General features: G+C 48.6%; 48 protein-coding genes (2 of these 48 cut by a window edge). 46 read left to right on the forward strand and 2 right to left on the reverse strand.

What is annotated here, in order from left to right; genetic code table 11:
- From EKM71_RS00325 to asp1, 9 genes are all read left to right on the forward strand, one after another.
- Nucleotides 1-84, forward strand: the 3' end of a protein-coding gene (locus EKM71_RS00325; protein ID WP_125572700.1) for a GTP pyrophosphokinase. The gene continues 579 nt to the left of window position 1, outside the view; 84 of the gene's 663 nt are visible here — the last part of the coding sequence; the start codon falls outside the window, past its left edge; it ends in the stop codon at nt 82-84.
- Between the two features lie 3 nt (nt 85-87).
- On the forward strand, nt 88-894 hold the full coding sequence (locus EKM71_RS00330; protein WP_125572701.1) for an NAD kinase: 807 nt from the start codon (nt 88-90) through the stop codon (nt 892-894).
- Nucleotides 887-1,786: an RluA family pseudouridine synthase gene (locus EKM71_RS00335; protein ID WP_125572702.1), complete on the forward strand. Its 900-nt coding sequence runs from the start codon at nt 887-889 to the stop codon at nt 1,784-1,786. Before EKM71_RS00330 ends, EKM71_RS00335 begins: the two co-directional genes overlap by 8 nt.
- Nucleotides 1,787-2,483: 697 nt before the next feature.
- Nucleotides 2,484-10,193 (forward strand): KxYKxGKxW signal peptide domain-containing protein, encoded by a 7,710-nt coding sequence (locus EKM71_RS00340; RefSeq protein WP_318530865.1) that lies wholly within the window; start codon nt 2,484-2,486, stop codon nt 10,191-10,193.
- A 210-nt stretch (nt 10,194-10,403) separates the two neighbouring features.
- Entirely contained in the window at nt 10,404-12,044 is a 1,641-nt protein-coding gene (locus tag EKM71_RS00345; protein ID WP_125572704.1) for a glycosyl transferase family 1, read from the forward strand.
- Nucleotides 12,045-12,059: 15 nt separating this feature from the next.
- A complete protein-coding gene (locus EKM71_RS00350; protein WP_125572705.1) occupies nt 12,060-12,263 on the forward strand; it encodes a hypothetical protein in 204 nt (67 codons plus the stop codon).
- Nucleotides 12,264-12,299: 36 nt separating this feature from the next.
- The gene (locus tag EKM71_RS00355) at nt 12,300-13,814 is read left to right on the forward strand and encodes a glycosyltransferase (protein WP_125572706.1); all 1,515 of its coding nucleotides are present in this window, start codon (nt 12,300-12,302) and stop codon (nt 13,812-13,814) included.
- 15 nt (nt 13,815-13,829) lie between these two features.
- Nucleotides 13,830-15,380, forward strand: a complete 1,551-nt coding sequence (locus EKM71_RS00360; RefSeq protein ID WP_125572707.1) for a glycosyltransferase family 4 protein — start codon at nt 13,830-13,832, stop codon at nt 15,378-15,380.
- Between the two features lie 2 nt (nt 15,381-15,382).
- Nucleotides 15,383-16,882, forward strand: coding sequence for an accessory Sec system glycosyltransferase Asp1 (gene asp1 / locus EKM71_RS00365; RefSeq protein ID WP_125572708.1), 1,500 nt, complete (start codon nt 15,383-15,385; stop codon nt 16,880-16,882).
- Nucleotides 16,883-17,032: 150 nt separating this feature from the next.
- Here the strand turns inward: asp1 and EKM71_RS00370 are convergent, their stop codons facing one another.
- Nucleotides 17,033-17,665 carry a copper homeostasis protein CutC gene (locus tag EKM71_RS00370; protein ID WP_225417965.1) on the reverse strand — a complete coding sequence of 211 codons (633 nt, stop codon included), beginning with the start codon at nt 17,663-17,665 and terminating at the stop codon, nt 17,033-17,035.
- Nucleotides 17,666-17,744: 79 nt separating this feature from the next.
- Here EKM71_RS00370 and EKM71_RS00375 point away from each other — a divergent pair, with 79 nt between their 5' ends.
- The 5 genes from EKM71_RS00375 to EKM71_RS00395 all read left to right on the forward strand — a co-directional run bounded on the left by EKM71_RS00375 (nt 17,745) and on the right by EKM71_RS00395 (nt 23,461).
- On the forward strand, nt 17,745-18,926 hold the full coding sequence (locus EKM71_RS00375) for an AI-2E family transporter (RefSeq protein ID WP_125572709.1): 1,182 nt from the start codon (nt 17,745-17,747) through the stop codon (nt 18,924-18,926).
- Nucleotides 18,913-19,770, forward strand: coding sequence for a methyltransferase domain-containing protein (locus EKM71_RS00380; RefSeq protein WP_125572710.1), 858 nt, complete (start codon nt 18,913-18,915; stop codon nt 19,768-19,770). The genes EKM71_RS00375 and EKM71_RS00380 overlap by 14 nt, the downstream gene beginning before the upstream one ends.
- Before the next feature lie 361 nt (nt 19,771-20,131).
- Nucleotides 20,132-20,644, forward strand: a complete 513-nt coding sequence (locus EKM71_RS00385; RefSeq protein WP_125572711.1) for a tRNA (cytidine(34)-2'-O)-methyltransferase — start codon at nt 20,132-20,134, stop codon at nt 20,642-20,644.
- A 23-nt stretch (nt 20,645-20,667) separates the two neighbouring features.
- Complete coding sequence (locus EKM71_RS00390; protein WP_125572712.1) at nt 20,668-22,983, forward strand: FtsK/SpoIIIE family DNA translocase; 2,316 nt, start codon at nt 20,668-20,670, stop codon at nt 22,981-22,983.
- Nucleotides 22,984-23,098: 115 nt separating this feature from the next.
- The gene (locus EKM71_RS00395; RefSeq protein WP_125572713.1) at nt 23,099-23,461 is read left to right on the forward strand and encodes a hypothetical protein; all 363 of its coding nucleotides are present in this window, start codon (nt 23,099-23,101) and stop codon (nt 23,459-23,461) included.
- A gap of 101 nt (nt 23,462-23,562) precedes the next feature.
- Here EKM71_RS00395 and EKM71_RS00400 read toward each other — a convergent pair whose 3' ends face one another.
- Nucleotides 23,563-23,685: a DUF4044 domain-containing protein gene (locus EKM71_RS00400; protein WP_125545224.1), complete on the reverse strand. Its 123-nt coding sequence runs from the start codon at nt 23,683-23,685 to the stop codon at nt 23,563-23,565.
- 222 nt (nt 23,686-23,907) lie between these two features.
- On the opposite strand from EKM71_RS00400, the gene EKM71_RS00405 reads away from it, so the two are divergent.
- The 32 genes from EKM71_RS00405 to tkt all read left to right on the forward strand — a co-directional run.
- The gene (locus EKM71_RS00405) at nt 23,908-24,261 is read left to right on the forward strand and encodes a DUF3397 family protein (protein ID WP_125572714.1); all 354 of its coding nucleotides are present in this window, start codon (nt 23,908-23,910) and stop codon (nt 24,259-24,261) included.
- Between the two features lie 202 nt (nt 24,262-24,463).
- Nucleotides 24,464-24,895, forward strand: coding sequence for a division/cell wall cluster transcriptional repressor MraZ (gene mraZ, locus EKM71_RS00410; RefSeq protein ID WP_125572715.1), 432 nt, complete (start codon nt 24,464-24,466; stop codon nt 24,893-24,895).
- Between the two features lie 16 nt (nt 24,896-24,911).
- Nucleotides 24,912-25,856, forward strand: coding sequence for a 16S rRNA (cytosine(1402)-N(4))-methyltransferase RsmH (gene rsmH / locus EKM71_RS00415; RefSeq protein ID WP_125572716.1), 945 nt, complete (start codon nt 24,912-24,914; stop codon nt 25,854-25,856).
- 42 nt (nt 25,857-25,898) lie between these two features.
- The gene (gene ftsL, locus EKM71_RS00420; RefSeq protein ID WP_125572717.1) at nt 25,899-26,294 is read left to right on the forward strand and encodes a cell division protein FtsL; all 396 of its coding nucleotides are present in this window, start codon (nt 25,899-25,901) and stop codon (nt 26,292-26,294) included.
- Entirely contained in the window at nt 26,294-28,456 is a 2,163-nt protein-coding gene (locus tag EKM71_RS00425) for a penicillin-binding transpeptidase domain-containing protein (RefSeq protein WP_125572718.1), read from the forward strand. Before ftsL ends, EKM71_RS00425 begins: the two co-directional genes overlap by 1 nt.
- A 21-nt stretch (nt 28,457-28,477) precedes the next feature.
- Nucleotides 28,478-29,449, forward strand: a complete 972-nt coding sequence (gene mraY, locus EKM71_RS00430) for a phospho-N-acetylmuramoyl-pentapeptide-transferase (protein ID WP_125572719.1) — start codon at nt 28,478-28,480, stop codon at nt 29,447-29,449.
- Between the two features lie 92 nt (nt 29,450-29,541).
- A complete protein-coding gene (gene murD, locus EKM71_RS00435) occupies nt 29,542-30,921 on the forward strand; it encodes a UDP-N-acetylmuramoyl-L-alanine--D-glutamate ligase (RefSeq protein ID WP_125572720.1) in 1,380 nt (459 codons plus the stop codon).
- A 1-nt stretch (nt 30,922) separates the two neighbouring features.
- Nucleotides 30,923-32,017, forward strand: a complete 1,095-nt coding sequence (gene murG, locus EKM71_RS00440; protein WP_125572721.1) for an undecaprenyldiphospho-muramoylpentapeptide beta-N-acetylglucosaminyltransferase — start codon at nt 30,923-30,925, stop codon at nt 32,015-32,017.
- A gap of 32 nt (nt 32,018-32,049) precedes the next feature.
- A complete protein-coding gene (locus EKM71_RS00445; protein WP_125572722.1) occupies nt 32,050-32,907 on the forward strand; it encodes a cell division protein FtsQ/DivIB in 858 nt (285 codons plus the stop codon).
- A gap of 141 nt (nt 32,908-33,048) precedes the next feature.
- Nucleotides 33,049-34,377, forward strand: a complete 1,329-nt coding sequence (ftsA, locus tag EKM71_RS00450) for a cell division protein FtsA (protein WP_125572723.1) — start codon at nt 33,049-33,051, stop codon at nt 34,375-34,377.
- Between the two features lie 24 nt (nt 34,378-34,401).
- Nucleotides 34,402-35,655: a cell division protein FtsZ gene (gene ftsZ / locus EKM71_RS00455; RefSeq protein ID WP_125572724.1), complete on the forward strand. Its 1,254-nt coding sequence runs from the start codon at nt 34,402-34,404 to the stop codon at nt 35,653-35,655.
- A gap of 35 nt (nt 35,656-35,690) precedes the next feature.
- Complete coding sequence (locus EKM71_RS00460) at nt 35,691-36,122, forward strand: cell division protein SepF (protein ID WP_125572725.1); 432 nt, start codon at nt 35,691-35,693, stop codon at nt 36,120-36,122.
- 12 nt (nt 36,123-36,134) lie between these two features.
- Entirely contained in the window at nt 36,135-36,416 is a 282-nt protein-coding gene (locus EKM71_RS00465; protein ID WP_125572726.1) for a YggT family protein, read from the forward strand.
- 25 nt (nt 36,417-36,441) lie between these two features.
- On the forward strand, nt 36,442-37,221 hold the full coding sequence (locus tag EKM71_RS00470) for a YlmH family RNA-binding protein (RefSeq protein WP_125572727.1): 780 nt from the start codon (nt 36,442-36,444) through the stop codon (nt 37,219-37,221).
- Nucleotides 37,222-37,240: 19 nt separating this feature from the next.
- Nucleotides 37,241-37,942 carry a DivIVA domain-containing protein gene (locus EKM71_RS00475; protein WP_125572728.1) on the forward strand — a complete coding sequence of 234 codons (702 nt, stop codon included), beginning with the start codon at nt 37,241-37,243 and terminating at the stop codon, nt 37,940-37,942.
- Between the two features lie 358 nt (nt 37,943-38,300).
- On the forward strand, nt 38,301-41,111 hold the full coding sequence (gene ileS / locus EKM71_RS00480) for an isoleucine--tRNA ligase (protein ID WP_125572729.1): 2,811 nt from the start codon (nt 38,301-38,303) through the stop codon (nt 41,109-41,111).
- Nucleotides 41,112-41,246: 135 nt separating this feature from the next.
- Entirely contained in the window at nt 41,247-41,471 is a 225-nt protein-coding gene (locus tag EKM71_RS00485; protein WP_125572730.1) for a cold-shock protein, read from the forward strand.
- Nucleotide 41,472: 1 nt separating this feature from the next.
- Nucleotides 41,473-42,015, forward strand: coding sequence for an NUDIX hydrolase (locus tag EKM71_RS00490; protein WP_125572731.1), 543 nt, complete (start codon nt 41,473-41,475; stop codon nt 42,013-42,015).
- 9 nt (nt 42,016-42,024) lie between these two features.
- Nucleotides 42,025-42,327 (forward strand): hypothetical protein, encoded by a 303-nt coding sequence (locus EKM71_RS00495; RefSeq protein ID WP_125572732.1) that lies wholly within the window; start codon nt 42,025-42,027, stop codon nt 42,325-42,327.
- 27 nt (nt 42,328-42,354) lie between these two features.
- A complete protein-coding gene (locus EKM71_RS00500) occupies nt 42,355-43,047 on the forward strand; it encodes a 5'-methylthioadenosine/adenosylhomocysteine nucleosidase (protein WP_125572733.1) in 693 nt (230 codons plus the stop codon).
- 96 nt (nt 43,048-43,143) lie between these two features.
- Entirely contained in the window at nt 43,144-44,268 is a 1,125-nt protein-coding gene (locus EKM71_RS00505; RefSeq protein ID WP_404819375.1) for a cysteine desulfurase family protein, read from the forward strand.
- Between the two features lies 1 nt (nt 44,269).
- Nucleotides 44,270-44,614, forward strand: a complete 345-nt coding sequence (locus tag EKM71_RS00510) for a DUF1831 domain-containing protein (RefSeq protein WP_125572735.1) — start codon at nt 44,270-44,272, stop codon at nt 44,612-44,614.
- Between the two features lie 197 nt (nt 44,615-44,811).
- On the forward strand, nt 44,812-45,939 hold the full coding sequence (mnmA, locus tag EKM71_RS00515; RefSeq protein WP_125572736.1) for a tRNA 2-thiouridine(34) synthase MnmA: 1,128 nt from the start codon (nt 44,812-44,814) through the stop codon (nt 45,937-45,939).
- 264 nt (nt 45,940-46,203) lie between these two features.
- Complete coding sequence (locus tag EKM71_RS00520) at nt 46,204-46,863, forward strand: histidine phosphatase family protein (protein ID WP_125572737.1); 660 nt, start codon at nt 46,204-46,206, stop codon at nt 46,861-46,863.
- Nucleotides 46,864-46,871: 8 nt separating this feature from the next.
- Nucleotides 46,872-47,561, forward strand: a complete 690-nt coding sequence (locus EKM71_RS00525; protein WP_125572738.1) for a tetratricopeptide repeat protein — start codon at nt 46,872-46,874, stop codon at nt 47,559-47,561.
- An 18-nt stretch (nt 47,562-47,579) separates the two neighbouring features.
- Nucleotides 47,580-50,102 carry an SF1B family DNA helicase RecD2 gene (gene recD2 / locus EKM71_RS00530; RefSeq protein WP_125572739.1) on the forward strand — a complete coding sequence of 841 codons (2,523 nt, stop codon included), beginning with the start codon at nt 47,580-47,582 and terminating at the stop codon, nt 50,100-50,102.
- Between the two features lie 95 nt (nt 50,103-50,197).
- On the forward strand, nt 50,198-51,169 hold the full coding sequence (locus EKM71_RS00535) for a ribose-phosphate diphosphokinase (RefSeq protein WP_125572740.1): 972 nt from the start codon (nt 50,198-50,200) through the stop codon (nt 51,167-51,169).
- A 111-nt stretch (nt 51,170-51,280) separates the two neighbouring features.
- Nucleotides 51,281-52,927 (forward strand): peptide ABC transporter substrate-binding protein, encoded by a 1,647-nt coding sequence (locus EKM71_RS00540; protein ID WP_125572741.1) that lies wholly within the window; start codon nt 51,281-51,283, stop codon nt 52,925-52,927.
- Nucleotides 52,928-53,127: 200 nt separating this feature from the next.
- Nucleotides 53,128-54,039 (forward strand): N-acetylmuramic acid 6-phosphate etherase, encoded by a 912-nt coding sequence (gene murQ / locus EKM71_RS00545; protein ID WP_125572742.1) that lies wholly within the window; start codon nt 53,128-53,130, stop codon nt 54,037-54,039.
- 127 nt (nt 54,040-54,166) lie between these two features.
- On the forward strand, nt 54,167-55,177 hold the full coding sequence (gene rbsR / locus EKM71_RS00550) for a ribose utilization transcriptional repressor RbsR (RefSeq protein WP_125572743.1): 1,011 nt from the start codon (nt 54,167-54,169) through the stop codon (nt 55,175-55,177).
- A 132-nt stretch (nt 55,178-55,309) separates the two neighbouring features.
- Nucleotides 55,310-56,227, forward strand: a complete 918-nt coding sequence (gene rbsK, locus EKM71_RS00555; RefSeq protein ID WP_125572744.1) for a ribokinase — start codon at nt 55,310-55,312, stop codon at nt 56,225-56,227.
- A gap of 304 nt (nt 56,228-56,531) precedes the next feature.
- A protein-coding gene (gene tkt, locus EKM71_RS00560) for a transketolase (protein WP_125572745.1) crosses the window boundary here: on the forward strand, nt 56,532-57,671 show its 5' portion. The gene runs 879 nt beyond the window's last position; the window shows 1,140 of its 2,019 coding nt (coding positions 1-1,140); its start codon is at nt 56,532-56,534; its stop codon lies off the right edge, out of view.

The raw sequence follows: 57,671 nt of genomic DNA on the forward strand, positions 1-57,671 counted from the left end.
ATTCAGGAAGCCCAGCACTATACCCCTAAGAGTGGGGGACAGCCAGGGATGTCACCAGAAACTTCTCATGATAAGGAAGATTAGCGCATGAAGGTTTCAATTTTTGGAAATAATGGTCCGGCTTCGATGAAGGTTTCACGGGCTCTAAGGGCCGGGCTTGAAGCGGCCGACATCACTATTGATAGTCTTGATCCCGACATTGTCGTGACCGTCGGCGGAGATGGGACGCTACTTTCAGCCTTTCATCACTACAACGATCGCCTGGACCGTGTGCGCTTTGTTGGGATTCATACTGGTCATCTAGGATTCTATACAGATTGGCGGGATTACGAGGTTCAAGAGCTTATTAAGAGTCTAATTAAGGACAATGGACAAAGTGTCAGTTATCCTTTATTGAACATTAAGGTTGAGTATGCGGATGGCACGCATCCAGACGAGGCCCTTGCATTGAATGAGTCCACTATCAAGAAAGTTTCCGGAACCATGGTTGCTGACGTCTATATTAAAGATGAACTTTTTGAAAGCTTTCGAGGGGACGGTCTGTGTTTGTCAACGCCGACCGGTTCTACTGCGTACAATAAGTCAGTCGGAGGCGCCGTGTTAAGCCCGCACTTCGATGCCGTTCAAATGGCGGAGATTGCGTCGATTAACAATCTCGTCTTCCGGACACTGGGATCACCACTGATTATCCCCGCCGACGAGTGGGTTCGAATCGAACCGGCTGCTGCATCGGATAATATTTTAATGTGCGATCAGTTAGCTATTGAAGGTCGGCCAATCAAAGCCATTACCTATCAGATCGCTAAGCAGCGAATTTCCTTTGCGGAGTATCGGCACACGCATTTTTGGCAACGTGTTGAGTCTTCCTTTATTGGGAGGGACGCTGATGACTAGTTTTGCGTGGCGGGTTGCGGGAACGTCGCCAGTTCACGTACGAACGGTTCTGATGGCTCACGGTGTTACTCGGACTTTTCTAAAACGAATCAAGTTTCATGGCGGCATCGTGAGTTTGGATGGTCGCGAAGTTCGAGTGATTGCGATGGCTCAGCCAGGTCAGGTTGTGGGGCTGACGTTACCGCCAGAACCTACTAATCCGCATGTCTCACCGTCATTCAAGCCATTAGCCATTTTATATGAAGACGATCACTTCCTGGTAGTCAATAAGCCGGCTGGAATGGCCTCAGTGCCGTCTCATATCTATTCGGATGATACTCTGGCTAACCGTGTGAAAGGGCACTTGATGACAATTCATGCCCCTAGTACGGTAACTCATATCGTGACGCGATTGGACCGGGAAACCAGTGGCGTTGTGATCTTTGCCAAACATCACTTTGCCCATTCAGTGTTGGATAAGCAATTGAAACTAAAAACATTGGATAAACGTTATATTGCGGTGGCCACTGGTAACTTTTCCACGGATCATTTGGTCATTGAGGCCCCAATCGGTCGGGCTGACGATTCTTTTGTCAAAAGAGCCATACGGCCTGATGGTCGACAAGCCAAGACAGAACTTTGGGTACGTGCCCAGTCTAAGACAGCTAGTTTATTGGCCCTCAAGTTACATACTGGACGTACACACCAGATTCGGGTTCACTGCGAGGCGGTAGGACATCCCTTGATTGGGGACTGGTTATATGGCCAGCAAACCAATCCTTGGATCCATCGACAGGCCTTGCACTGTGCCCGGGTGAGTTTCTATGATCCCTTCATTGAACGTCAGATTACTTGCTTTGCCCCGCTACCAAGTGACATGGCAAGCGTGATTGAACATGAAATCTTAAAGTGAACTGATTAATCGTAGCCACCATCGTGAATTGACACGATGGTGGCTTTTTTTAGTTGAAATCGGTGTTACACATTCCGGTTTGTGTGGTGAATTAATAATTATAAACTAATTGTTTATATAATTATAAACAAATTTATTGTGAAAATGAGTTCCATTCATCGTAATTAACACTGCACATATTAGCAATGGTGTGAGTAAAGTCTCATTAAAAACAAATTTTATAAAAAATTGACATCCTCAAATTTAGAATTCATAAAAATGATAGCAACGGAAAGAGTGAGCAAACCGGTTTTGATCATAAAATTTACAAATGGAGACTAAGTGCTGATATAACAACGCTTTTAAACCTGATCAGAGCAGTTGGAAAGGCTGTTTTGACAAGTGAAATGTGTGTGTTAAACAGATTGATGGTGGACATTAAACATAATTTGAACCTTCTAATCTTTGCGTGCTGGATAGTCAATTATAAGTTTATGTTAAGCTTTCAAATAGTACGCATAGTAAAACTGTGCTATGATGGTTCCTGAATGAGAAGTGGTTTATAGGGGGCCTCCATTTTTGGAGATATAGGTATAAACCATATACGGATATTTTTGTTGAGTGACGTTGAAATCGCTTACAATTTTGACCCTCTTCTCGTTATTTAAAGTTAGGAACTGAGCCACAGTTGAAGGAGGACGACTTAAAAGTGAAATTTATGCGGAAACAAGCTTTTAGAGACGATCCTAAATTACGTTATAAGATGTTTAAGGCAGGGAAGACTTGGGTCTTCGCCGCTATGGCATCCTTTTCGCTTTTAGGAGCGGGTCAATTAACTGCCAGTGCGGATACAACGAGTGCGGCTGATAAGACCCAGAGTGCCCAAGTTGCGACAACCAGTTCAGAGTCATCGGCAACCTCGGCGGCAGGAACGTCGGCCGCGGATGCTACGGACGATAATAGTCGTGTTACTGATGAACAGACATCGGCAGCTAAAAAGGCTGTTGCGGAAGCAACGAGTGCTAGTGACGATCTCGATACTTCAGATGATTCAAGCTCAAGTACAGACACTAGTTCGACTGCCAGCAGTTCAGCACAAAAATCAGAAAAGGCCACGAGTACTAGTGCTGTTGTAACTAGCAGTGCAGAAGCGACGAGTGCCAGTACCGACATTTCAGCAAGCCAGGTTAACAAATTGGCTGAAACTGCTGGAACAGATATTACGTTAAACGTTGCTGTAACCTCCTCAGTTACTAAGGTTGCGACAACCAAGAAGGCGAACGTCTCACGGATGACCTTCTATACGTCATCAGATGAAGTTTCCAATTCAGCCGGTGATAGTAGTGCAGCTGCGGCTGCTGCCTCTGCTGCTGCCGCGGCCGCAAAAGCCGCCAGTGCAGCTTCCAGTTATGACAAACTTGTCTCGACAGCGGCAACCAAGGCAGCAAACAATGCTGCAAAGAGTGCCTATGCTGAAACGGACCAAGCTTACAAATTTGCCGATTACTATAATAGTTTAGCCAACATGTATTTAGATGCCCTGAACTCATCAATTGGGGGCGCGGATGCTGGAATTAAATACGGTGAAGCCAGTTCATCAGCGAACTACTTTGCTCAAGAAGCCCAGTCCTATGCAGAGATAACGTCAAGTTACGCTAGCATGGGGAGTTCTGCCGCAGCCATTGGGATCAAGGACATGGTGAGTTCATATGCTAGCATGGTTCACAGTCTTGCTAGCGCGGCGTCAAATGCCGCAGCCGAAGCTTCAGCAGCGGCTAGTGAAGCTTACTTAGCGACACAATATGATAAAAATAACTCCGCCGCGTTGTCTGCCGCTTCATCGGCCAACGTTGCCTTCGAAAATTCTAAATCAGCAGCCGCAACGGCCGTTAATCTAGCTAAGGACGCTGATTCCTACTATGCAACAGCAACTTCAGCAGCGGCTGCTGGAAATTATGAAGCTGCAAGTACGGCACTAGTGGCTTCGACCACACTAGCAGAAGACACCGCCACGGCGAACAACAATGCTGCGACTGCTTTCCGTGATAGTGCAAAGTCGTATGCCAGTGCTGCAGTTGGTATCTCTATTGGGGATGCCGCTTCAGATGCCGCTACTAAGGCTAGTGCCGCGGCTTCATCCGCGAGTGTTGCTGCAAGTTATGCCAAGGCTGCTTCTGGTTATCATGGGGACCAATCGAGTTCCTACGCCGCTGCAGCCAGTAGTGCAGCAGTCACGGCAGCCAATGCCGCTTCAACCGCTGATTCAGCTGCCCAGGCCGCCAAGACAGCTGCAACGCCTAAGGAAGCCAATTCGTTATCCGTTCAGGCTTCTTCAGCCGCGGTAGTCGCCGCAACGGCTGCTAGTAGCGCTGCCAAGGCAGCTTCGTTAGCCGTTCAATTCGATACTAACGTGGAAAATAACGCAACTGATGATACCGGTGATATCTCAACTGATTTCGATGTTGATAAGTCAGCGATTGATGTTGGTCAAAGTATCACGTTGACTGCTACAATCGGGGACTTCACCCTACTTTATGGGAATGCAACCTATGTCTGGTACGTCTCGACTGATGGGAAGACGTGGACACAAGCTACGGCTTCAACGTCAGTTTCGGATAAAAAAGCTTCCGTAACCTTGACGCCAAATGCTGCCGGAACATATTACTACCAATATGTTGCTTCTGGTAAAAAAGGTGTGTTGGGCGCTGGGGGATCATTTAAGAAGGCAAGTAACGTTCTGACGGTTGTGGTAACCGATGCGAATGGAACTTATACGGACCAAGCTAAGAAGGCCGCTAGTTTAGCTGCAAATTACGCTAAGCAAGCCGGTAGTCAGGCCACTGCGGTCAGTGAAGCCGTGATTACCATGAACTCCTTAGCAGACTTCGAACCCGATGAGATGGTTTCCGGAAAGGTTTACGCGACTGCTGCCGCTGCAGCATCTAAGAGCGCCGCTTCGTATGCCGCTGCTGCAGCTACTGAAGCGCAATCAACCGCTGCTGCACAGAGTGCCGCAGCAACCTTGGAAGCAGCTGGGGACTACAGTGGGGCTAGTTCAGCCGCCTTAGTTGCAGCCGCAAGTGCCGAAAAGGTTTCTTCTTACAGTGTATTGGCTAGCTCAGCCGCGGCCTTAGCCCGTGAAAACGTGGATAACGCGCTGTCAGAAGCTGCTCGGATTACGCAGGACGCTACTATCGGCAGTTACTTGAAGGATAGTTACGCCGCGACTGCCGCATCAACGGCCAGTTTAGCCGCATCATTAGCAACAGAAGCAGCAACGCATGCTCAAGATGCTAACAATGCTTACAACAACGTGCCACAATTTAATTCTGGTGCAACGGTTGCCAACTCAATGGCCGCCAGTGCAGCTGCCAAGACCGCGTCATATGCAGCTAAGGCACAACAATACGCAACATCGGCAGCCAATGCCAAAGATTATACAGCAGCTTCTGGAGCAGCTAAGGATGCGGCGTCAAACCTGATCCTAGCTGAATCTGAATCCGTAGAAGCTTCTAGTGCTGCTAGTGATGCTACGAAGATTATCGTTGACGCACAGTCGTCTTATGTTTCTGGTGTTGCATCCGCGGCTCACGAAGCCAATTCTTTAGCAAACCAAGCAGCTATTCTGGCCGCTAGTGTTGCCAACTCATTATCAAGCAGCATTAAGGCTAACACGAGTTTAGGAGCCTCATATGTTTCTGACACCCAGGAATACGCACAGGCTGCAGAATTAGCCGCAGCTTCTGGGGATGCCGCAGCAATGACTGCCAACAGTTACATGACGCAAGCGTCTTCAGCTGTTAGTGCCGGAAACTTTATCGCTGCCAGTTCCTTTGCCGCAGCTGCTAGTTCGGCCTTAGCTGATGCTAACTCATATGCTGCTGCCGCGACGGTTTCAGCTTCATCTGGGACAGAAGCAGCCTCGTATGCAGTCAACTATTCTAACGATACAAGTTCTTACAAAAAGAAGCCTTCCGGTAATGCCACGATGATTTGGGGGATTCCAATCACCAACGGCTACACGCAACAACCGGCAACGATGACGTCAACGAAGCAAGGCCAAACGTTTACTTTAACGGGGACTTCACGGCTGGGGATTATCAACCTGGCAGCGATTACGACCAGTGTGACCTGGTATGTTCAAGTTAACGGTAAGTGGATGACGACTGACGATGCCGTTAAACAAGGTTATTTGGAAAGTGCCACCGCGGAAAACAACACTGGGTGGGGGATGAAGATGTCCACCGCTAGCACGTTGACCGTAAAGACTAATGATTCCTTTAAGGGAACGTTACTATTCCAGATGTACTCTGATTATGGAATTTTAATCGGGGCTCAGCTATACAGTGACCTAGCCGAAGTTGATGTTTATGATAAAGAAATCCCAGCCACTGGGATCACGATCAGTGGGAACGATTATCTGTTGAATTCCGATCCAGGGACCTACGTCGCGACGACTAATCCAACGAACTCTACCAGTACCATTACTTGGAGTAGTAGTGATGAAAGCATTGCAACTGTTAATAATGCCGGGGTTGTTAGTGCAACTTCTGCAAATGCACGGGGAACAGTGACGATTACCGCTACGGTCACGAATGCCGACGGATCAACTTATTCTGACTCCAAGGTTATCCAAGTTGGTAATGGACTTGAGGACCAGGCTGTTGATGCTGGAAACTCTGTTATTTTCCAACCAGATGCTGGTGCCGGTAATACTGGGGATGCTTCCAAGATTACCTACCAGTGGTATTATTCAGCAACTGCTGATGGTACTGATATTGTGAAGTTAGACGGTCAAACAGGAGATACGCTGAATTTATCTGATGTGAAGACCTCGCAAGCTGGTTATTACTTCCTGAGAATTACGGCGAAGACGACGCTCGGACAGACTGTTACTGTCGATTTAGGACGGGCTTACCTGACGGTTAACGCCGTGGACAGTGATGATGCTTCTAATGCGGCATTAGCCGCAGCCTCTGAGGCAGCAGATGCTGAAGAGTATGCAAAATTAGCTAGCTCATATGCTGATGTTGCCAACAAGTATGCTAATGCAAATACGTCGAATGCTGAGATTGCTGAAGCAGCCTCTAATGCTGCTTCAGCCGCCTCAGCAGCTAGTTCAGCAGCTGCCGCAGCTTCGACGGCACAAGCTAATGCCGAAGCAGCCCAGTCAGAAGCCAATGCAGCACAAAATGTTGCCGGTGATAACGCTGCAGCTAAGTCTGCCGCTGAAAAAGCTAAATCTGCGGCTGATGAAGCTAAGGCAGCTAAAGATAGTGCAGCAGCTGCCGCCAGTGACGCCAAGTACTGGGCAGGTGTAGCTGCAGCAGTTGATGACAACTCTGATTCAGACAGTGACTCAGACTCCGACAGTGATTCAGATTCCGATAGCGACTCTGATTCAGACAGTGACTCAGACTCCGACAGTGATTCAGATTCCGATAGTGATTCCGACTCTGATAGTGATTCCGACTCCGACAGCGATTCCGACTCAGACAGTGATTCCGACTCGGATAGCGACTCAGACTCTGATAGTGATTCCGACTCCGACAGTGATTCAGATTCCGACAGTGATTCGGATTCAGATAGTGACTCAGATTCTGATAGTGACTCGGACTCCGACAGTGACTCGGATTCCGATAGCGATTCCGACTCGGATAGTGACTCAGACTCAGATAGTGACTCAGATTCCGATAGTGATTCAGACTCGGATTCCGATAGCGATTCCGACTCGGATAGTGACTCAGACTCCGACAGTGATTCAGACTCCGACAGTGACTCGGATTCCGATAGTGACTCGGACTCCGACAGTGATTCGGATTCCGACAGTGATTCGGATTCCGACAGTGACTCGGATTCCGATAGTGATTCAGACTCCGACAGTGACTCGGATTCCGATAGTGATTCAGACTCCGACAGTGAATCCGACTCGGATAGCGACTCGGATTCCGATAGCGACTCAGACTCAGATAGTGATTCGGATTCTGATAGTGATTCCGACTCGGATAGCGACAGCGACTCAGACTCAGATAGTGATTCGGATTCTGATAGTGATTCCGACTCAGATAGTGACTCGGATTCCGATAGTGATTCCGACTCGGATAGCGACTCAGACTCAGATAGTGATTCGGATTCTGACAGTGATTCCGACTCGGATAGTGACTCGGATTCCGACAGCGATTCAGACTCAGATAGCGATTCCGACTCGGACAGTGACTCGGATTCCGACAGCGATTCCGACTCCGACAGTGATTCCGACTCCGACAGTGATTCAGATTCCGATAGTGACTCCGACTCGGATAGTGACTCCGATTCCGACAGTGACTCGGATTCCGACAGCGATTCCGACTCAGATAGTGATTCGGATTCTGACAGTGATTCCGATTCCGATAGTGATTCCGATAGCGATTCGGACTCCGACAGTGATTCCGATTCCGATAGTGACTCAGACTCGGACAGTGACTCGGATTCCGATAGCGACTCCGACTCCGACAGTGATTCGGATTCTGACAGTGACTCCGATTCTGACAGTGACTCGGACTCCGACAGTGATTCGGATTCCGATAGTGATTCCGACAGCGACTCAGACTCAGATAGTGATTCCGACAGTGACTCGGATTCCGATAGCGATTCCGACTCAGACAGTGATTCCGACAGTGACTCGGATTCCGATAGCGATTCCGATAGTGACTCGGACTCCGATAGCGATTCCGACTCAGATAGTGATTCCGACTCCGATAGTGACTCGGACTCCGATAGCGATTCGGATTCCGACAGCGATTCAGACTCGGACAGTGACTCGGATTCCGATAGCGACTCCGACAGTGACTCAGACTCCGACAGTGATTCGGATTCTGACAGTGATTCGGACTCTGACAGTGATTCAGACTCGGACAGTGACTCGGATTCCGATAGTGATTCTGATAGCGACAGCGACTCAGACTCAGATAGTGATTCGGATTCTGACAGCGACTCCGACTCCGATAGTGATTCGGATTCTGACAGTGATTCCGACTCGGATAGCGACTCCGACTCAGATAGTGATTCCGACTCCGACAGTGATTCGGATTCCGATAGTGATTCAGACTCTGATAGTGACTCGGACTCCGATAGCGATTCTGATAGCGACAGCGATTCCGACTCCGACAGTGACTCAGATTCCGATAGTGATTCTGATAGCGACAGCGACTCAGACTCAGATAGTGATTCGGATTCTGACAGCGACTCAGACTCGGATAGTGACTCGGATTCCGACAGCGATTCCGACTCAGATAGTGATTCCGATTCGGATAACGACTCGGATTCCGACAGTGACTCAGACTCGGATAGTGACTCAGACTCGGATAGTGACTCAGACTCGGATAGTGACTCGGATTCCGACAGCGATTCCGACTCAGATAGCGATTCCGACTCGGACAGTGACTCGGATTCCGACAGCGATTCAGACTCCGACAGTGATTCAGATTCCGATAGCGACTCGGATTCCGACAGTGACTCAGACTCCGACAGTGATTCAGATTCTGATAGTGATTCAGACTCTGATAGTGACTCAGATTCCGACAGTGACTCAGACTCAGACAGCGACTCAGACAGCGACTCGGATAGTGACTCCGATTCCGACAGTGATTCCGACTCAGACAGTGACTCGGATTCCGATAGTGATTCCGACTCAGACAGTGATTCCGACTCGGATAGCGACTCAGACTCAGATAGTGATAGCGACTCCGACAGTGATTCAGATTCCGACAGTGATTCAGATTCCGATAGCGACTCTGATTCCGACAGTGACTCCGACTCCGACAGTGATTCGGATTCCGATAGTGATTCAGATTCTGACAGTGACTCCGACTCAGATAGTGGCTCAGACGCTGATGGTGATTCAGATTCCGACAGCGACGCAGGCTCTGACAGTGATGCCAACTCCGACAGTGATTCCGACGGAAGTGCCGGAGATGGTGGAAACAGTGGTTCAGGCTCAGGTTCAGGTTCAGGCTCAGGTTCAGGTATCAGCGGTGGCACAAATGGTGGTTCAAACAGTGGCGCCGCTTCTGGTACCAATGTATCGGGCGCTGCAGGTGGCACAGCAACAACGTTAGGTTACGCTGGTGATACCGGTCAAGGTCAAGAAACACCAGTGGACTTAACAGCAGCTGGGACGACTGGAATTTCTGACAATGCTAATCAGGATAGTTCGGATAAGCAGAGTAAGTCAGGAGATTCAAAGGATTCAAAGACTAGTGATGGTAACAATGTCAAGAATTCTGGGAATTCTGCTGATGCAACTTCGGCACCTGATAACAATGAAAACAATCACACCACGTTCTGGGGAGCAATTGTCGCAGCGATTGCTGCCGCAACAGGTGGTTCATGGTGGTTCTTCGGTCGTAAGCATGGGCAAGATAACAGTGATGATGATCACACAGTTTAGTGACACAATATCAAAAGTGTAACAGAGATGTTACATGACCGGATCTCCGCAGGTCAAACTGCGGAGATTCATACATAAGTCGATGCTATTAATCGACAATACGCGAAAGAAATAGTATCATTAGTTTATAATAAATGAGCTTTAGATAAACTGATCTTCTATTTGGCTTTCTCGTAAAATACTAAAGATTTATGGGAGGCGTGAAATTAGATGAAAAAGGCGTTAATTAAGCGTTTGAAAGGGGAACTAATCAACCAAGGAAATTTGCAGGATCCTGTGACAGGGCAGGCCACGTTGGTCGTTTCAATTTCCGATAAACGGCATCGTGCAGGCGTCACATTTGTGCGGGCTGAGTCGTTCAAAAAGGCCTGGATTCGGATCGAACATCAGTTAAATCAAATAGCGTTTCCTTCATGGGTTCGAGTTGAAACGATTCACTCTATTCAACAAATTAGTCGAGAAAAATTTGCAATAGCGTTGGCTAAAATTACGAGAGCTAATTTCTGGCGTCGGGGAGTGAGTTTCGATGAGGACTTTCAAACGGCCTTGTTAGAAATGGAAATTAATGGTCATGAATTCTTTGAATCAGACCAAGCCTACAAAGTGGGAAAGACGACAGCCAAGGCAACGGTGAATTATGCGGCAATTACAGAATATCTCACAAAACGTGATGGAAATGTCTCGATGGACATCCAAGCTGGTGATAGTGTCTGGGTCTTTGCAACCAGTGGTGTTTTTACCGATGGCAATCGGGTTTGGAGATTAGAGGATAACGATCCACAATTACTAGGAGTTCGCCAATTGGCCGATCCTAAACAAGAGCTCGCGGATTATGTGGGGTTAGGTGAAACCTATCTGAAAAAGCAAATCAAAGACGATGGTCAGTTTGTCTATGGCTACTTTCCAAGTATTAAGCGGGTTCTCAGTAATTATAATAGTGTGCGGCATTTCTCTTCGATTTATGCTTTATTGGAAGCGATTACCTTCACTAAACGGCCAGCAGATCTTAAGCAAGCCAGACATGCACTCCAATGGGGTCTTGACCATTTAACATTGGTGAAAGATGAAGCACTATTTGTAGTCGAGCAACCCAAAGAAGGTGAGGCAGAGTTGAAGCTTGGGGCGCAGGCAATGCTAATACTGGCACTGTGTAAATACCAAGAGGTGACTCACGAGAAGCGATACGAGAAACAAGCCATGCAAGCCTTCAGAGGAATCGAAGCCTTCCGACAGCCAGACGGCCGGTTCAATCATGTGCTACGGTCTGATCTGAGTGTCAAGAATGCTTTTCGAATTATCTACTATGAGGGTGAAATTGCTTTCGCCATGTCACGGCTATATGCTCTGACTCATGATGACCAGGTGAAGATCCGGATTCAGGAAACGTTAGATTTCATGGTGGCCCACGATTATGGTAAGAATCATGATCACTGGATTGCATACGCAATCAACGAGGCTCTTGGGATCTTCGGAAATAACCGAGATTATATGATTATGGGCCTGAAAAATGCTTTTGAGGACTTAGAGAACATTGAGCATAAAGTAATGCCCTACCCAACACGGTTGGAGTTATTGACGGCTGCCGTTAAGATGACGGATACCATCCGGGCCACAGGTAATGGCGACTTGCTGGAACCTTATGATGTTGCTACGCTTCGCTCTGTTTGGCAGTATCGAGCCGAGTATGAGTTACTATCAGGCAGTTTCTTTCCTGAAGTGGCAATGTATTTCTATCATCCAGCTAAATTGGTCGGGGGGTTCTATGCCCGCAATGACCACTTCCGAACACGGATCGATGACTGTGAACATTTCTTATCCGGATTGATTAATTACTATGACTATAAGTACTAGAGAGGAGTTACTTGCATGCTAGCGTTAACCAGTATCTTTGCCTACAAGAAGATTCAGTTCTTTCTACGGTTGTCCATCTATATTGTCTTGGGAATCGTGGTGTTGGTTTTCCGATCCATAAATAAGCGGAAGACTCGTAAACGGTTGGATGAACGAACGGAATACATGATGAAACACACGGAAAAAAATGATGAAGGTAAGTATCCCTGGGAAGAGTAACGGGAATAACTAGTCGAGAAGAATGAGGTGGCAGTCGTGTATTACTTTATTAATGAATACATTTTGCAAAAGAATTCGAGTGTGGAACATACCGCAATGAACCGAGTAAAACTGTTTAACCATTACCAGGAACCCGCAAAAATTGTGACGAAAATCTATGATCGATTATTACATCGAACATTGACGACTTTTGGTCTTGCCGATAACGAAGTGGTGAACATGTTCGACTTCTTCCAACAGGCAGCAAATGTACCAACGAAGGTTATGCGGACTGATGATTTACGCTTGCCAGTAGAAACCGAAGTGGTTGTGGGGGCCAACTTCAGTCAAGTACTCAATGGCGATGACAATCTCGGACGGGTGGGATTCATCCCGGGAACCATTGGTCGGGTGTTCTATCATGAACACGCGGACAATCAGGGTAATTTGATCGAAACAGATCTGTGGGACTGGCGAGGATTTCGCTCAGCTACCCAGTACTTTGGTCAGAATGGCAAGTTAGTCTTAGAACGTTACTACACGCCAACTGGTCAGACAGCCCTTGAAATTTATAGTGTACCCGATACGAATGGCAACCCACTAGTATCTCGGGTAATTCTGAAGGATTATCAAGGTCAAGGTGACCGCTTCTTCCAGAATCAGGATGACTTATTTGAATTTTTCCTGGCAGAACTCAGTAAACAAGATACCGGGACAACAACTTTTATCAGCGATCGTCCTGGTACTGGGGTACGTCCGCTACTTAACTTAGATGATGGGTCGCGGAAGTATATTTACCTTCCAATCAATCATGCAGTCGCACCAGATGATCCGCTTCATGGTGACCTGGATGGTTTCTTGAAACCGGCTTTTGAACACTTTCGGCACTTTGATGGCTTCATTACTGGGACCGAACAACAGGCAGAACATCTTCGGACACGCTTCCCTGAGGCCAACGTCTTTGATATGCCGGCTGTTACGATGGCCCCACTAGCCAAGGATGGCAGCGATGAGGTTGCGCCAACGGAACGTCGGGCCAACAGCTTGCTATACGTCGGACGGATTGCCCAAGACAAGCAGATCGACCAGCTCTTACGGATGTTTGCCTTAGTTCATGATCGCGTTCCTGGTGCGACCTTTGATCTCTACGGTTACGGTGATCATGAGTATCAGAAGAAAATGACCGATCTGGTCAGTGAACTTCATCTTGAACACAATGTGACCTTCAAAGACTATGATCCAGAACTGATTCAGAAGTACGATACTTATCAGGTCTTAGTCAATATGTCGATTGCAGATGGTGGGCCAATGGGGATGCTGGAAGCGATGAGTCACGGGATTCCAGTTGTCAGCTATCCGTTCAATTACGGACCCAAGGATTTGATTGTAGATGGCGACAATGGTTACTTGGTTAACCGAGGTAATTCATTGGCGATGGCAGAACACGTTGTCGAACTTTTCAGCAAGCCTAAGGCACTTCAGACCATGAGTCACGCCGCTTATCAGACAACCAATGCGACCTGGACACAACGCCGGGTCTGGAACCGTTGGCAACGTTTCTTACAGGCATAGAAGGGAGGACGCCTCATGTATTATTTCTTAAATGACAACATGCAGTATTCTAAATCAGGGATTGAACACGCGGAGATTAACCGGCTCCATCTCTTCCGTAAAAACGGTATTCCAGCTAAGATCGTGACGCGAATCTTCTCAATGGACCTGACTAATATTTTGAAACAGGCTGGTATTCCTCGCGAGAATTTCGTGAACTTATTTGAATTTTTTTGCGGAAGCCAAGATGTGATCACCAAGCCGTTGACGCGCAACGACTTTTCATTACCGAGCAACACCACCAGTACCAGGAAGGATAATCAACTTCAGGTGTTCTCGCAAGGGAAGATGCTTATGATTATCTACTTGCGAAAGGGAACTGAGGATGAGATTAGCAACATCCAGTATTTTGACGTGAATGGACGGACCCTCAAGATGGTTTGGTGGGATACCCGTGGCTTTAAATGTCTGGAACAGCTCTTCGATTGGGATGGTAAGATTGTCCAGGAACAGTACTTCGGACCAGATGGCTTGGTACACATTGAGAAGTGTCATCTGATTGATCATGCTGGCAAGGAACATCTTTCCTGGCGTGTCTTGAATTATGGGGATGGTAGTAGCCGGACCTTTAATGGAATGAACGGCCTGACACGATTCTTCTATGACGAATTGAACGCCAATGGGGAAACAAACGTCTATATTTGTGACCGAACTGTGGAATGCGACTGGGCGCTCTTCAATATGCAGACGCCAGCCTACAAGGTTTTACACCTGCACAATGACCACGTGGCCGATCCAACAGATATGATTCACTCGCCACTTAACAACAACTATCAAAATGCTTTAATGAACTGGCACAAGTGGGATGCCGTGATCTCCGCTACACCGGAACAGTCACAAGACGTGGTCGACCGTTTTGGCACTGACATTCCAGCATTTACGATTCCAGTTGGTTATGTGACGGACGAGCGGATGGCGGCCCCACAAAAACCATTCAGCAAACGGCAGAAGCATCTTGTGGTTCACGTCGCGCGGTTGGCTCCTGAAAAACAACAGAATCATTCGATTCAAGCCTTTGCACAGGTTCACGAGAAGTTTCCAGATGCTCGACTTGAACTTTGGGGTTACGCTAACGGCGACGTCGAGAAGACCCTCAAGCGGCAAGTGGCCGACAGCGGCTTGAGTGATGTGATTTCGTTTAAGGGTTACACTCACGACATCGCCTCAGTCTATGACCGCGCACAGCTTGGCCTACTGCCGAGTCGTGCTGAAGGATTCTCACTGATGTTACTGGAAGCCCAGTCCCATGGGGTCCCAATGATTGCCAACGATGTGAAATATGGGCCTAGTGACATCATTGCCAATGGCAAGAGTGGCCTATTGACAACTGATGGTGACGTTCAAGGGTTAGCCGACGATATGATAGCCTTATTGGGTGATCAAGATCGGTTGGCTAACTTCAGTGCGGCAGCTTATCAGAATGCACAGCGCTATTCAGAAGATGCGGTTTTTGCTAAATGGCAAGTTCTGCTGGACTACTTTGATCACCAGACGCAAGACCAAGGCGCTGTGACTGAGGAGGCCTAAGCATGAATTATTTTGTTGCGGTGTACTTTAACGCAAAGTTAACTGGAATTGAGCAAGGCCAAGTTAACCGCTTGAAACTCTTTAAGGCGGCTAATCTTCCGGCTAAATGTGTGTACACGCGATACAATCCTGGTATTCATGCCAATGCCGAGCGCTTTGGTATTGGTCCTGACTGTTTTAGCCTCTATGACTATTTTCAGAATACGGTGAGTGTGCCGGTTAAAGCGATTGACTGGTGCAAATATTGGGAAGAAACGTGTCATTATCGGATTCAGAAGGTGGCTTCGGCACCCGATGTTCGGGTCTTTACCACCGAGGGCCGTTTTCTCATGTATGCGCATTTTAGAGATGAATCATTGAAACAATTGGTTTACCTAAACTATTTCGATGCGAAACGGATGAAGGTTAAGCGGGAACATTACGACAACCGGGGCTTCTTAAGCCGGGTGAGTTACCTACACGATAATCAAAAGGTTCAAAATGAGGTGTACTTGGATACCGAGGGACACGTCAAAATGGAAAAGTATTACACTAATGACCCTGGCGAACCGAAGCTACATCAGATTATCTTGAATGATTATCGCGGTCAGCAATGGTTTTTTGATACGGAACGCGAGCTTCAGACGTTCTTCTTCAATGAACTCTATCAGGCGGGAGATGTGTACTTTAGCGATAAGAATGGGCCATTGGCGCCAGCATTTGGTGCGACACGTCCGGATGTGACTGTGTGTGCGGTTCTTCACAGTACACATGCCCGTGACCAAGCGAATGTGATCGAAGGGCCCCTGAAGGGAACGTATCGGTACGTCTTGGATCATCCCGAACAGTTTGATCGAATCATTGTTTCGACTGAATTACAGCGAACTGATCTGAGGGAACGTTTCCCAGAGTTGCCACCCATTGTGGTGATTCCGGTTGGGTATACGACGAAGCAACGAGTCAATCTGCGAAAGAAACAGCCCCACCGAATTATTGGGGTCGCGCGACTCTCACCAGAAAAGCAAGTGATGGAACAGGTCCAAGTGGTTGGTCGACTCGTTGATGAATTCCCAAATGTCGAGTTACATCTCTTTGGATTCGGAAGCCGGGTTGAGGAACAACGTCTACGAGATTACGTGACAGAACACCAGCTAGAGGATCATGTTTTCTTCAGAGGCTATCTGCCTGATCTGACGGCTGAATACGAGCAAGCTTCATTAGAAATGGTGACAAGTGTCGAGGAAGGTTTCTCCCTGACGACTCTCGAAGCGCTAAGCTTTGGCGTACCTGTCATTAGTTATGATATTCGGTATGGACCAAATGAAATGGTTATCGACGGTGAAAATGGAAATCTCGTCGAACGAAACAATCAAGACCTTTTGTACTGGAAGGTTCGCGATTACTTAAGGGATCCCAAGCGTCAGCGTCGTTACATGAAAAACAGTCTCAAGCGCGCCAAAGATTATTCGGCTACGGCAACTCGCCAGAAATGGCAGATGTTGTTAGCTGATTTGGCTGATTAAGGCTGTGGGCAGTGAATAAATGGGTTGATTGGGGGTTAACGAAAGTCGTTGAAAATGCGGTTTCGACGGTTCGAGTTAACGGCCAAGGGGTTCACTAAAAAAGGCTCCGTACGTCATTTGCTGACGTGCGGAGCCTTTCGTTTGGCATGTTTAGTTAAGGACGTCAGTACCAAAGAAGAAATTTGTCCCGAGCTCTTTGGCGACGGGGTCAATCTCCTGGGATGTGAGGTCAACGGCAACCAGTGTCAAGTTAACGGAGTCTAAAAGCCGCTTGGTGGCGGTCCAATCAGCCAATCGATCGTCACTAGCAGCACCAGTACTCAAGACGTAATCAAAGCCCTGGTTGCTAAGCCAATCCACAGCAGTTCCTCGGTCTTGAGGCCGGATATCATCGAAGGCTGTACTGAAGGCGATGGTCATGCCACCAGCTGCTGCGACAAGGAGGCTGAGGGCTTCGACATCCAACGTGTGTTGGGTGGTCAGTGCGCCAAAGATGGCACCGTCGACCCCGAGTTGTTGTGCCTCGAGTAAATCGGCCTCCATCATCTTAATTTCGACATCATTATAAGGACTGTGACCGCCTCTAGGGGCGATTAAGACATCAAGGGTTACCTGATGATCATGGGCGTAGCGCACGGCTTCTCCCATGACTCCCTTACTAATAGTTGTGCCACCAACGGCAAGGTTGTCGGCGAGGGCAATACGCTTAGCACCTGCCTCAATAGCGTTGGGTAGGTCAGCATAGTTTTCTAATAATGGTTCAATAATTCGCAAATGTCTCATTCCTTTCCCTCTTCAGGAGTCGTCACTAGTCATCGTGGTATGGTACAATATACCCACTTTAATAACGGAAGTGAAACCTTTGAAGACAGAGTCTCATAAAAATCGTTCGTGGTTCTGGAACTGGGTGGTTAATAACCGCCTGGTATCTGGATTAACAATCACGCTTCTCATTTTACTCATTTTGTTAGTCCTAAGTAAAGTGCCATGGCTCGCAACACCCATCGTTTTAGTCTGGCAGATCGTGGGACTTCCCGTCATCATTGCGGGCGTCTGCTTCTATCTTTTAAATCCTGTGGTGGATCGGCTGGAAAAACGGGGAATTGGTCGAACTTGGACGATCACGGGATTGTTTGTGATTGTGGCCGCACTCCTAGTTTGGGGAATCGGCGGCTTGATTCCGATGGTGCAAAAGCAATTGGCGACCCTGATTACGGAATGGCCGCACTATTGGCGTCAAGTGACCGGGACCATGTCACTTTGGCTACAAGATGACCGCCTGAGTGGACTAAAGTCGCAACTGGATCAGTTCAATCAACAGCTTTCGGATAGTTCCTCTACGGCAGCCTCAAGTCTGGCGAAGACAACCTTTTCATCGGTGGGGAGTATTGTCAGTCGGGTGGCCTCAGTAGTTGTGGCCATTGTGACCGCACCATTCATCCTCTTTTACCTCCTACGGGATGGTCACCAGTTACCGGATTACTTGGTTAAGATTCTTCCGATCAAGTATCGGAAGACAACCAAACACTTGTTGGTGGAAATGAATCGTCAAGTTAGTAACTATGTTCGCGGACAGTTAATTGTGGCATTTTTTGTAGCGGTGTTATTCTATGTGGGCTTCCTAATTGTGGGGTTGAAATTTGCCCTTCTACTGGGGGTCATGGCCGGAATCCTAAACCTAGTGCCATATCTTGGATCGTTTCTCGCGATGATTCCCGCCGTTGTGGTAGCGGCATTCATGTCACCTTGGATGTTGGTTAAGGTGCTGATTGTCTTTGTGGTGGAACAAACCGTTGAAGGTCGTTTTATCTCACCATTGGTATTGGGGAGTTCGTTAAAGATTCACCCATTAACGATTATCTTTATCCTGTTACTCGCCGGGAAGGCCTTTGGGGTCCTCGGGGTAGTTCTGGGAATTCCAGGCTATGCCGTGATTCGCGTCGTGGCTACGGAAGGATTCCACTGGTATCAAAATTTTGCAGGCGGCTACGTTGACGTCCCGCCAGTTACGGAAAAGGAAGCAAATTCAGATGAAGAAAATTGATGAGGCGGCGGCCTTTTTAACCGCCAATACCGGTTTGTTTCGGTGTCCGGTTTGTCTGACCCCATATGATGCGGTTGATGGTCATAGTCTCGTGTGTCCAAATGGACATCGCGTGGATCTTTCTAAAAAGGGGACACTGTACTTCATGCAGCGATCGGTCGCTAGCGAATATGACAATGACATGTTAGCTGCTCGCAGGCGTTTGCTGCAAGCGGGGCTCTTTGCGGGGATTACCCAAGAGTTTGCTGCTAATATGCCTGCGGCCCCACAGACCATTCTCGACGTTGGCTGTGGGGAAGGTACGCCACTAGGGGATGTATTGGCTCAGCGTGGTCAACGCGACACAGCCATTGGGTTTGACCTCTCGAAGGCCGGAATTAACCTTGGGACGCAATTGGACAGCTCAGCTTTCTTCTGTGTCGCCGACCTAGCCAAGATGCCCTTTAGTGATGGGGCCTTTACCACGGTTCTGGATCTTTTCTCACCCTCGGCTTATCAAGAATTCAATCGAGTACTGGCACCGGGTGGGCAATTGCTCAAGGTGATTCCGAATTCGGACTACCTGATTGAGTTGCGCCACAGCATCTTTCCAGCGGGGAGTGCCCACGCAACCTACGATAATAGCAAGGTGTTGCGGCTCTTTGAACAGCATTATCCAAATGCGACGACAAAGCGTATTTGCTACCAATTTCCGGTCTCAACGGCACTGTTTAGTGATTTGACTGTGATGACCCCAATGCATTGGGGGGCAACGCCGGAACGTTTGGCGGCTATTCAAGCTAAGCCATTTGACAGCATCACTGTCGATGTTACCTTATTGATCGCACAGAAAACCGCTGAATAAGGGGCGTTGTGCTCGAAGTAGGGCACTTGCACGGCTCACAAAGCGGTGTTATATTGAATATGAGAAATCGTTTGGCAGTCGACATCAGTGAATTACTGTTGGTGGCTGACAAGTAGCACTTCACTAAAGCAGCCCCTCGCCGTTTCAACACCGAGGAACTGCTTTTTTCTATGACATGGGATGTTAGGTAAGTGAAATTCGTAAAAATTCCCCGTCAGATAAGGGGGCACTCACCATTAAAATAGTCGGGTCGTCCCTTGTCAAAGCGTGTCAGACGTGACTATAATAATGAGACGGCGCGAGGGACGTTACCTCGCAAATCGGAAGACAGACTTTAACTAGCAGAACGGAGAAGAGAGTTATGACGAATCATATTGCCTTATTCGAACCATTGTTTCCAGCTAATACAGGAAACATCGCCCGGACCTGTGCGGGAACCGATACTATCTTAGATTTAATCAAGCCTTTAGGCTTTTCCGTGGATGATGCGCACTTGAAACGGGCTGGCCTCGACTACTGGGATAAGGTGGATGTTCGGTACCATGAGAACTTGCCAGCCTTTATGGATTCGATTCCGGACCCGTCCCAGCTCTACTTAGTGTCAAAGTTTGCGGATCAAGATTATACGGATCCCGACTACCAGCTTAACGACAACGATCATTACTTTCTTTTTGGAAAGGAAACGACGGGGTTACCCGAACCCTTCATGCGGAAAAATATGGGAAAATGTATTCGAATTCCACAAGATGACAGCCACATTCGTGCGCTTAATCTGTCGAACTCGGCCGCTATTGTCATTTACGAAGTCTTGCGTCAGCAGAGCTTCCCAGGATTGGAACGGGTTCACCAATATCCTCATGACAAACTGAAATAATTTGATTGAAAGGAGGCCGTTCTTTGGCGACCAAACGAAAAACAACACGCCGCAAGCCTACTAAACGGCGTCCAACCAAGCGGAGACGTGCCAGTCACCAACCGTTTCCGTACACCAGGAATGTCATTGGTCTCATATTAATTGCGTTGGTGGCGTTGGGACTCTTTCATCTTGGACTACTGGGTGTCCTTTGTGCCAATTTGGTGCGCTTATTCCTTGGGGACAGCTACCAGTTCGGTTTGGTCGTTCTGGGAGCTTTAGGGGCAGCCTTATTGATTACGGGAACTTGGCCCCACCTTCAACGTCACTATCTGTGGGGCGGTGGTCTGATCTATGCAGGCTGGTTACTGTGGATTACGGCGACACACTTTGTGACGGTTAATCAGCATGCTCAGTTTCTCTCAACAATTTGGCACGCAGGGTTAGCCGATCTCTTTACCGGTGGGCTAACGAGTCAGCTCGGTGGCGGGGTGATTGGCGCCTTGGAACTGAGCATTGTGGCGTGGTTAATCGCGCTTGTGGGGGCTCAGGTTGCTGCTTGGATCATCATGGCAGGTGGGGTTGTCGTGTTTTTCCAGATTCCCTTTGCCGACCTACAACGGTGGACAAGTACGGCCTGGGGCTGGCTGTCCCGAGGGGTGCATGCTAGTGGTCAAGCCCTTAAACGTGGGGGTGCGGCGGCCAAGCGGAAGCACCAGGAGCGGGCACGCAAGCCGCAACCAGCGGCCATTGTCGAACCTGAGAAGAAAGATTTGCCCGAACCGAAGCCACAGCCGAAAGAAGAACCAAGCTACCACATTACGGTAGCCAATGATCGGCCGGTAATGAAGCCTAAAACTAAACCGGTTGAGGAGGAGCCAGAGCATGGGGTCGATCCCAGCTTAACTAGCGGGACACCAGTGGATCCGAATTACAAATTACCAACAGCTGATCTGTTGAAACAAGTTCCACCAACCGACCAAACGGATGAGGTTAATGCTATTGATGCCAATACCAAGATTTTGAAACAGACACTCGATAGTTTTGGTGTCGATGCCGAGGTCAAGAACGTCAGCCTAGGGCCGTCGGTGACGGAATATGAACTTCATCCCGCTATTGGGGTGAAGGTCTCCCGGATTGTTAATTTAGCCGATGATTTGGCCTTGGCCTTAGCGGCTAAGGGGATTCGGATTCAGGCACCCATTCCTGGGAAGTCTCTAATTGGGATTGAAGTTCCTAATAAGGAAGTCTCGACTGTTGCCTTCCGTGATGTGGTCGAAGCCCAACCAGCACATCCGAACAAACCACTCGAAGTGCCATTAGGGCGTAACGTGACGGGTGAAGTTGTCACAATGGACCTCACCAAGATGCCACACTTGCTGATTGCCGGGGCAACCGGGAGTGGGAAGTCCGTGGCCATTAACGGCATTATTACCAGTCTATTGATGAATGCCCGTCCGGACCAAGTGAAGCTGATGTTGATTGATCCCAAAAAGGTTGAACTGAGTGTCTACAATGGGATTCCTCACCTGTTAACGCCGGTGGTTTCGGAACCTAAAAAAGCCGCTCGGGCCCTTCACAAGGTCGTGGCGGAAATGGAACGGCGCTATGAACTGTTCTCTCAGTTTGGTCAACGGAAGATTTCCGGTTACAATGCCTTTGTTCGTAAGGCTAATGCACAGGATGACCAGGTACGGCCAACGTTACCATATATCGTGGTTGTCGTGGATGAATTGGCCGATCTGATGATGACGGTGTCAAATGAAGTTGAAGATGCCATCATTCGTCTTGCTCAGATGGGTCGAGCTGCTGGAGTGCACATGATTCTGGCAACGCAACGACCGTCTGTGGATGTGATTACCGGATTGATTAAGGCCAACGTGCCATCCCGGATTGCTTTTGCAGTGTCCAGTGGGATTGACTCGCGGACGATTCTTGATACGAATGGGGCTGAAAAACTGTTGGGTCGAGGAGACATGCTGTATCAACCTGTTGATGCTAATTCACCAGTTCGTATCCAAGGGGCTTTTATCCCGGATGAGGACGTGGCGAATGTCGTCGACTTCATCAAGCAGCAACAGTCTGCGGATTACGACGAGGACATGATGGTGACCGATGAGGAACTCAAACAGGAAGAAGCTGGCGACAGCGATGATGATCTGTTTGACGATGCCTTATCCTTTGTCGTGGACCAGCAGAAGGCCAGCACATCGCTACTGCAACGTCGATTCCGCATTGGCTACAATCGTGCTGCTCGAATCATGGATGATCTGGAACAGCGGGGCTACATTGGACCGCAAGAAGGTAGCAAGCCACGACAAGTTTATAAGCAACCAGATCAACCTAAGCCTTCAGAATAATGAGATCGTAATAAACTTAGTTTACTTAGTCTCTCCTTTGCCACCAAAATTCTTGGTGATAAGTAACCACGGGAATATCCTTAGTGGGACTTAATGTGAAGGGGAGGCTTTTTTTATGGCGTTAGGGACCTGGTCAGATTGGTTTGAAGCGGTCGGTGAACTATTAGCTGTTGTGGTGGCGCTCTTTCTCCCGTTTGTTCAAGAGCGTCGGCGAAAGCGGTTGACACGACAACGAATCAGTCAGAGTGTTCGCCGGCTCACACTGATACTGGTGAAGGAAGCAAGTGGTAGTCCACAGTGGCAGTCGGATTATCATAATTTACAAACATTGATAAATTTGTACGCAGCGCTACTAACAGATCCCCGGGGAACGACTCTGGTCAGTATCGGCGAGCAGGTTTTATTAGCCCTCGATGCGGTGCCGATTAACTATGACGAGATCGACCGGCAATTGGCATTGTTACAGCAGTCGGCATGATGGCGAAACACTGAATCACGGAAAATCAGCCATCAATTTGTTTAGTGAACTTGCAATCAGGGCAATAAAAAAGCCACCTGATAAGGTGGCGATCGAGAGGATTAGCCCATCCAACCGAGGGATGCAATTGCCCCGAAGACTAAGGAGCCGATAGTTGCGATAATCATGATCCAAACGAAAACGTTGGTAATTTTTTGAAACGTTGATTTCTTTTTCTTTTCCATGCGCGAATAGCCACCTCTTTGCGTCCCAATTTACTCAATTAGTTTACCGTGGGTGAGGGTGAAATGCAACAGTCACGGCAAAGTTGTCAACGAGTTGTTACAAAAGTGAATTGCAACCGATGAAGGAAATCCCTATAATATAACGAAGAGTCGCCGGCGCATATCTGCCTAGGGTAGCGTGTCAGCGAGGTGATTAGAACAGAAGTCGTGGGGGGAAGTTGCATGTCGTTTTGGGTGTCACCAGCCGGGAAACTGGTCATACTGGTCATTGGCTACATCATTTTTCGTGGGGGAAAACGGTTGCTCGGACACCGTTGGCCGACAGGCTTGAGTGTCTGGGATCTCATGGCACCGTTATTTTTGTTCTGTGCTGTAGCTCTGATCCCACATGGGGCGGGCATTGTGTTCCCCTGGTTGGTTATTGGTTGGATGGCGATTGGCATCTTGGTCACCATCATTCAAGCAGTTCAGGACCACGAAATCATCTACCCGACGTTCTTTAAAACTTTCTGGCGATTAACTGACTTATATTGGGTGCTAGGGTTTATGGTTTGTTTCCTGTTAGCTATTAGCTAATTTTATGCATAAATATAAATAAACTTGACTAAGAACCCAGTTTTTTAGGGTCCTGGTAAAGGGCTTTCAGCCACGGTGAACAAGTGTTCGCTGTGGCTTTTTTAGTGCAAGTGGGGAAATTTATAAAAATTCGGAAACGTTGTGGTAGAAAGTGGGGGGGTGTGGTAAACTTGACAATAGTTACAAATAGGGGGTAATGGTCATGTTCATGGGTGAATTCGAGCATTCAATTGATACCAAGGGCAGACTTATTATTCCCGCTAAATTTCGGGATCAACTCGGAGAACAATTTGTGGTTACTCGGGGGATGGATGGTTGTTTATTCGGCTATCCAATGACCGAGTGGTCGGCGTTGCAAGAGAAATTGAAAGCCTTGCCAGTAAACCGTAAGGATGCCCGGGCCTTTGTCCGGTTCTTCTACTCCGCGGCTACTGAATGTGAGCTCGACAAACAAGGTCGAATTAACTTACCAAAATCGTTACGAGATCATGCCGCTTTGGCTAAACAATGTGTCATTGTGGGTGTGGCTAATCGTTTTGAAATTTGGAGTCAGGAACGGTGGGATACATTCTCCGCCGCGGCCGAAGAAGACTTCGATGATATCGCCGAAAACCTTATTGATTTCGGCATGTAGCTAAAGGAGAGTGTTTATGGAAGACTTTCATCATGTAACGGTACTGCTCAAGGAAGCGGTGGCTGGTTTAGCCATTAAGCCAACGGGAATCTATGTTGACTGCACTCTCGGCGGCGGCGGTCATAGCCAACGCATCCTGGAGCAACTGACAACAGGTCACTTATACGCGTTTGATCAGGATCAGACCGCAATTACATACAATCAAGAACATCTTAAAAAGTATCTCGACAGTGGAAATTTAACGTTTATTAAGAGTAATTTCCGGGACATCAAGACCGAGTTAAATGCTCGGGGTGTGACTGAAGTTGATGGCATTCTTTATGATTTAGGGGTTTCCTCACCACAGTTTGATGAGGCCGACCGGGGCTTCAGTTATCAGCACGATGCACCACTGGATATGCGTATGGACCAGAGTGCTGAGCTTACCGCTTGGATCGTAGTTAACGAATGGAAGTTCAACGACCTTATGCGGATCTTTCACCGATACGGTGAAGAGAAGTTTGCCAAGCCGATTGCCAGAGCCATCGAGCGGCATCGCGCAGAGGCTCCGATTGACACGACAGGTCAGTTGGTGGACATCATTAAGGAAGGTATTCCTGCGGCGGCACGTCGCCACGGGGGCCATCCTGCAAAGAAGGTCTTTCAGGCTATCCGAATCGCTGTCAACGACGAATTAGGTGCCTTAGAAGATTCACTCGAACAAGCTGTCGGCTTATTAGCCCTCCATGGTCGAATCAGTGCGATTACCTTCCAGTCTCTCGAAGACCGGTTAGTGAAGACCATGTTTCGCGAAGAATCATCATTGCCAGAACTCCCCCACGGAATTCCGGTAATTCCCGACAACTTGCAGCCAGATTACAAGTTGGTTAACCGTAAGCCAATCTTACCGTCTGAGGAAGAATTGGCGGCCAACCATCGTGCCCACAGTGCAAAATTACGAATTTTAGAAAAAATTAAGTAGTTTATACAATCACTAAATATTGACATAGGAAGATGATCAATTATGGCGCAAAATAACTTAGCTGAAGCAGTTCCCCTAACAGCAGAACCCCAACAACGCCCAAACATAGAACAACCTCAACGACAGGCCCAGACCGTCAGCGATCCCACACCGTCGGGCAAACGGCTGCCATTTTCCAAATTCGAAAAGTGTTTAATGTCCGTTTGTGGCCTGATTTTGGCCTTACTAATGGTTAGCGTGGTATCCACTAAAATCGCGATGTCCAATACGGTTCACGACCTTCAAAGCATCAATAATTCTGTCACGACGTATCAAAATCGCAATACCAACGCGCAACAAGAAATAAATGAGTTGCAGAGTCGTAGCCGGCTTGATAAAATTGCCAAAAAGCAGGGCTTGACCTTGGAAAATGACAGAATAAGGAATGTTAACAAATAATGAATGATTCTCAAAAGCGACAAATGACAAATAAGCATCCGCGCAGAAATCGGAAGAAATTCGGTATTTTTCTGTTTTGCCTTTTCCTTGGTGTGTTTATCTTGATCGTTGGTCGCTTTTCGTATATCTCCATTGGAAAAAAGGTTCAAAACGTGAATCTCAGTGCCTCTGCTCAGAAGCTTTACACTGCCAATGAAACGCTGAAAGCTAGACGGGGAACGATATACGATGCTAACGGCCAAGCGATCGCAGAGGATACGAGTGTGTACTCTCTCTACGTTGTGCTGGACAAGCGACAGAAGAGTGTCGATGGTCGGAAACTCTATGTGACAAACAAGGAAAAAGTAGCTGATGTTCTGGCTAAGTATCTGCCGATCAGTCGGAAGAAGGCTCTGGCAACCTTGAATCCGAGTTCCGGGCATCCATTCCAAGTTGAATTTGGGACCGCTGGTCAGAATATCTCACTAACGACCAAACAAAAGATTCAGGCTGAACATCTCAGTGGCGTGAACTTCATTCAACAGGAGTCTCGCTTATATCCAAATGGGGTCTTTGCCTCTCACCTGATTGGGCTGGCACAAGCACAGACGAATAAGGCCGGCCAAACGACTTTGACAGGGTCGATGGGGCTGGAACAAGCCTTCAATAAGGAATTAACAGGAACGAATGGGTCCCAAAAGATTAAAAAAGATATGTATGGTTATCAGTTGCCAGGCACTAAGCAGAAGGCCAAGAAGGCCAAGAATGGGGATAACGTCTATACGACATTGGATACCCGTTTGCAGACGCTTCTGGAGACTGAAATGAGTCAGGTTCAGGGGCAGGTTAAGGCCAACTCGATGAATGCTGTGCTTATGAACGCCAAGACCGGCGCAATCTTGGCTGCTACACAGCGGCCAACGTTTAACGCCACAACCAAGTCAGGACTCGATAAGGTTTGGCGAAACACGCTGGTTCAAGACGCTTATGAGCCTGGATCGACTATGAAGATCTTCACACTGGCTTCATCTATCGACAGTGGGAACTACAATGGTAATGCCACATATCAGTCTGGTAAATACACTATTGGTAATCAAGTGGTGCCTGACTGGAATACGTCTGGCTGGGGGACGATCACCTATAATAAGGGGTTTGCTGTTTCCAGTAATGTTGCCATGGCCCATTTGGAACAACAGATGGGTCACAAGACGTGGAAGAAGTATATCGATCGTTTCCACTTTCTAAAGAGTACCAAGTCCGGACTTCCCGGTGAATTGACTGGGAGTATTGCCTTTCAACGGCCAATTGAGCAGGCTGATACCGCGTTTGGACAAGGGATTCAGGTCACAGTCTTTCAAATGATGCAGGCGCTTAGTGCCGTCAGCAATGATGGGAAGATGATGAAGCCTTACGTGATTAGTAAGGTTGTTGATCCGAACACCAATAAGACGGTCAGAGCCTATGGGCCACAATCCGTGGCCAACCCGATCTCGGCATCGACTGCAAGAGCTGTTCGAAAACATATGGAAGATGTCGTTTACAAGAGTTACGGTATCGGGGCCGACTACAAGATGAGTGGGGAGCGGGTTGCTGTCAAGACGGGGACTGCCCAGGTGAGTTCCGGGAAGTCAGGCTACCTCTCCGGAGATGACAACTATCTGTACTCCGTGGCGGCCATGGTTCCGGCCAGTCATCCAAAATACGTGATGTATATTACGATGAAGCAACCCCATTTGGGTAGCAAAACCGCAACGCAACTACTGGCTTCTATCATGAAACCCGTGATGGCTCGGGCCTTACAGGAGGATACTGAGACCACCAATGCGAAAGAAAATAAGATGCCATCGGTTACCGGACAATCGGTAGCGAGCGCCACCCAGGCCCTAACCAAGGCTGGGGCGATCGTAACAACCCTGGGCACCGGACAAAAAGTTCAAAAACAGTCAGTAACGGCTGGAACCACGTTATATCGGGATCAACGGGTCTTCATCAGCACGGGTGGTACTGTCGCTCTGCCAAGTTTGACCGGCTGGTCGAAGGGTGATGTGGTAAAATTAGCACAGATTGAAGGCTTAAAGCTGAACGTGAGTGGTGATGGCTACGTCACTAAGCAGAGTATCAAGGCTGGAACTACAGTGGGGTCTGACGCCACGTTAGCGGTCACTTTACGCCAAAATAAATGAGAATGAGGATTGATTGGAACAATGATGACTATTTTGTTACCCCTGGTGGGTAGTTTTCTAATTACCGTGGCATTTATGCCCGCTTTAATTCGTTACTTTCGTGCCCGACATGAAGGCCAAATGATTCGTGAAGAAGGCCCGAGCTGGCACGAAAAGAAGTCCGGGACACCAACCATGGGTGGGTTGCTCTACATGATTGCGATTGTGGTCATGACCTTGGCAACGAGCTGGATAGTCCAGCCACATCACGTCTTACCAACCACGTGGATCTTGTTATTTATTCTCGTGTTGTATGGAGGCCTAGGCGCCTGGGATGACAGTATCAAGTTGTTTCATCGCCAAAATGAAGGCCTCAAGGCTTGGCAGAAGATGCTTGGCCAGATCGTCGGCGCCCTCATCTTGTTCTGGGTTTATACCCATGAACAGTTACCAATGGCGCTTCACATTCCCGGATTTGGGGACTGGACGATGAGCGGTTGGTATGCGCTCTTTATCATTGTGTGGTTGGTCGGCTTTTCCAATGCAGTGAACCTCTCTGATGGACTGGATGGTTTAGTGAGTGGGTTAGCTAGTATTGCCTTCGCGGCATACGGGGTCGTGGCCTTTCAACAACATCAATTAAACATTGCAATTTTTTGTTTCGCCGTAGTCGGCGGTCTTCTCGGTTTTCTCATCTTTAATCACAAACCAGCTAAGATATTTATGGGAGATACGGGATCTTTGGCTTTAGGCGGCGCCCTAGCGGCAGTTGCCATCCTGTTGCACCACGAATTGTCTCTATTGTGGATCGGGTTGGTCTTTGTGATTGAGACGGCGAGTGTTATTTTGCAGGTAGCCTCATTCAAACTAACAGGTAAGCGGATTTTCCTCATGAGTCCCATTCATCACCACTTTGAAATGTTGGGGTGGAGCGAATGGAAGATTGATTTTACCTTCTGGGGAATTGGATTAATCACCGCGGTTAGTGGCGTTTGGGTTATGTTAGCAAACTAACGACTGAAGACTAATGGGCTAGCTTGCTCGTTAGAGTCAAGCTAGCTTTTTTATTGTCAGGTATAAGAAAGAAATGGAGAGCGAACGGAGTTATGAAGCAGATTAAGCGATATGAGGGTAAGAAGGTCTTGGTGCTAGGACTCGCAAAGAGTGGAACCAATGCCGCCAAATTACTGAAACGGTTGGGTGCCGTGGTCACGGTAAGTGATGTTCAGCCATTAGACCAGAATAAAGACGCCCAGGAGCTCGAACAAGCAGGGTTTAAGGTCATCTTAGGGTCACAGACCCCAGATCTCTTAGACGCTGGCTACGACCTCATGGTGAAGAATCCTGGTATTTCTTATGATGTGCCAATCGTCAAGAAAGCCTTAGAGCTCAAGCTGCCGATTATCACTGAAATGGAATTGACAGGCGAAGTGGCAGATGCCGAGTTGGTGGCGGTGACCGGGAGTAACGGAAAAACCACGACGACCACGATGATTCAAAAGATGTTAGATCATGATCGCCAGGCCGGTCATGCACGCTACGCCGGGAACATCGGCGTGCCAGCCAGCATGGTAGCCCAAGAGGTGACGACTGACGATACGTTAGTTCTCGAAGTCTCCAGTTTCATGTTAGTGGGGACCACTGAATTTCATCCCCACATTGCTGTCTTGACGAACATCTTCTCCAATCACTTGGATTACCACAAGACGCGAGCTAACTATGTCGCCGCCAAGATGAAGATCACCGCCAACCAAACAGCTGACGATTACTTCGTCGTCAACTTTGATAATCCGGAATGGCGGGAATTGAGTACGCATTCAGCCGCTAAGGTTGTGCCTTTCACGCGGCAAGATCAGTCCGAAGATGGGGCTTACGAACGCGAGGGTATTCTGTATTTCCGTGGCGAAGAGATCATGGCAGCGGCCGACATCAAGGTTCCCGGCGATCATAATGTCGAGAACGCCTTGGCAGCGATTGCGGTTGCCAAGATTAAGGGTGTTAGCACGGCAGCCATTGTGAGTGTCCTCAAGAGCTTTGGTGGTGTTCGCCATCGGACACAGTACGTATTAGAGGCTGAGGGTCGGCAGTATTATAATGATTCCAAAGCAACCGACATGGAAGCTACTGAAATGGCCTTGAAGGGCTTTAAAGCACCGGTAGTGCTCTTAGCTGGTGGCCTCGATCGCGGCTATACCTTCGAAAAACTGGTGCCTTCCTTCAAGGACCATGTGAAGGCGATCATCCTCTTTGGCCAGACAGCTAAATTATTGGAAGACACGGCCAAGCAGGCGGGCATTCCGACGATTCGTTTGACCGAGAATGTTGAAACGGCCGTCCCATTGGCTTATGAACTTAGCAAACCGGGAGATATTGTCTTACTCTCACCGGCGAACGCAAGCTGGGATCAATACCCGAATTTTGAAGTCCGGGGGGACCGATTTATCAAAGCCGTTGAGCAGTTGACGGGTAAGCAGGAGGAGAAATAGCATGCGATTAATTGTATCTGGTGGAGGGACCGGGGGTCATATTTACCCAGCACTCGCCCTAATTAAAGCTTTAAAGAAGCGTGACCCTGACGCAGAGGTACTCTACGTGGGTTCTGAACGCGGATTGGAAAGTTCCATCGTGCCGGCTAAGGGAATTCCCTTCAAGTCGACTAAGATTCAAGGATTTAAACGCTCACTTTCACTTGAAAACTTCAAGACGGTTTACCTGTTTTTGAAGAGTGTTCACGAGACCAAGAAGATGATTCGGGAATTCAAGCCCGATGTCGTGGTTGGTACCGGTGGTTATGTTTCCGGTGCGGTTGTGTACGCCGCCAGTCGTCTACATATTCCCACAATGATTCATGAACAAAACAGTGTGGTTGGGATTACCAACCGTTTCCTAAGCCGTTACGTTGACCGGATTGCCTACGTCTTTGATGCGGCTGTCGATCAGCTGCCGGCTAATAAGATGGTTAAGACGGGGAATCCACGTGCCCAAGAAGCCGCCGAAGTGACCAGCCACTTCAGCTGGTCAGAATATCATTTACAGGATAAGCGGCCAACCTTATTGATTTTTGGCGGATCTCAAGGTGCTTTGAAGATTAATGCGGCGACTGTGGCGGCTATTCCAGCTTTTAATCAACGGGATTATCAAGTCGTTTTCGTAACGGGTCAGAAACGTTACGATGGTGTGATGGATCAGTTAAAAGAGACACCGTTAAACGATAATGTTGTCGTCAAGCCTTACATTCCGAATATGCCGGAAGTTTTGCCTAAGGTGGCAGCCATCGTGGGCCGAGCCGGAGCAACCAGTTTGGCCGAAATCACGGCTGATGGCATTCCCTCGATTCTGATTCCTAGTCCATATGTCACGGCAGACCATCAAACCAAGAACGCTCAGTCGTTGGTCAACGTGGGAGCTGCTGAGATCATTAAGGAAGCTGACTTGACGGGAGAAACCTTGGTTGCCAAGGCCGACCAATTGATGAACGATAATGCACTGCGTCAGGATATGGCACAGGCTTCGAAACAGTTGGGGGTACCAGATGCCGCCGATCGTGTCTTAGATGTGGTGTTGGCCCTCAAGCACGATTAACCTAAATCTCATGAAGCGGGAGGTGACCAGCCATGAAGTTTCGCCTTAACCGGCATGATGAAAAACAACAACAGGCGTTGACGCCATGGGAAGATTACCAGCGCCAAGCGGCCGCTAAGAAAAAACAGCGGCAGATGCCAAACTGGATTCACCAGGCCAAGCGTATTGGGGACAAATTACCACGGTTGAAACATCAACGGAATCGTCAGTTAGTTCGGCGACTGACGATTCTCCTGACCAGCTTCACGGCGGTCATTTTGGTCATGATTTACCTGCTCTGTCCACTGAGTCACTTTCAGAAGGTGACGGTTACTGGTGCACATGCACTGACGGTCAGGGAGGTCGAAGATGCTGTCCAGGTTCGTTCCGGGGCCTCCATCTATTCATTATTCGGGCACACGACGACATTTGAGCGTCAGGCACCGAAACGAAATTCACGAATCAAGCAGGCCAAGATTACTTTTCATCAGCCCAATCACGTAACGATAGCTATCGTCGAATATGATACGGCAGGATACGTGATGCGAGGGAGCAAGTATGATGAAATTCTAGAAAATGGCGTGGTGAGTGAGCAATCGGTCTCCCAGCCGAAGAGTGGAACGCCGGTTTACAGTCAGTTTAAGCAGTCGAAAACACTGCATCGGATGATTCTGCAGTATGCCCGCTTAAATGCCGAAATCAAACGTAGTATCAGTGAAATTCAGGCGGCACCCACGAAGGACAATCCAAACCGGATTCATTTATTCATGAATGATGGGAATGAGGTCTACGCAAGTATCCCGTCATTTGCGAAAAAAATGGCGTATTATCCAGGGATTGCGGCGAAGATGAAACAAAAAGGTGTTGTCAATTTGGAAGTTGGAGCATACTCATATCCCTTCAAGAAATAATTCATTTTGATTGCAGTGATGAAAAAGCGTCAATAAGGCTTTTTCAACCCCTAGTAAATGTGGTAAACTGAAAAATAATTAGGGGAAAAAGCGAATTCATGCAGTGTTGATAGTAGATTAACTTAGGAGGTTCCTTTTTCTATGGATAATTCAGGGATGTACGTTGGTCTCGATATAGGAACCACCTCAATAAAAGTCATTGTTGCTGAGAATGTTAAAGGGCAAATGAACGTTATTGGTGTGGGGAATGAACGTTCGAATGGTGTCAGTCGCGGGGTTATCGTTGATATTGACAAGGCTGCTGAAGCGATTCAGCGCGCCATTCGGCAAGCCGAAGAGAAGGCCAGCATCGAGATTCATGATGTGATTGTGGGAATTCCCGCAAACATGTTAAAAATTGAACCATGTAGCGGGATGATCGCCATTGACGACCAATCTCGTGAGATCACCGGACGGGACGTTCGGAGTGTGGCGGGGGCCGCACTCATTCAGAGCCTCCCACCGGAACGTGAAGTGGTTGAAGTTCTTGCCGATGAGTTTGTGGTCGACGGCTTCGATGGTATCAAGGATCCTCGTGGGATGGTTGGGGTTCGTCTTGAACTCCATGGCACCCTGTTTACGGGACCTAAGACGATTATGCACAATACGCGTAAAGCAGTTGAACAGGCTGGTTTACACGTTCGGGGCACCGTTATCAACCCGATGGCCCAAGGCATGATGGTTATGAACGATGGTGAACAAGACTTTGGGACCGTCCTGATCGATCTGGGTGGGGGCCAAGCGACTGCTGCTGTTATTCACGATCACCAGTTAAAGTATATTGACGTTGACCAAGAAGGGGGTCAATTCATCACCAAGGATATTTCCGTGGTCTTGAATACCTCGATCGACAGTGCTGAGAAGTTGAAGCGTGACTATGGTTATGCCGATTCGAGCCAGGCTAGTGATGAAGACGAGTTTCCTGTCGACGTCGTTGGTCAGAGTCAGCCCACACCGATCTCAGAGAAGTATTTGGCTGAGATCATTGAGGCTCGGTTGGACCAGGTCTTTCAGCGTTTACGGACGAATCTTGATAAGGTTCAGGCGTTAGAGTTGCCTGGTGGTATTATCCTGACTGGAGGGGTTGCCGCACTGCCTGGAATTACAGATTTGGCTACAGCTGAATTTGGAACCAATGTGCGCGTTTATATTCCAGATCAAATGGGATTGCGTCACCCATCATTTACCTTAGCTTTGGCATTAGTGAAATACTTTGGGGGCCTCAGTGAGATTGACTTGCTTATTAAGAGCGCTTTAACGGGCTCAACCCAACTCGCTGATGAGACCGATGAGATTCGGCATCGTGAGACTGTAGAAGATGCAGCTAACGATGTGTCGAGTCAATCAGCACCGCGTCCAAAGGTAAAACCGAAAGTGAAGAAAAAAAGGGGCGAAGGGTTCCGGAAGTTCTTCAGCGACTTCTTTGACTAACGCGAGATGGAGGAAAAGATAAACATGGAATACTCACTAGATTCTGCTCAAAATCACGGCGCTAACATTAAAGTTATCGGGGTCGGTGGCGGTGGTAACAATGCCGTTAACCGGATGATCACCGAAGATGTTAAAGGTGTCGAATTTATCGTTGCTAACACTGACGTTCAGGCCTTAGAAGCTTCCAAGGCTGAAACTAAAATCCAACTCGGGCCGAAATTAACTAAGGGTCTGGGTGCCGGTGCCAACCCTGAGGTTGGGGCCAAAGCCGCTGAGGAAAGTGAAGAACAGATCACGGAAGCACTTCAAGGGGCTGACATGGTCTTCGTCACTGCCGGAATGGGTGGGGGTACCGGTAACGGTGCCGCCCCAATCGTGGCCAAGATCGCCAAGGATAGCGGAGCCTTAACGGTCGGTGTTGTGACGCGACCATTTAGTTTCGAAGGCCCTCGTCGTGCGCGTTTTGCGGCTGAAGGGGTCGCTGCCATGAAAGAGAACGTGGACACACTAATTATTCTGGCTAACAACCGTCTGTTAGAGATTGTCGACAAGAAGACCCCAATGATGGAGGCCTTCCAAGAAGCCGACAACGTCCTACGTCAAGGAGTTCAAGGGATTTCTGACTTGATCACGAGTCCCGGTTACGTGAACTTGGATTTTGCTGATGTGAAGACGGTTATGAAAGACCAAGGCTCTGCCTTAATGGGTATCGGTTCTGCTAGCGGTGAAAACCGGACGGAAGATGCCACTAAGAAGGCCATTTCATCACCATTGCTGGAAGTTTCTATCGACGGAGCTGAACAAGTTCTGTTGAACATCACGGGTGGTCCTGATCTGTCTCTGTTTGAAGCCCAAGCTGCTTCACAGATCGTGTCAGATGCTGCAACTAGTGATGTGAACATCATCTTCGGAACGTCAATTGATGAAGAACTCGGTGATGAAGTTCGAGTTACGGTAATTGCCACGGGGATCGACAAGAAGCGTGAGGAACGCGAAGCTTCCCACAGCCGTGTGGCTCGTCGAAGCGAACAACAAGGGACTAGCGGCCAGCAGAGTCAACCAACCAAGGAAAACGAACAGGATCCATTCGGTAACTGGGATATTCGTGAACCAGCACACCGTCCAGAACCTAAGAGTTCTACCCAGGGTCATGATGAATTTGCTGGGGTCGACAAGCCCGACTTTAACATCTTTAATCCAAGCTCTGACGATGCCAACAATGATGATGGCAATCGGGGAGAGGACACACCGCCATTCTTCAAGCGTCGGCGGAAGTAGTCATTAAAAATTCGTTGTGAGAGGAGTGGCCAACCATGGCGGAAAAGTTTAGTCTTAGTAAGTTTTTTGGAATGGACGATGATTATGACGAAGACTATCAAGAATCGACAACTCCCGTAGTTAAGCCGAAACCAACTGCCCAAACCCGGCCGGTTGATAGTCGAAAGGTGGTTGCTATGCGGTCTGCAAAACCTAATTCGAGTCATATTGCGATCTGTGAGCCACGAATTTATTCCGATGCCAAGTCGATTGCCAAGCAACTTACGACTGGCGACGCGGTTATCGTAAATTTTGCAAGGGTGGACGAAGCCCAAGCACAGCGGATCGTTGACTTTCTAAATGGGACTGCCTATGCTGTCGGTGGCGAAATCAAGCGGGTTGGTGAACAGATTTTTCTGTGTACCCCACATAATTTCGAAGTCAGTGGCGACGTGGCAGCTAATCTCGGAAATCAGTTCAAACCATAAAGGAGCGATGTTGTGCTGTCGATCGTAAGTTTGATTTTTACGGCGTTAGACTGGCTGGTACGGGCGTACATACTCCTAATCGTGGTGTACGCGCTACTCAGCTGGTTGCCTGGTGCCTACCAATCTAAATTGGGTCAGGTCATTACGCGTCTAGTAGAACCATTTCTGAGTTACTTCAACTTCGCCTCGGTGGGGCCCTTGGGTTTTGGTCCAGTTGTGGGAATCATCGTGTTAACCTTGGTTCAGTATGGGTTACGTGCGGTTGAAATCATGTTATTCAGATTAATGTTATAAGGTCATTAAGTGAGGAGGGGAAGCTTTGGATGAGAATATAACGCAACATTTTCGGCCGGATGAAGCGCCGTTCATCGATGCCATTGGTGAATGGCTACAACAGGTTGCGGACGAGTATCGTCCGGTTCTCACCCATTTCTTGAATCCTCGTCAGGTATACATTGCCACCACCTTAGCCCGCCGAGCGGATGTTAAGGTTCAGTTCCGCGGTGGTCATGAGCATGCAGAGATGCAGCGAGCCCTGTTCTTTCCCGACTATTTCGAACCCACTGAGGCCGACTTCGAGTTGCGTCTATTGCGGGTCGATTACCCGGTCAAGTTCGCCACGCTCCATCACAGTCAGATTCTGGGGACCTTGTTAGGTGCCGGAATTGAACGTGAAATTCTTGGTGACATTTTAACGGATGGCCAAGTCTGGCAAGTGGTGACGGAGAAGTCCATGCGGGATTATCTCGTGGGTCAGGTGGACCATATCGGTCGCGTGAAGGCGCGACTGGCGCCAGCTGACTTCAACGAGTTGATTGCGCCGTTGAACGAGTGGGAGTCCGAGTCAGCAACGCTGTCCTCCTTACGGTTGGATAACATTGTTGGGACCGGGTTCCATCTCTCCCGACATCGGGCGAAAGAAATGATTGAGGCGGATCACGTTCGGGTTAATTGGACGGAAACGACCAAACCAGATTATGAACTCGATGTCGCAGATATCGTGTCCGTACGAGGTTTTGGACGGGTGCGCTTGGATGAAGTTGCCGGGAAAACCAAGAAAGAAAAGATTCGGGTCACCCTAGCGGTGCTGAAGAAATAGATGCGGAGGGAACAACAAGATGGTATTAAGTCCACTAGACATTCATAATAAAGAATTCGGTACGAAGATGCGTGGTTACAACGTTGATGAGGTCAATGATTTTTTGGACCAAATCATCAAGGATTACCAAATCACGTTGAATCACAACAAGGAATTAGAGGAACAGCTCGACTCTGCCAATGGCAAACTCAAGTACTTTAACGACTTGAAAGATTCCTTGAATCAATCCATTCTAGTTGCGCAGGAGGCCGCCGACAAGGTTAAGGCCAACTCACAAAAAGAATCCGAGATTATTATTCGCGAGGCTCAAAAGCAGAGCTCCGACATCGTTTCAGAGGCTACCAACAAAGGGAATCAAATTATGACGGAGGCCTCAAAACGCGCCAAGAAGTTAGCTGTTGAGACCGATGACTTGAAGAAGAGTACCCGGGTCTTCCGTCAACGTCTCCAGGTTATGCTGGAAAGTCAGTTGGAAGTTGTAAAGTCCAACGACTGGGACAGCTTACTTAAGGAAGGGTCAATGTCGAGCTATGAAGAGATCAAAAAGGTCGTCGGTGATCGACTTGACAACGGGGCAGCTCAGGGCGTAAACTCAACTGCACCGCAAGCAACGGAAGACGCTCCCGTTCAGGAAGCTCCTGTTACCGATACGGATAGTGACCAAGGGGAAACCGTTGTGATTTTCCCAGACAACGATCAGGAACATTACGACCAGAATTAAATAAAAAATGACAGAGAAATAAGCAGTCTAAACAGATGGTTTTAGCGAGTTGGCGATGGTGAGAGGCCGACACCCGCTCTTTTAGACGGTATCATTCTCCAAGTTCCGTGGCTGAACCTTGAGTAAGCGACGGCGGTTTGCCCCGATATGGCACGCTGAGGGAAGGCAACTGTGGTTGTCTTCTAAAATTTGGGTGGTACCACGAACGATCTCGTCCCTTTTGGGCGGGGTCGTTTTTTGTTTGTTATGAAGTCGGTTAATTCACGGCAATGGTTGATCGGTGAGCTGAGGTCAGTGACAGGCTTGAGCTCACCGGTTCACCAACCGTGAGAAATGATTTGAAGGAGGAAATGACGGTATGCGAGTGAAAGACACGTTGAACTTGGGTAAGACCAAGTTCAAAATGCGCGGCAATTTGCCGGTCAAGGAAGTTGACCGACAAAAGGCTTGGGCTGAAAACAAGATTTATGAAGCCCGCCAGAAATTAAACGAGGGGAAGCCAACGTTTATTCTGCATGATGGCCCCCCATACGCCAACGGCCCAATCCATATGGGTCACGCAATGAACAAGATTTCTAAAGACATCATTGTTCGTTACAAGTCTATGAGTGGTTTCCGGGCCCCTTACGTTCCCGGTTGGGATACCCATGGATTACCAATTGAACAACAGTTGACGAAGGCCGGTTACGACCGGAAGAAGATGTCGACTGCCGAATTCCGTGATCTTTGTCGTGAGTATGCCTTGAAGCAAGTTGACTTACAACGCGATGGTTTCAAGCGTCTAGGGGTCGCTGCCGAATGGGATAACCCATACTTGACGTTGAATCCAGAATTCGAAGCTGCTGAAGTGCGGGTCTTTGGTGAATTTGCCAAACGCGGCCTGATCTATAAGGGAAAGAAGCCTGTGTACTGGTCATGGTCATCAGAATCGGCCATGGCTGAAGCCGAAGTGGAATATCACGATGTGACGTCACCTTCCGCCTTTTACGGTGAAAAGGTTATCGATGGTAAGGGTGTCTTAGATGACGATACCTACCTCGTTGTGTGGACTACGACGCCTTGGACGATTCCTGGTTCCGAAGGGATCACCATTGACGCGGGGATCGAATATGCTGTGGTTCAACCCGCTGGGGAAGATCGCAAGTTCGTTCTGGCCAGTGACTTGGTTGCTGAAAATGCCGACCGTTTTGGTTGGGAAGACGTCAAGGTCTTGAAGACCGTCATGGGTCAAGACATGGACAACATCATTGCCCAACACCCATTTATCACCGATCGTAAGCTGGTTGTGATGTTAGGGGACTTCGTGACGACTGAAACCGGGACTGGTTTGGTTCATACTGCCCCAGGTTTAGGGGAAGATGATTTTAATGTGGGTAAGCTCTACAACTTACCTGTGCTGGTTCCCGTCGACGACCAAGGGTATATGACTGCTGAAGCCGGCGAGGATTTCGATGGCGTTTTCTATGAAGATGCTAACCAGATTGCCCTCGACAAGCTGAAGGAAAACAAGGCTTTACTGAATTACATGCCATACAAACACAGTTACCCATTTGACTGGCGGACGAAGAAGCCCGTCATCTTCCGGGCAACGCCACAGTGGTTCGCTTCTGTGGATAAGATTCGTGATGAAATTCTGGATAGTTTGAAGGACGTCAGCTTCCAACCTGATTGGGGTAAGCGTCGTTTGGAAAACATGATCAAAGACCGTGGCGACTGGGTTATCTCCCGGCAACGGGTCTGGGGTGTGCCGCTACCTATCTTTTATGGTGAAGATGGGGAAGCCATCATCACACCAGAAACAGTCAACCACGTGGCCGATCTTTTTGGTAAGTACGGCTCGAACATCTGGTTCAAGCGCGACGCCAAGGATCTTCTGCCAGAAGGCTTCACGAGTGAACACTCACCAAATGGTGAATTTACCAAGGAAACTGATATCATGGATGTTTGGTTTGATTCTGGTTCCTCACACCAAGGTGTGCTGGCCGAACGTGATTATCTTGAATTTCCTGCCGATCTGTACCTGGAAGGTTCCGACCAATATCGTGGGTGGTTCAACTCTAGTCTGATTGCGAGTGTTGCCGCTACCGGCAAGGCACCATACAAGCAAGTTGTTTCCCAAGGGTTTACCTTGGACAAGGATGGTCACAAGATGTCCAAGTCTATCGGGAACACAATTGCACCAGATGAAATCATCAAGAAGATGGGGGCCGACATCGTTCGTCTCTGGGTAACCTCCGTGGACACCTCAGCCGACGTGCGAGTCTCGACAGAATCCTTCGTGAAGATTTCCGACAGCTACAAAAAGCTACGGAATACGATGCGTTACCTGTTAGCCAACACCAGTGATTTTGATCCCGAAACAAATGGTGTGGCTTTCGACCAGTTGACGGCCGTTGACCGCCATATGTTATACCGGTTGAATGCCTTTACCAAGAACGTTCGTGACCACTACGAAAGCTATGACTTCCTGAACATTTACAAGGAACTCATCAATTTCGTGGTCAGTGATTTGTCTGCTTTCTATCTCGATTTTGCCAAGGATATCCTGTATATTGAAGCTGAAGACAGTGCTGCTCGTCGGTCAATGCAAACGGTCTTCTACCAGATTGCCGTGACCTTAACCAAGTTAATCACGCCAATCTTGCCACATACGGCTGAAGAAATCTGGGGCTTCTTAAAAGAACCCGAAGAATTCGTGCAATTAGCTGAAATGCCGGTTGTTATGGATATGGATGATGCCAACGAAATCAAGGTCGATGGCGTTTCTGCCTGGGATACCTTTATGACATTGCGGAGCCATGTACTGAAGGCGTTGGAAGAAGCACGTGATGCCAAGTTGATCGGGAAGGCTGCTGAAGCTCATCTGGATCTCTACCTCGATGACGAGACGCAGAATACGTTGGACCAATTAAACATTGATGTGCAACAGATCCTGTTGGTTTCTGGTTTAGACGTTGCTAAGTTGGACCAGGCCCCAGCCGACGCCTTAACCTTCGACCATATGGCCGTTAAGGTGACGGCCGCTGCCGGCGAGGTCTGTGATCGTTGTCGTCTGACTAAGGAAGATGTTGGCAGTGATTCTGACTACCCACACTTCTGTGCGCGGTGTGCCGCTATTGTTCGGGCGAACTACCCTGAAACGGCAACTGACGGCTTTGAAGAAAAGTAATCGTTAAATAATTGAACTCTCCGTTTTGACTTTGGTCAAGACGGGGAGTTTTTGTGATCGCGGCCGCGTAAGAACCATTGTTTGCGGTGGGGCGGGCAAGCGAGTATAATTTGTGCTATGTATGGGAGGGATACCATGTTAACCGGAAAAGTAAAGAGTTATAGTGAACAACGCGGCTTTGGCTTCATTACCACGCCTGCCGATGGTGACGTTTTTGTGTATTACACGGCAATTATTGGCGAAGGCTTCCGTAAATTGGAAGAGGGCCAAACCGTTCAATTTGTCATCGTCCAAGGGAGTCGTGGCCCACAAGCAGCCAAAGTTACCCCCGTTGTTACGGAGAGCGCTGAGGAGGCTTAACATGGATTTAGAAGAACACGTTGAATCCACCGAGGACTTATATGACGGTGTGATTGTGAAGTTAGAACGGCAACAGGTTCGTCTGCCAAATGGTGATATGGCGACCAGAGAAATTGTTCGTCATGCCGGTGCTGTAGGTGTCTTGGCCCTAACAGCCGACAACAAGATGATTTTAGAACGGCAGTGGCGGGCACCGATCGCGGCGGCCACCTTGGAAATCCCGGCAGGAAAACTCGATAGCCGAGATGCCGATAATGTGGAACACGCGGTCATGCGAGAACTCAATGAAGAGATTCGTTATCAACCGGGTCATCTTGAAAAGATCACGGGTTTTTATTCCAGTGTGGGCTTTTCTGATGAATACATGACCCTTTTTTTGGCGACTGATCTCAAGCCCGTCACGACCGAGTTACCTCGAGATCAAGGGGAAAACTTGGAACTATTGACTGTTTCAAAGGATGAAGCCCAGGCGATGGTTGCCAGTGGTGAAATCAACGATGCCAAAACAATTACGGCCATTTACTACTGGCTGCTACAAAAGTAGGTGACAGCGGTGCCTTCAAATGACTGGCAAGACCCTAATGATCGTCCGAAAACTCGGGCGGATTACCGTAAAGAACAGGAACAAGCTGAACGGGACTTTCAGGAACGAGACCGCAAGCGAGTCCAGGTTGAGCGGGACTACGCACGACAACATGGAAATCCTAGCGATGATGATCCGGAAGACCCGGACATGGCCCAGCGTGTCAAACCGGTCGACAACAAGCAAAAACGCTTGGGTCGGCGCTTGAACTGGGCAATTTTTTGGCTCATCCTGTTAATTTTAGTGGTCTATGGAATTTTATTCTTTTTGTAAATTAGATTAAGGAGTGGGAAACACGACATGACATTCGGAATTATTTGCGCCATGGAAGAAGAAATTAAAGAACTACATGAGGCTTTGGCAGATGCCAAGACAACTGATATTCACGGCCTGGAATTCTACGAAGGCCAGATCAGCGGTCAGTCCGTTGTTCTCGTTCGTTCCGGTATTGGTAAAGTTGAAGCTGGGTTAACGACTGCTTTATTGATTACCCAATTTAACGTTGATCTGGTGATTAATTCTGGTTCAGCTGGCGCATTGGCACCAGACTTGAATATTGGGGATGTGGTGGTTTCGACCGAAACGGCTTACCATGATGCCGATGCTCGTGCCTTTGGTTATGAGTATGGTCAATTGCCACAACAGCCAGCTCGGTTTGAAGCGTCGAAAGAATGGGGTAAGAAGATCGTGGCAGCCGCTGCAAACACTGGTTTGAAGACCAAACTAGGTCTGATTGTTTCTGGTGATCAATTCTTAAACAGTCCCGAGACGATTAAGACCATCATGGGTCACTTCCCAGATGCTTTATCCGGTGAAATGGAAGGTGCTGCAGTGGGCCAAGTTGCTCACCAATTCGACGTGCCTTACGTCGTTGTTCGGGCAATGTCCGACAACGCCGACAATGATTCTGGTGTTAACTTTGATGATTTTATTATTGACGCGGGCCACCGTTCCGCACAAATGTTACTGGCCTTGTTAGCCGCACAGGACTAACCTGGCCCTCAGGAGGTTTTTAGGGTGCAAGAGATTCACATTGATAACAGTAATGCCGTCCGAGAAATCTACTTGGACAACGCCGCCACCACACCGATGGCGCCGGAAGTTTTAAATGAAATGGTTGATAAGATGGCGAACGTCTACGGAAATGCGTCGACTTTGTATGGTCTAGGTCGGCAGGCGCACACCGTGATGGAAAACAGCCGTCAGGTCATTGCCAACAGCATCAATGCTGCCAGTGATGAAGAGATTATTTTTACCAGTGGTGGGAGTGAAAGTGACAACACTGCTGTGACGCAAACGGCTATCGCCCGTCAGAGCCTGGGAAAGCACATCATCACGACGTGTATCGAGCACGAGGCGATTTTGAAGCCACTACATGCGCTGGAGGAACAGGGGTTTGACGTGACTTATTTACCCGTTGATGCGCACGGTCGAATTAGTCTGGATGACTTCAAGGCGGCCCTACGTGATGATACGATCCTCGTAACTATCATGATGGGGAATAATGAGGTTGGAAGCCGGATGCCAATTCATGAGATCGGTGAGATCTTGAAGGACCATCAAGCCTGGTTCCACACTGATGCTGTTCAGGCTTATGGGTCATTGGATATCGACGTACAACGTGATCATATTGACCTGTTGTCAACGTCTGCCCACAAGATTAATGGTCCTAAGATGATTGGTTTCCTTTATAAGCGTGAAGGAATCAACTTCCCAAGCCTGATTAAGGGTGGGGATCAAGAAGAGAAACGGCGTGCTGGTACCGAAAATGTTCCGGCAATCGCGGGGATGGCAACGGCTGCCAAGCTGTTGACGGCTGATGTTAAGGCCGAGAAACGGACGCGTTTCCATGGCTTCAAGGATCAAGTCGTGGCTGGATTAACTGCTAACGGCGTGGACTTTGCTATCAATGGTTCCCTCGAGGGTGATAATCTGGAGCATGTCTTAAATATTTGGATTAAGGGTGTCTCTACCTATGTCATGCAGACTAACTTAGATTTGGCCGGAATTGCCGTTTCTGGGGGTTCAGCCTGCACTGCGGGGTCAATCGAACCCTCACACGTGCTGACTGCCATGTTTGGTGCTGACAGCCCACGGATTGCCGAATCCATTCGGTTATCCTTCGGCGCACAAACGACGAGTGCAGACATTGAGGCCTTTATCGAAAACGTCAGTGCAATCGTCAAGCGACTTTCAAAGAACGAGGTGAAGTAACATGTTATTTAAGAATGAAATGCAAGTTGATGGGGATACGGATGTCTACGAATTACATCCCAATATCAAGGCCTATGCCTTAAAGGACGTGGGCTTCCAAGTGTCCAATGCTGGTAACTACACATTGGAGCGGTCGGTTGATCCAACCTCACCCTACAACAAAAACCAAATGCTCAAGGTCGTTGTGTCGAAGGACTTGACCGGGTTCAAGATGTCGACGACTAATGCTTCCGGTAATGCACGGGTTAACATTTTCAAGGGAGCCCATGCCGAAGGGAACGTCGAGCAGTATCACTTCATTATCCAGAACTTGCTCGACCGTGAAATTTTACAAAAAAAGGCGTAGAACACTGCAAAATGACGTTTCCATGTGTTGGGAGCGTCATTCTTTATGTGATTGGGACCAGTCAAGATGACGGGACCTGTGAAAAGATACGCCAGGCTTGCAATCGCCGGACAAAATAGGTAAACTAGGCAATACTGGATTTATGCGACCTTCAAATCGTAGATTCTCCAGAATCTGATAGAAATGATGGTGATACCATGCAGGACAACAGCCAAACACGGGTTGTCGTTGGTATGAGTGGCGGGGTCGATTCCTCCGTTGTCGCCTTGCGGTTAAAGCAGCAAGGTTACGATGTGATCGGCGTCTTCATGAAGAACTGGGACGATACGGACGAGAATGGTGTCTGTACCGCAACCGAGGACTACAAGGACGTAGCAAAGGTTGCCGCTAAGATTGGCATTCCTTACTATTCCGTTAACTTTGAAAAGGAGTACTGGGACCGCGTGTTCACGTACTTCTTGGACGAGTACAAGAAGGGGAGAACGCCCAACCCCGATGTTATTTGTAACAAGGAGATCAAGTTCAAGGCATTTCTGGACTATGCCTTAGAATTAGGTGCGGACTACATCGCAACGGGTCACTATGCACAATTGACTCGTGACGAGGATGGTCATGCCCACTTGATGCGGGCCGTTGACCAGAACAAGGATCAGACCTACTTCCTGAGTCAGCTTTCCACGGAGCAGTTGGATCGTGTGATGTTTCCAATCGGGGATCTCGTGAAGCCACAGGTTCGTGAGATCGCTAAGGAGGCTGGATTGGCTACTGCTGATAAGAAGGATTCCATGGGGATCTGCTTTATCGGTGAAAAGGGTCACTTCAAGGACTTTTTGAACACCTATTTGCCAGCTAAGCCCGGCAAGATGATGACCGTTGATGGTGAGATCAAGGGCGATCATGCTGGCTTGATGTACTATACCATTGGTCAGCGTCGTGGCCTGGGTATCGGTGGTGACGGTGAGGATAACGAGCCTTGGTTCGTGATTGGCAAGGACCTGACGAAGAATATTCTCTACGTCGGGAAGGGTTACCACAACGAGCACTTGTACGCGACCCACCTGTCTGCCTCCGACATTCACTGGGTGAACACGATTGATCGTGGTGCTGATTTCCATTGCACGGCCAAGTTCCGGTACCGTCAAAAGGATACTGGTGTGACCGTTCACTTGAGCGATGACGGTCAGCAGGTCACCGTTGAATTCGATGACCCAGCCCGAGCAATTACGCCAGGCCAGGCTGTCGTCTTCTACAATGGCGACGAGTGTTTAGGGAGTGCCATTATTGACGCTGCCTACAACAAGGACCGCGAGTTACAGTTAATCTAATTTCTAGAAGGGACCTCCGGCATCGCAACGATGGTGGGGGTCTTTTTGATTTGGTGAGATTTTCGCAGGGTTGAGTCTTTGAAAATTCCGTGAAAACTGGCATAATAGAACCTGTGTGTGCTGATGACTGGAAAACGAGTCAGTCGTTGGTACGAGAACGGTGATCGATTAGTCCCCAAGGGGGTTGGTTCAACCAACCGACACGGTTAATCAGAACTTTTACCAAAATAAATCATGTGATCAGAGAAAGTGAGGCACCAAAGTTTGAAATTATACTTCGTGCGACACGGTAAGACCCAGTGGAATCTAGAGGGGCGGTTTCAGGGCGCTGGCGGTGATTCTGAACTGCTAACGGCGAGCTACCAACAAATGATTCAGGTGGGGCGCTACCTACGTCCTGTTGCCTTTCAGCATGCCTACGCGAGCCCCATCAAGCGGGCACGGGTGACTGCACAGCGTGTGATTAAGGCGGCGCATCAACGTGTACCGCTGACTTTGCTGAGTCAACTGGAGGAATTTCATTTGGGCAAACTCGAGGGGATGGCCTTTACGGATGCACAACAGCAATTCCCAGAGGAACTCGCGGCATTTCACGAGCATCCTGATCAGTATCGAACCGATCGGATCGGTGGTGAGACTTTTGAGGAAGTTATTGCCCGCATGACACCGGCAATTCATCGGATTGTTGCGGCAAATGATGACCCGCAGGCTAACGTCTTGGTCGTTAGCCACGGTGCGGCACTGAATGCGGAAATCAATGCCTTATTGGGCACGCCGATCGCAGATTTAAGAAAACGCGGTGGGCTACGGAATACTAGTCTAACGATCCTTGAAACCACAGATGGTGGTCAAACCTTTAATCTGTTGGACTGGAATAATACAAGTTTTCTGACGGCGGAAGCTACGCCGACGGATACAATTTAGGTGGCAGTATGACTGAAAAAAAGCAGGGTCGGGAACGTGACCTTAAAAAAGAACGTTCGGAACAAATGGTTCACAAATTGGTTCAACACATTGACGGTCATCCTGGGGATGCCGATGCTTACTATGAACTGGCAACGGTCTTGGTTGATCTGAATTCGTTTGATCAGGCCGAGGAGTTACTGATGAAGGCACTGGGGCTATTTGCGACCCAACCAGAAACGGTCGAGAAACTCCATTATGGACTGGGCAACGTGTACTACGCCGCTCAGGAATATCCTAAGGCTATTGCGCAATTTGATCAGTTGGGTCAACAACTCAAGGGAGCTGGCTATCTGATGCTGGCTCAGAGTTATATGGCAAGTGGGGATCACAAGCGGGCTTTGGCCTTTGCTTTGACGGCGCTAGCGAGTCAGCCTAAGGATGCAGCGACACTTCAACTCGTGGCCGAGAACCTGTTGGCTCTAGGGAACATGGCCCAGGCAGCTACATACTACGACCAGTTGTTGGCAATTGTACCTGACAGTGGTCGGGCCAACTTTGACCGCGGTCTCGTCGCTATGGTTCAGGGTGAGCCCTATCAAGCCTTTTTTGATCGGGCCAAACGGGAAGATCCAACCTATTATGAAAAGGGACAGCAACGGCTGGCCGACATTGAACGATTTGTCCAAACCCAACGAGGTGCGGACCAAGACAAGTAGCGTAAGGAGGCTGACAGCATGACCACCGAATCAATGGACTTATTAGCGGACGACCAGGGAATACAGGCCGACTATGTGGTGGGCACCGTCAGCGCTGTCTTCTTCACTAGCCAGGACAGTTTTTACAAAGTCATGTTGGTGAAAGTTTCAGAGACCAGTCTGGACTGGCACGAGGATGAGATCGTGGTGACGGGAAACTTTGCCGATATCAAGGATGATGTGACCTATCGCTTCACGGGTAAACGGGTCGAACATCCCAAGTATGGGGTTCAATTTCAGGCAGATAATTATCAGAATGAAACACCAACTTCCCGCAGTGGGGTGATCGCCTATCTCAGTGGTCCAGACTTCCCGGGATTAGGGAAGAAAACCGCCGAGAAGATTGTAGATGCTTTGGGGACTAATGCGATCGAACTTATTTTAGATGATAGCAACGTATTGGCTCCCTTAGGGTTGTCACCGAAAATCGTGGCGACATTGGTGAGTCAACTCCAAACGAACAATGGGATGGAACAGATCATCATTGGCCTCAATAGCTATGGTTTTGGAAGCACTCTGGCAGCGGCTATCTATGATCGCTACCAGGAAAAGACTCTCGACGTTATTCACGAGAATCCATACCGGTTAGCCGAGGAGATTACTGGGGTCAGCTTCAAACGGGCTGATCAGATCGCCACGCAGTTGGGTTATGCACCCGCTCGACCGGAACGATTGCAGGCCGGGCTTCTTCAGACACTGACAGACTTGTCCGTGGCCAATGGGGACACCTTTACCACGGCGAAGCCACTCTTGAATCAGGCGTTGAGTCTATTAGAAAATTCTCGCAACGTACGGCTGAATCCCCAGGTCTTGGCAGATCAGCTCTTAGAATTGGCCAAGCAGCAGAAGGTTGTAGGTGATGACCAACGCATTTACCTCAAGTCCTTGTACGATACAGAATGGCAGGTTGCTGAGCATCTACAACGCCTCTTACAGGCGGATACACCACAACACGACTATGATGAGAAGAGCATTGCCAAGCAGATTCGACTTGTGGAGAAGCAGTTAGACATCGTTTATGACGAGTCACAAACGGCAGCCCTAGCAGCGGCTGTGCAGGCTAAGATTCTACTGTTAACCGGGGGGCCCGGAACCGGGAAAACGACGATTATTCGGGGCTTGGTTCAGTTATATGCTCGGCTTAATGATTACTCTCTAGACATTAACGATTACAAGGACCAGCCGTTTCCGATTCTATTAGCGGCCCCGACCGGTCGCGCAGCTAAACGAATGAGTGAGTCCACCGGACTGCCGGCCAGCACGATTCACCGGTTGCTCGGACTGACTGGTCGTGAGGCCGATCTGGATGCTGCAGCCACTAAGGATCTTGAGGGGGGGCTCTTGATTGTCGACGAAGTGTCGATGGTCGACGTCTACCTGATGAAGACACTTCTGCGGGCGGTGCCCGTGGGGATGCAGGTTATCTTGGTTGGTGATAAGGACCAACTGCCCTCAGTAGGACCCGGGCAGGTTTTTCATGACCTATTAGCCAGCCAACAATTGAAAAAGATTCAACTGGACACCATTTATCGGCAAGGAGATGGGTCGTCGATTATTCCTTTGGCCCATGCCATCAAGGACGGACGCTTACCGACAGACTTCACCCAAAACCAAAAGGATCGATCGTTCATCGCCTGTCGCACGAACCAAGTTGAAGGCGTCATCGATCAGATCGTTGCCAAGGCCCACGATAAGGGATTCACGGCTAGCGATATTCAAGTTCTCGCCCCAATGTATCGCGGGGCGGCCGGGATTGATCGGCTGAATGTGGTGCTTCAGGATATCTTGAATCCACGTAAGTCGGAGCGACAAAAGCAAGTGGAATTTCGGCAGCAACAGTTTCGAATTGGGGACAAGGTATTACACCTGGTGAATAGTCCTGAAAACAATGTCTTCAATGGTGATATTGGAACGATTACCGGAATTGATCTGGCGAGTGACAAGCACAGCAAGGTTAAGTCCGATCAACTCACGATTGCCTTTGAACAGACGGAAGTGACCTATGCCCGCAATGACTGGAACCGTCTAACACTGGCTTACTGTATGTCAATTCATAAAGCGCAGGGGTCAGAATTCAAAATGGTTATCTTGCCCATGGTAGCTCAGTATAACCGTATGCTTCAGCGCAATCTGTTGTATACGGCGGTGACTCGGGCCGCAGATATGCTGATTTTACTAGGAGAACCGCAGGCCTTTGAAACTTGCGTGAAGAATCTCTCGGTGAACCGGCATACCACGTTGCGTGAACGAGTAGCGACGGTCTTGGATCCTGACGGGGACCATGCACAGACACCGGCACCGAGTGTGGCAGCAGAACCACAGGCAGCCAAATCTGAAAAGACTGATGAGCCGGGTGCAAGTGCTGAACCAACGGCGACACCGGAGGAGAACGCCGAACCGGTGTCAAACCGGTTAACACTCGCGATGATTACGGGCCGTCAGGTTGATCCCATGATTGGGATGGCCGGTGTGACCCCGCAACAATTTATGGCAAAGCCCTAAAAGTCTGGCTTAAGCGTTGCGTTTACGGAAAAAGATTGCGATAATATAGGCAGTAAAATATAAACGAATTGTGGTGAACCCACTGGGAGGCTGTTATGGCAGAACATGTCGAAGCTGGTAAAATGAAAGTCTTTGCGTTGAATTCAAACCGGCCACTCGCTGAAAAGATTGCGAAGGCCGCTGGCGTAACGCTCGGCAAAGCAACAATCAAACACTTTAGTGATGGCGAAATCCAGATTAGTATCGACGAAAGTATTCGCGGCGATAAACTCTTTATTATTCAATCGGTCTCAGATCCGGTGAACACCAACCTGATGGAACTGTTAATCATGGTGGATGCCGCTCGTCGGGCAAGTGCTGCTAAGATTAACGTCGTTATCCCGTATTATGGCTATTCACGTGCCGACCGTAAGGCCCGTTCACGTGAACCCATTACCGCCAAGCTAATTGCGTCATTACTTCAAATGGATGGGGTCGATCGTGTGATTGCCTTGGATCTCCATGCAGCGCAATTACAAGGTTTCTTCGATATTCCCGTTGACCACTTACAGAGTGACCGGTTATTGACAAGTTACTTTGAAAAGAATCCAGAACTCGTCGACGAAGACATCGTGGTCGTTGCACCGGACCATGCGGGTGTCAGTCGTGCCCGGAGACTAGCCGAGTTGTTAGGCGCGCCGATTGCCATCATCGACAACCGGACGGATACCGAGAATGCGGCTCATCCGGATGCAGTGATTGGGGATGTCCGTGGCAAGCATGCCATCCTGGTTGATGATATTATCGACACCGCTTTGCGAATCACCGTGTCGGCAGAAGCCCTCATGGCAGCAGGGGCAGCAGATGTTTACGCCTGCGCCACCCATGCCGTGTTGTCTGGCGATGCAACGAAACGAATCAATGACTCTTCATTGAAAAAAGTGGTCTTTACCGATTCGATTCAGTTGCCAGCAGAGAAACAAAGTGATAAGTTTGTGATCTTGTCAGTTGGCGACCTGTTTGGTCAAGCCATCGACTTGATTTACCATCAGGAACCGGTTGATTCCCTATTTCACCGAGTTCCCTAGACCTAAAATGATAGTGAGCTAGGACGAGAACCGTCACTCTGGTGATGGTTCTTGTTTTGTGATGATCTGGAATTTTGCAGATTTACTAAATATTGAGGAGTGACCAAGATTTTGAAGGGTAAAAGAATTGTGGCCTTAATTGGCCTAACACTGGTTATGATCGGTGCACTTAGCGCTTGCGGCCAGTCGTCGTCATCCAAGTCAACGGGAAAGCTGGCAAGCAAGCAAGTCGTGAAGCTAGCCACTAAATCAGAAGTGACCACATTGGATGTGTCCAAGGCCTCGGACTCGACGAGCTTGACGCAGCTGTATCACACGCAAGAAGGGCTGTATCGTCTCGGCAAAAATGAAAAGGTCATTAATGCCATGGCAACGAAGACTACGGTCAGCAAGGATGGTACGCAGTATACCTTTGACTTACGGCACAATAACCGTTGGAACGACGGTAGTCTCGTGACTGCCAAGGACTTTGTCTACTCCTGGCAACGGACGGTTAACCCTAAGACGGCAGCTGAATATGCTTACCTGATGGCTGGGATCAAGAACTATGACCAGGTCCAGAACGGTAAATTAGCACCAAGTCAATTGGGGGTTAAGGCAACGGGAAAGTATCAACTTCAAGTTACTCTGAGCAAGCCCGTGGCTTACTTCAAGCTACTACTAGCCTTTCCAACCTTCTTCCCACAAGAACAAAGCATGGTTGAGAAGTACGGTAAGGACTACGGGCATGGGAGCGAGAAGACGGCCTATGATGGGCCATTTACGATGACCAAGTGGCAAGGGACTGATCAGAATTGGACCCTGGTGAAAAACCGCCATTTCTGGGATAAAAAACAAATCACCTTGCAGCAGATGAAGTTCCAAGTGGTCGCTGATCCGTCCACTGGACTGAGTCTTTACCAGAAACACGAACTGGATGCGACAACGTTGGACGGCACGCAGGTAGCCAACATGAAAAATAGTCCAGAGATGAAGACCTTCGTCGGGGGCACCATGTACTACATGCAGATGAACCAGAAGCGAGTGAAGGCTTTGAAGAATGTTAAGGTTCGTCGATCACTGTCTTTGGCCATCAATAAGCAACAACTGGCCAAGAAGGTTCTACGGGATGGCTCACAGGCCCCTCAAGGGTTTGTCTCAAACAATCTGAGTCATAATCCCAAGACCAAGGCAGACTTCGCTAAGGATGCTTACGTGAAGGATGGCGTGGCCTATGATCTGAAACAGGCCAAGACCTTGATGAAAGCAGGCTTGAAGGAGAGCAAGACCGCAACGTTGAGCCTCAGTCTGATGACTGATGATACCTCAGTAAGTAAGACGGTGGCCCAATACATTCAGGCCGAATTACAGAAGGTACCCAACGTGAAGATCAGTATCCGTACATTGCCTTACAAGACACGGCTGAGCCGTTCAGCTGCGGGTGACTTCGACCTGGTACTGACGAACTGGGGTGCCGACTTTGCCGACCCCATTAATTTCTTATCACTGATGCAAACGGGGAATACCAACAATAATGGTGGGTTTTCGGATGCCACGTACGACAATGACTTGAAGCGTTCTGAAAATCAAGATGCCAATCAGCCAGAGGCACGTTACCAAGATTTGGTGCATGCTGAGAAACGCTTGATGAACCAGCAAGGCGTCATTCCTTTGTATCAACCCGCAACTGTTGAAATGTGGAACACGAAAGTTTCCGGTTATGTTTGGAATCCAGCCGGTATGAGTCGCGGCTATCAATGGATGAAAGTTGAACAATAAAAACGAGTGACATGAAAGAAAGTTGAATGATTGAAAGTCCGGGAGAATGTTCCTGGGCTTTTTTTTGTAAATTCGAGTCAAAATCAGGGGGAATTGAAATGGTCGTTGAAATTATCTGGAAAACATGTTATACCTAACATAGTAATCATGAAAGCGAATACATTATTTGTCATACATAGTGAAAGTTGGAGGTCTACACGATGCATTTTGATGACTTGCTCACGGAACAACGAAATCACCGCTCAACCCATATTGATCGGGAATCGACTTTGGAAATGGTGGCAACCATTAATCGCGAGGACCACCGAGTGGCGCGTGCGGTACAAAAGCAATTACCTGAAATCGCCGCTGCGATCGATGCTGCATTTCCTAAGTTCGATGACGGTGGCCGATTGATCTACGTCGGTGCCGGGACGTCAGGCCGATTAGGGGTTATTGACGCAACGGAGCTACAACCAACCTATGGCTTGACGGCCGATCAAACCTTTGGCCTGATTGCCGGGGGAGCCGAGGCGTTGACCCATACGATTCAAGCGGTTGAGGATTCGCCAGAATTGGCGCAGGATGATTTAGCGGCCGTTAACCTGGGGCCTAAGGACGTGGTGATTGCCAGTGCTGCATCCGGACAAACGCCGTATACGGTGAGTGCCTTGCAATTTGCGCAGGACCAGGGTGCCTTGGGGATTGGGTTCTCGTGTATTGAGGATAGTCCGCTGGCTAAGCTTGCCGACTACCCAATCACCCCAGTTGTGGGACCGGAAGTCATTACGGGGGCCACGTTATTGAAGGCCGGGACCGCTGAAAAAATGGTCTTGAACATGTTGTCTACGGGCATTATGATTAAATCTGGGAAGGTTTATCAGAACCTGATGATTAACGTGGTACCTTCAAATGGGAAGACCTTTGAACGGGCCAAGAAAATCATTGCTGAGGCTACCCAGACCTCAACTTTGGCCGCGGAACGTGCCTTAGATCGTGCCGGCAATAATGTTCCATTGGCGATTGTCTTAATTGAGACCAAGGGAACGATTGCTGAGGCCAAGGCTTTGTTAGGGGCTACCAATGGTCATGTTTCACAGGCTGTTAAGTTAAGTGACAGTCACCAAGATTAACTCGTCTTTTAGCCATTAGGGGCTCCCGTGCTTAGTGTACGGCCAGTTGCTAGTGGTTTTAGAGTTAAATGCCAAATGAAACTGAAAAGAGAAACCTTGAGAATACCTAAACGGTGTGGAGGGCGCTATGACACGAAAAGTAACGATTCGAGACCTTGCGGAAGCCGCTGGGGTATCAGTCACAACAGTTTCACAAATTTTAAATGGCAAAGGCGAGCGATTCAGCCTGGAGACTCGGCGACGTGTACACCATTTGCAAGAAGAGTTGGGCTATGTGCCTGACTTTAATGCGCGCAACCTTATCATGAAGTCTGCTCAAACTATCGGCGTTCTCGTGCCTAATCTGGGTAACCCATTCTTTAGCATGTTCATTCGAGGGGTTCAATCGGCGAGCCGTGAACGGCGGTTCATTCCACTGATTTTCGGGGCCGACCACGATGAAGATTTGGAAAGTTACTACCTGCAGGAACTGATTAAACGGGCGGTAGACGGGTTAATCATTGCAAGTGCGTCCATTACGGCGGAAGCCATTGATAACATTTTGAAGAAAAATGGGATTCCGTACCTCCTGATTGATCAAAACGGGGGGCCAAGTATGGACCGAGTGCGCATCGATGAGGATCATGGCGGTCGGTTAGCAGCAGAACATTTGCTGGCGCTAGGGCATCGTAAGATTGCCGTTGTTATGCCGGAACATGCCACGGAAAACTTGCAGATTCGATTAGCCGGATTCAAGGACCGGTTAGCTCAAGATGGCGTGGATTTACCGGATGAATCGATTATCTTATCCGCAATGTCTAAGCTCGGTGGTTACCAGGCATCGGCCAAGGTGCTCGCACTTTCCGCTACGGCTGTCTTCGCGATTAACGATGAAACGGCCATGGGTCTGATTCGAGGGCTTCACGAAGAGGGCAAACGGGTTCCAGAGGATGTTTCGGTGATGGGGTACGATGATATCGACTTTGACGAATATATCGTGCCGAAACTCAGCACCATTCATCAACCGGTAGTCACGATGGGACGACAGGCGACAATGCTCCTGATTAACCGTATCCAAAATAGCCGCCAAGCCCCGCAAGCCGTGGAGTTACCGGTTGATCTAAAACAACGTGAAAGTACTGGGCCAGCCTCGTCCTGATTTTTTTAAATTGGGACTTGTAAGCCCTTTCGAAAAATGATACGCTAGTGACAAGAAAACGACTTGCTGCGCGTGTCGGTAGTGAGTAAAACGTTTTACGAACGGAATTTGGTTAAGGAGTGGAATTTATTTATGGCAAATAAAGTAACTGTTCTTGGAAGTCTTAATGTGGATACAACTTTACGGGTACCTCGTATGCCGTTACCTGGTGAAACTTTATCAACTGAAAACAAGAGTAGCGCTGCCGGTGGTAAGGGTGCGAATCAAGCTGTTGCCGCTGCCCGCGCCGGTGCTGAAACACGGTTCATCGGTAAGGTAGGAAACGACGAGGCTGGTCGTTTCATGGTTGAATCTCTTCAAAACGATGGCATTGATACCAGTGCTATCGTGACGGACCAAACCGTTGGGACTGGTTCTGCTTTCATTCTCTTGGATGAAGCCGGTCAAAACAGTATTTTGGTTTATGGTGGGTCTAACCAACAGATTGAAGAAAAAGAAGTGTTGGCTGATGAAGATGACATTGCCAACGAAGACTTTTTGATCACTCAATTCGAAACACCACAAGCCGCTGCTTTAACTGCCTTTAAGGTGGCAAAGAAGCATGGTGTGACGACGATCCTGAATCCAGCACCAGCTGCTGAAATCAGCCCTGAATTGTTGACTTTCACCGATTTGGTTGTGCCTAATGAGACTGAAAGTGCCGATCTGACTGGAATTAAAGTGACTGATGTTGCCTCAATGGACGCCAATGCTAAGAAATTCCGTGAAATGGGCGTTAAGAACCTGATTATCACGGTTGGGAGCAAAGGTGCTTACTATGCGACTGAAAAGGCATCTGGCTTCGTGCCAGCCTTCAAGGTTAAGGCTGTTGATACAACCGCTGCTGGTGATACCTTTATTGGTGCCTTGAGTTCACAATTGAAGCCAGATCTGAGCAATATTGAAACGGCTTTGGTCTTCGCACAACGTGCTAGTTCATTGACGGTTCAAGGATTAGGTGCTATGCCTTCAATTCCAACCTACGATCAAGTGATCGAAGCTAGCAAATAGGGTGTACTGAAAACTAATTTGTAAGTTAAACGATCCTTTCCAATCTTGTTGGAAAGGGATCGTTTTTTTGTGACCAAATAAGACAACCGGTTGCAACGTCATCGAAGCGGTCTATCTGAATATTAAAGATTAACTTAATTATAAACCGCCCTGTAATAACTTTCTGCAAGATAGTTGCATTGCTTGTGATGAATTGGTATAGTTATGAAAGCCAGGGAGAATTCCTTGCGTGTTTTGGACACCTATCTATAAATTTCCGTTGACCGTGACCCGTCCGGTTGACTAAAGTGAGGTTAATTAACAAATGTTGAATGAACAATCAACACCAATCAAATTTGATGATGTGGATACCCAAGCCGTTACGGCCGTGCGAATGTTAAGTATGGATATGATTTCTCGGGCACACTCTGGGCATCCGGGCTTACCGTTAGGCGCAGCTCCAATGGCCTATGTGCTATTTTCACGGCACTTACGCGTTGACCCATCTTTCCCACAATGGTTCAACCGCGATCGCTTTGTGTTATCTGCCGGTCATGGCTCAGCCATGTTCTATAGTTTACTTCACTTGAGTGGTTTTGCAATTACGCGTGAAGACCTGATGAGCTTCCGCCAATTAGGCAGCAAGACCCCCGGGCATCCTGAATATGGGGTGACACCTGGTGTTGATGCTACCACGGGTCCACTGGGTCAGGGGATTGGGATGGCTGTTGGGATGGCCATTGCCGAAAGTCATTTACGTGGCGTATACAATCGTCCCGATTACGACGTGGTCGACCACTATACTTATGCCCTCTGTGGTGACGGGGATCTACTTGAAGGGGTTGCGGCTGAATCTGCGAGTTTAGCCGGACAACTTCAATTGAATCGTCTGATCGTTTTATATGATTCAAATGATATTTCCTTGGATGGTCCATTGATTAACGCTAGCCATGACAACGTTGGTGAACGTTTCCAGAGTTACGGGTGGAACTACGCTCGTGTTGAAGACGGTAACGATCTTGAGGCGATTGACGCGGCCATTCGGTCCGCTAAGCAAAACACGGGCGGCCCAACCTTGATTGAGGTGAAGACACAGATTGGGGCCGGGAGCCCTAAGGCTGGAACTAACAAGGTTCATGGCGCACCACTCAGTGATGATGAGCTTGCAGCAACCCGCGACTTCTATCACTGGACTGAAGATCCTTTCACGGTACCCGAAGCTGTTACAGAACGCTTTATGAGTACGATCAAGGCACGTGGTTGGGCGAACCATCAGTCATGGTCTAGTCTAATCGCTCAGTACTCGAAGGCTGAGCCCGACTTGTCACGGCAATTTGCTCAGGGGGTTAGTCAGACACTTCCCGCTAACTATGCCGAAAGTGTGCCAACATATTACAAGAAGGATGCTTTGGCTACGCGAGCTAGTGGGTCACAGGTTCTGCAACAGTTGAGTAAGGCTTGCCCG

This window comes from Levilactobacillus huananensis, from assembly GCF_003946145.1.
Classification (GTDB): Bacteria; Bacillota; Bacilli; order Lactobacillales; family Lactobacillaceae; genus Levilactobacillus; species Levilactobacillus huananensis.

Coding starts and splice junctions, on each gene's coding strand:
- ftsL (WP_125572717.1), top strand. CDS start 25,899: ATGGCGCAAAATAACTTAGCTGAAGCAGTTCCCCTAACAGCAGAACCC.
- EKM71_RS00490 (WP_125572731.1), top strand. CDS start 41,473: ATGGATTTAGAAGAACACGTTGAATCCACCGAGGACTTATATGACGGT.
- EKM71_RS00460 (WP_125572725.1), top strand. CDS start 35,691: ATGGCGGAAAAGTTTAGTCTTAGTAAGTTTTTTGGAATGGACGATGAT.
- mraY (WP_125572719.1), top strand. CDS start 28,478: ATGATGACTATTTTGTTACCCCTGGTGGGTAGTTTTCTAATTACCGTG.
- EKM71_RS00535 (WP_125572740.1), top strand. CDS start 50,198: ATGGCAGAACATGTCGAAGCTGGTAAAATGAAAGTCTTTGCGTTGAAT.
- EKM71_RS00345 (WP_125572704.1), top strand. CDS start 10,404: ATGAAAAAGGCGTTAATTAAGCGTTTGAAAGGGGAACTAATCAACCAA.
- EKM71_RS00370 (WP_225417965.1), bottom strand. CDS start 17,665: ATGAGACATTTGCGAATTATTGAACCATTATTAGAAAACTATGCTGAC.
- EKM71_RS00485 (WP_125572730.1), top strand. CDS start 41,247: ATGTTAACCGGAAAAGTAAAGAGTTATAGTGAACAACGCGGCTTTGGC.
- rbsR (WP_125572743.1), top strand. CDS start 54,167: ATGACACGAAAAGTAACGATTCGAGACCTTGCGGAAGCCGCTGGGGTA.
- ftsZ (WP_125572724.1), top strand. CDS start 34,402: ATGGAATACTCACTAGATTCTGCTCAAAATCACGGCGCTAACATTAAA.
- mraZ (WP_125572715.1), top strand. CDS start 24,464: ATGTTCATGGGTGAATTCGAGCATTCAATTGATACCAAGGGCAGACTT.
- EKM71_RS00340 (WP_318530865.1), top strand. CDS start 2,484: ATGCGGAAACAAGCTTTTAGAGACGATCCTAAATTACGTTATAAGATG.
- EKM71_RS00350 (WP_125572705.1), top strand. CDS start 12,060: ATGCTAGCGTTAACCAGTATCTTTGCCTACAAGAAGATTCAGTTCTTT.
- EKM71_RS00525 (WP_125572738.1), top strand. CDS start 46,872: ATGACTGAAAAAAAGCAGGGTCGGGAACGTGACCTTAAAAAAGAACGT.
- EKM71_RS00360 (WP_125572707.1), top strand. CDS start 13,830: ATGTATTATTTCTTAAATGACAACATGCAGTATTCTAAATCAGGGATT.
- recD2 (WP_125572739.1), top strand. CDS start 47,580: ATGACCACCGAATCAATGGACTTATTAGCGGACGACCAGGGAATACAG.
- EKM71_RS00505 (WP_404819375.1), top strand. CDS start 43,144: ATGGCGCCGGAAGTTTTAAATGAAATGGTTGATAAGATGGCGAACGTC.
- EKM71_RS00400 (WP_125545224.1), bottom strand. CDS start 23,685: ATGGAAAAGAAAAAGAAATCAACGTTTCAAAAAATTACCAACGTTTTC.
- EKM71_RS00405 (WP_125572714.1), top strand. CDS start 23,908: ATGTCGTTTTGGGTGTCACCAGCCGGGAAACTGGTCATACTGGTCATT.
- mnmA (WP_125572736.1), top strand. CDS start 44,812: ATGCAGGACAACAGCCAAACACGGGTTGTCGTTGGTATGAGTGGCGGG.
- EKM71_RS00335 (WP_125572702.1), top strand. CDS start 887: ATGACTAGTTTTGCGTGGCGGGTTGCGGGAACGTCGCCAGTTCACGTA.
- EKM71_RS00330 (WP_125572701.1), top strand. CDS start 88: ATGAAGGTTTCAATTTTTGGAAATAATGGTCCGGCTTCGATGAAGGTT.
- asp1 (WP_125572708.1), top strand. CDS start 15,383: ATGAATTATTTTGTTGCGGTGTACTTTAACGCAAAGTTAACTGGAATT.
- murQ (WP_125572742.1), top strand. CDS start 53,128: ATGCATTTTGATGACTTGCTCACGGAACAACGAAATCACCGCTCAACC.
- rsmH (WP_125572716.1), top strand. CDS start 24,912: ATGGAAGACTTTCATCATGTAACGGTACTGCTCAAGGAAGCGGTGGCT.
- EKM71_RS00510 (WP_125572735.1), top strand. CDS start 44,270: ATGTTATTTAAGAATGAAATGCAAGTTGATGGGGATACGGATGTCTAC.
- EKM71_RS00385 (WP_125572711.1), top strand. CDS start 20,132: ATGACGAATCATATTGCCTTATTCGAACCATTGTTTCCAGCTAATACA.
- EKM71_RS00395 (WP_125572713.1), top strand. CDS start 23,099: ATGGCGTTAGGGACCTGGTCAGATTGGTTTGAAGCGGTCGGTGAACTA.
- EKM71_RS00445 (WP_125572722.1), top strand. CDS start 32,050: ATGAAGTTTCGCCTTAACCGGCATGATGAAAAACAACAACAGGCGTTG.
- murD (WP_125572720.1), top strand. CDS start 29,542: ATGAAGCAGATTAAGCGATATGAGGGTAAGAAGGTCTTGGTGCTAGGA.
- rbsK (WP_125572744.1), top strand. CDS start 55,310: ATGGCAAATAAAGTAACTGTTCTTGGAAGTCTTAATGTGGATACAACT.
- ileS (WP_125572729.1), top strand. CDS start 38,301: ATGCGAGTGAAAGACACGTTGAACTTGGGTAAGACCAAGTTCAAAATG.
- EKM71_RS00475 (WP_125572728.1), top strand. CDS start 37,241: ATGGTATTAAGTCCACTAGACATTCATAATAAAGAATTCGGTACGAAG.
- murG (WP_125572721.1), top strand. CDS start 30,923: ATGCGATTAATTGTATCTGGTGGAGGGACCGGGGGTCATATTTACCCA.
- EKM71_RS00380 (WP_125572710.1), top strand. CDS start 18,913: ATGAAGAAAATTGATGAGGCGGCGGCCTTTTTAACCGCCAATACCGGT.
- EKM71_RS00425 (WP_125572718.1), top strand. CDS start 26,294: ATGAATGATTCTCAAAAGCGACAAATGACAAATAAGCATCCGCGCAGA.
- EKM71_RS00500 (WP_125572733.1), top strand. CDS start 42,355: ATGACATTCGGAATTATTTGCGCCATGGAAGAAGAAATTAAAGAACTA.
- ftsA (WP_125572723.1), top strand. CDS start 33,049: ATGGATAATTCAGGGATGTACGTTGGTCTCGATATAGGAACCACCTCA.